Source organism: Chryseobacterium salviniae (assembly GCF_035819015.1).
Lineage (GTDB): Bacteria > Bacteroidota > Bacteroidia > Flavobacteriales > Weeksellaceae > Chryseobacterium > Chryseobacterium salviniae.
Window position 1 is genome coordinate 1 of record NZ_JAYLAA010000053.1, and the last position, 45,656, is coordinate 45,656.

Annotated in this window: 41 protein-coding genes; 21 read left to right on the forward strand and 20 right to left on the reverse strand. The window is 37.6% G+C overall.

Annotation, left to right across the window (positions count from 1 at the left end; all coding sequences use genetic code 11):
• Positions 1-288: 288 nt before the first annotated feature.
• From SOP96_RS16795 to SOP96_RS16815, 5 genes are all read right to left on the reverse strand, one after another.
• Positions 289-756 (reverse strand): thiol:disulfide interchange protein, encoded by a 468-nt coding sequence (locus tag SOP96_RS16795; protein WP_326322053.1) that lies wholly within the window; start codon positions 754-756, stop codon positions 289-291.
• Positions 757-762: 6 nt separating this feature from the next.
• On the reverse strand, positions 763-2,823 hold the full coding sequence (locus SOP96_RS16800) for a TonB-dependent receptor plug domain-containing protein (RefSeq protein WP_326322054.1): 2,061 nt from the start codon (positions 2,821-2,823) through the stop codon (positions 763-765).
• 122 nt (positions 2,824-2,945) lie between these two features.
• Positions 2,946-4,358: an alkaline phosphatase gene (locus SOP96_RS16805; protein ID WP_326322055.1), complete on the reverse strand. Its 1,413-nt coding sequence runs from the start codon at positions 4,356-4,358 to the stop codon at positions 2,946-2,948.
• Positions 4,359-4,370: 12 nt separating this feature from the next.
• Positions 4,371-5,573, reverse strand: a complete 1,203-nt coding sequence (locus SOP96_RS16810; RefSeq protein WP_326322056.1) for a GTP-binding protein — start codon at positions 5,571-5,573, stop codon at positions 4,371-4,373.
• A 15-nt stretch (positions 5,574-5,588) separates the two neighbouring features.
• Positions 5,589-5,927 carry a MerC domain-containing protein gene (locus SOP96_RS16815; RefSeq protein WP_326322057.1) on the reverse strand — a complete coding sequence of 113 codons (339 nt, stop codon included), beginning with the start codon at positions 5,925-5,927 and terminating at the stop codon, positions 5,589-5,591.
• A 324-nt stretch (positions 5,928-6,251) separates the two neighbouring features.
• Between SOP96_RS16815 and SOP96_RS16820 the strand changes: the two genes are divergently transcribed.
• From SOP96_RS16820 to SOP96_RS16850, 7 genes are all read left to right on the forward strand, one after another.
• On the forward strand, positions 6,252-7,439 hold the full coding sequence (locus SOP96_RS16820; RefSeq protein WP_326322058.1) for a homogentisate 1,2-dioxygenase: 1,188 nt from the start codon (positions 6,252-6,254) through the stop codon (positions 7,437-7,439).
• A gap of 160 nt (positions 7,440-7,599) precedes the next feature.
• On the forward strand, positions 7,600-8,874 hold the full coding sequence (locus SOP96_RS16825; protein ID WP_326322059.1) for an acetyl-CoA hydrolase/transferase family protein: 1,275 nt from the start codon (positions 7,600-7,602) through the stop codon (positions 8,872-8,874).
• Positions 8,875-8,992: 118 nt separating this feature from the next.
• Positions 8,993-10,123, forward strand: coding sequence for a 4-hydroxyphenylpyruvate dioxygenase (gene hppD, locus SOP96_RS16830; RefSeq protein WP_326322060.1), 1,131 nt, complete (start codon positions 8,993-8,995; stop codon positions 10,121-10,123).
• A 69-nt stretch (positions 10,124-10,192) separates the two neighbouring features.
• The gene (locus SOP96_RS16835; RefSeq protein ID WP_326322061.1) at positions 10,193-10,675 is read left to right on the forward strand and encodes a hypothetical protein; all 483 of its coding nucleotides are present in this window, start codon (positions 10,193-10,195) and stop codon (positions 10,673-10,675) included.
• Between the two features lie 114 nt (positions 10,676-10,789).
• Positions 10,790-12,037, forward strand: coding sequence for a fumarylacetoacetase (gene fahA / locus SOP96_RS16840; protein WP_326322062.1), 1,248 nt, complete (start codon positions 10,790-10,792; stop codon positions 12,035-12,037).
• Between the two features lie 190 nt (positions 12,038-12,227).
• Positions 12,228-12,563 (forward strand): GxxExxY protein, encoded by a 336-nt coding sequence (locus tag SOP96_RS16845; RefSeq protein WP_326322092.1) that lies wholly within the window; start codon positions 12,228-12,230, stop codon positions 12,561-12,563.
• 94 nt (positions 12,564-12,657) lie between these two features.
• Positions 12,658-13,479 (forward strand): flavin reductase family protein, encoded by an 822-nt coding sequence (locus tag SOP96_RS16850; RefSeq protein ID WP_326322063.1) that lies wholly within the window; start codon positions 12,658-12,660, stop codon positions 13,477-13,479.
• Between the two features lie 331 nt (positions 13,480-13,810).
• On the opposite strand, the gene SOP96_RS16855 is transcribed toward SOP96_RS16850, so the two are convergent.
• Positions 13,811-14,650: an alpha/beta hydrolase family protein gene (locus tag SOP96_RS16855; protein WP_326322064.1), complete on the reverse strand. Its 840-nt coding sequence runs from the start codon at positions 14,648-14,650 to the stop codon at positions 13,811-13,813.
• Positions 14,651-14,802: 152 nt separating this feature from the next.
• On the opposite strand from SOP96_RS16855, the gene SOP96_RS16860 reads away from it, so the two are divergent.
• The 4 genes from SOP96_RS16860 (at position 14,803) to SOP96_RS16875 (ending at position 18,197) form a co-directional block, all read left to right on the forward strand.
• On the forward strand, positions 14,803-15,576 hold the full coding sequence (locus SOP96_RS16860) for a HipA family kinase (protein WP_326322065.1): 774 nt from the start codon (positions 14,803-14,805) through the stop codon (positions 15,574-15,576).
• A complete protein-coding gene (locus SOP96_RS16865; RefSeq protein WP_326322066.1) occupies positions 15,563-15,946 on the forward strand; it encodes a DUF3037 domain-containing protein in 384 nt (127 codons plus the stop codon). The genes SOP96_RS16860 and SOP96_RS16865 overlap by 14 nt, the downstream gene beginning before the upstream one ends.
• A 72-nt stretch (positions 15,947-16,018) precedes the next feature.
• On the forward strand, positions 16,019-17,041 hold the full coding sequence (locus SOP96_RS16870) for an alpha/beta hydrolase (protein ID WP_326322067.1): 1,023 nt from the start codon (positions 16,019-16,021) through the stop codon (positions 17,039-17,041).
• Positions 17,042-17,108: 67 nt separating this feature from the next.
• Positions 17,109-18,197 (forward strand): serine hydrolase domain-containing protein, encoded by a 1,089-nt coding sequence (locus tag SOP96_RS16875; RefSeq protein ID WP_326322068.1) that lies wholly within the window; start codon positions 17,109-17,111, stop codon positions 18,195-18,197.
• A gap of 119 nt (positions 18,198-18,316) precedes the next feature.
• Here SOP96_RS16875 and SOP96_RS16880 read toward each other — a convergent pair whose 3' ends face one another.
• The 5 genes from SOP96_RS16880 to SOP96_RS16900 form a co-directional block, all read right to left on the reverse strand.
• Complete coding sequence (locus SOP96_RS16880) at positions 18,317-19,135, reverse strand: alpha/beta hydrolase (protein WP_326322069.1); 819 nt, start codon at positions 19,133-19,135, stop codon at positions 18,317-18,319.
• Between the two features lie 104 nt (positions 19,136-19,239).
• Positions 19,240-21,960 (reverse strand): TonB-dependent receptor plug domain-containing protein, encoded by a 2,721-nt coding sequence (locus SOP96_RS16885; protein ID WP_326322070.1) that lies wholly within the window; start codon positions 21,958-21,960, stop codon positions 19,240-19,242.
• Positions 21,961-22,069: 109 nt separating this feature from the next.
• On the reverse strand, positions 22,070-24,403 hold the full coding sequence (locus tag SOP96_RS16890; protein WP_326322071.1) for an ATP-dependent helicase: 2,334 nt from the start codon (positions 24,401-24,403) through the stop codon (positions 22,070-22,072).
• Positions 24,404-24,543: 140 nt separating this feature from the next.
• Positions 24,544-24,912: a response regulator transcription factor gene (locus SOP96_RS16895; RefSeq protein WP_326322072.1), complete on the reverse strand. Its 369-nt coding sequence runs from the start codon at positions 24,910-24,912 to the stop codon at positions 24,544-24,546.
• A 12-nt stretch (positions 24,913-24,924) separates the two neighbouring features.
• Positions 24,925-26,781 (reverse strand): PAS domain S-box protein, encoded by a 1,857-nt coding sequence (locus SOP96_RS16900; protein ID WP_326322073.1) that lies wholly within the window; start codon positions 26,779-26,781, stop codon positions 24,925-24,927.
• Positions 26,782-27,146: 365 nt separating this feature from the next.
• Here SOP96_RS16900 and SOP96_RS16905 point away from each other — a divergent pair, with 365 nt between their 5' ends.
• The 3 genes from SOP96_RS16905 (at position 27,147) to secG (ending at position 31,039) form a co-directional block, all read left to right on the forward strand.
• On the forward strand, positions 27,147-28,460 hold the full coding sequence (locus SOP96_RS16905; protein ID WP_326322074.1) for a M16 family metallopeptidase: 1,314 nt from the start codon (positions 27,147-27,149) through the stop codon (positions 28,458-28,460).
• A 45-nt stretch (positions 28,461-28,505) separates the two neighbouring features.
• On the forward strand, positions 28,506-30,551 hold the full coding sequence (locus tag SOP96_RS16910; RefSeq protein WP_326322075.1) for a M16 family metallopeptidase: 2,046 nt from the start codon (positions 28,506-28,508) through the stop codon (positions 30,549-30,551).
• 131 nt (positions 30,552-30,682) lie between these two features.
• The gene (gene secG / locus SOP96_RS16915; RefSeq protein WP_326322076.1) at positions 30,683-31,039 is read left to right on the forward strand and encodes a preprotein translocase subunit SecG; all 357 of its coding nucleotides are present in this window, start codon (positions 30,683-30,685) and stop codon (positions 31,037-31,039) included.
• Positions 31,040-31,071: 32 nt separating this feature from the next.
• On the opposite strand, the gene SOP96_RS16920 is transcribed toward secG, so the two are convergent.
• From SOP96_RS16920 to recR, 3 genes are read right to left on the reverse strand one after another with little or no spacing between them, the layout of a single operon-like run.
• A complete protein-coding gene (locus SOP96_RS16920; RefSeq protein ID WP_326322077.1) occupies positions 31,072-31,920 on the reverse strand; it encodes a glycosyltransferase family 2 protein in 849 nt (282 codons plus the stop codon).
• Between the two features lie 19 nt (positions 31,921-31,939).
• A complete protein-coding gene (locus tag SOP96_RS16925) occupies positions 31,940-32,746 on the reverse strand; it encodes a glycosyltransferase family 2 protein (protein WP_326322078.1) in 807 nt (268 codons plus the stop codon).
• A gap of 21 nt (positions 32,747-32,767) precedes the next feature.
• A complete protein-coding gene (gene recR / locus SOP96_RS16930) occupies positions 32,768-33,382 on the reverse strand; it encodes a recombination mediator RecR (protein ID WP_326322079.1) in 615 nt (204 codons plus the stop codon).
• 181 nt (positions 33,383-33,563) lie between these two features.
• On the opposite strand from recR, the gene SOP96_RS16935 reads away from it, so the two are divergent.
• The 5 genes from SOP96_RS16935 (at position 33,564) to SOP96_RS16955 (ending at position 37,429) form a co-directional block, all read left to right on the forward strand.
• Positions 33,564-34,169 (forward strand): LURP-one-related/scramblase family protein, encoded by a 606-nt coding sequence (locus SOP96_RS16935; RefSeq protein WP_326322080.1) that lies wholly within the window; start codon positions 33,564-33,566, stop codon positions 34,167-34,169.
• An 18-nt stretch (positions 34,170-34,187) separates the two neighbouring features.
• Positions 34,188-34,676 carry a hypothetical protein gene (locus SOP96_RS16940; RefSeq protein WP_326322081.1) on the forward strand — a complete coding sequence of 163 codons (489 nt, stop codon included), beginning with the start codon at positions 34,188-34,190 and terminating at the stop codon, positions 34,674-34,676.
• A gap of 81 nt (positions 34,677-34,757) precedes the next feature.
• Positions 34,758-36,203 carry an aminoacyl-histidine dipeptidase gene (locus SOP96_RS16945; RefSeq protein WP_326322082.1) on the forward strand — a complete coding sequence of 482 codons (1,446 nt, stop codon included), beginning with the start codon at positions 34,758-34,760 and terminating at the stop codon, positions 36,201-36,203.
• Between the two features lie 334 nt (positions 36,204-36,537).
• On the forward strand, positions 36,538-36,834 hold the full coding sequence (locus tag SOP96_RS16950; RefSeq protein ID WP_326322083.1) for a type II toxin-antitoxin system RelE/ParE family toxin: 297 nt from the start codon (positions 36,538-36,540) through the stop codon (positions 36,832-36,834).
• A gap of 13 nt (positions 36,835-36,847) precedes the next feature.
• A complete protein-coding gene (locus SOP96_RS16955) occupies positions 36,848-37,429 on the forward strand; it encodes an LOG family protein (protein WP_326322084.1) in 582 nt (193 codons plus the stop codon).
• A gap of 66 nt (positions 37,430-37,495) precedes the next feature.
• On the opposite strand, the gene SOP96_RS16960 is transcribed toward SOP96_RS16955, so the two are convergent.
• Both SOP96_RS16960 and SOP96_RS16965 read right to left on the reverse strand, forming a co-directional pair.
• Complete coding sequence (locus SOP96_RS16960) at positions 37,496-37,825, reverse strand: 2Fe-2S iron-sulfur cluster-binding family protein (protein ID WP_029298894.1); 330 nt, start codon at positions 37,823-37,825, stop codon at positions 37,496-37,498.
• Between the two features lie 74 nt (positions 37,826-37,899).
• On the reverse strand, positions 37,900-38,955 hold the full coding sequence (locus SOP96_RS16965; protein ID WP_326322085.1) for an NAD(P)/FAD-dependent oxidoreductase: 1,056 nt from the start codon (positions 38,953-38,955) through the stop codon (positions 37,900-37,902).
• Positions 38,956-39,111: 156 nt separating this feature from the next.
• Here SOP96_RS16965 and SOP96_RS16970 point away from each other — a divergent pair, with 156 nt between their 5' ends.
• The gene (locus SOP96_RS16970; protein ID WP_326322086.1) at positions 39,112-39,882 is read left to right on the forward strand and encodes a DUF3108 domain-containing protein; all 771 of its coding nucleotides are present in this window, start codon (positions 39,112-39,114) and stop codon (positions 39,880-39,882) included.
• A gap of 423 nt (positions 39,883-40,305) precedes the next feature.
• Here the strand turns inward: SOP96_RS16970 and SOP96_RS16975 are convergent, their stop codons facing one another.
• From SOP96_RS16975 to SOP96_RS16990, 4 genes are all read right to left on the reverse strand, one after another.
• Positions 40,306-40,950: a response regulator transcription factor gene (locus SOP96_RS16975; protein ID WP_326322087.1), complete on the reverse strand. Its 645-nt coding sequence runs from the start codon at positions 40,948-40,950 to the stop codon at positions 40,306-40,308.
• Positions 40,940-42,664, reverse strand: coding sequence for a sensor histidine kinase (locus tag SOP96_RS16980; RefSeq protein ID WP_326322088.1), 1,725 nt, complete (start codon positions 42,662-42,664; stop codon positions 40,940-40,942). The genes SOP96_RS16975 and SOP96_RS16980 overlap by 11 nt, the downstream gene beginning before the upstream one ends.
• Before the next feature lie 76 nt (positions 42,665-42,740).
• Positions 42,741-43,751, reverse strand: a complete 1,011-nt coding sequence (gene pheS / locus SOP96_RS16985; protein ID WP_326322089.1) for a phenylalanine--tRNA ligase subunit alpha — start codon at positions 43,749-43,751, stop codon at positions 42,741-42,743.
• A 125-nt stretch (positions 43,752-43,876) separates the two neighbouring features.
• Positions 43,877-44,536, reverse strand: a complete 660-nt coding sequence (locus SOP96_RS16990) for a YceI family protein (RefSeq protein ID WP_326322090.1) — start codon at positions 44,534-44,536, stop codon at positions 43,877-43,879.
• A gap of 85 nt (positions 44,537-44,621) precedes the next feature.
• Here SOP96_RS16990 and SOP96_RS16995 point away from each other — a divergent pair, with 85 nt between their 5' ends.
• Positions 44,622-45,557 (forward strand): sulfate/molybdate ABC transporter ATP-binding protein, encoded by a 936-nt coding sequence (locus SOP96_RS16995; protein WP_326322091.1) that lies wholly within the window; start codon positions 44,622-44,624, stop codon positions 45,555-45,557.
• The last annotated feature ends 99 nt before the right edge of the window (positions 45,558-45,656 follow it).

The window sequence follows — 45,656 nt, forward strand, 5'->3', positions numbered from 1 at the left end:
TTTTTTTTTTTTGGGGGGGGGGGGGCGGCTCCCCCCCCCCCCCCGAAACAAAAAAATGAGCTCAAACAAAGCTTCAATCAGGGCTAAAGTTGTCGACAACATTATAACTCTCCGGAAAATCTATAACTGCTTAATAATAACTAAAAGCAAAATCAAATCTGCGTAATTCGAGAGACCTGCGGAATTATTTTGTCAGCATCCAAACTGCAATTTAAATACTGTTGAGATTCTTTCAGGACAATAACTCCGGGAAAAGCAATAATGCAATTGATAAAAATCAGCTAAAAACTAAAAATTCAAAATCTCAATAAGCTTTTTCTTCAATTTTTCGGAAGTAAATATACCCTCATGGTATTCAACCAAAACTCCGTTTTTATCTAAGACTATCCATAACGGATAAACAGGTTGCTCTTTATTCCTTGATAATGCCAAAGCCAGCTCATGAATTCCGGAATTTCCGTTGGGTAAATAACCAAAATCTTTACCCTGAAACCTGATTTTTTCTTTCGTTTTTTCAGCCTCAAAATCAATCATGTAAAATTTTTCGTTAAGCAAACGAATGAGATCTTTATTTTTATTCAATTCATAAGATTCAATTTTACAAACAGAGCACCAATCGGTATAAATATGTATGATAACCGGTTTTTTGTCTTGTTTCTGCTGAGCTTCCATATCATGAAAAGTGCCTGTCTTGATCTGTGAAAGAAAAAAACATGGCACTAACATTAAAAATAAAAATATCGTTAAGCTTCTCATTTCATATTATTTCAGAATATATTTAATTCCTAAAAAACCTCTTATTCTCTGCATTGGCGCATATCCATACGTTGTATCAAAAGTATAATGATTAGGATTCGCTACAGGGTCGTCCACATACCGGTCGAAAGGATCAAACGGCCTCATCAAAGGATTGTTCGGAGTAAAATTAAACAGGTTTTTGATTCCGCAATATACTTCAAATCCAGATTTAAAACTTTTAGAAACCTGAATATTGGCTAATGTATAAAAAGGTGAATATTCCGGACGGTAATCATTCTGAAAGACCGGTAGCCGCATCGGTCCGTAGAATTGCCCTGTAAAGTCGATAGCCAGATTGCCTGCAAATTTATACGTTACATTATAGGTTCCGCTCCATTTCGGGGCGTGAAGCTGCTGTGATTTCTCCCTTTCGCCATCAAATTTCTGGTATACATCAAGATATGTAACACCTAACCCAACACTCAAAAGGAAGCTGAAACTGTAATCCACATTTAATGATGCGCCTCTTGAAATTCCAAAGCCATTCAGATTATCATAAATAATCTTTTCAGGATCCGTATCAAAATCTCCTACGATCTTATTGCTGAAATACGTATAGAAAGCGGAAGCATCAAGATTGATCAGGCTTTTTCCTGCCGGAATTTTCCAGATGTAATTCAGATTTCCATTCACTGATCTTTCAGGTTTTAAATCAGACTGAATAACCACTTCGCGCGAACCGGTAAGAGCTGCATGATCTTCTGTAAAAAGATTCACTACGCGAAATCCCGTTCCGAAATTAAACCGTATCGCATGATAGGGATTGGGAGAAAATTTCCACGCAAAACGAGGCGAATGTACTGCATGATGAATTTTATCATAATCGAACCGGTATCCCAGCAATATTGTATTTTTATCGTTGACTTCCCACTGATCCTGCACAAACGCTCCCAATATCGGAGATTTCATTGGAGCATTTGTGATACCGTCGTTAGAAAGGGTTCCCGGTGTATTGTCATCATAAAATGTTCTTTTCAGGGTCACTCCCGCCGTAATATCATGATTTCCGAATTTCCTGTCCCAATAAGTCTGTGCAAAAAGTACTTTCTGGGTTGCCGTGTAAAGATTGTTTCCATAAAAGGAATTCTGATCATGAAAATTATAGGAAAACTGTGTAACAATGTTTTCTTTCATAGGCCACTGATACACTCCAAATGCTTCTACCCGATTGGTATAAATACTTTCACCGTAAATGACATCACTTCCACGGTACGATTTATTCCACTGCATTTCTCCTCCAAACCGGTCTTCATATAAGTAACGCAATGCAAAGCTTGCCTGACGGTTTTCCTTACGTACGAAATTCCATTTGTTGAAGATGGAAATTCTGTTCTGTAATGCTCCGTCTGTGAAGTTGTCTTTGTTTTCATCAAATCTTTTTTCAAAATTAAAATAATTAAGGCTTAATAAGGAAGCGACATTTTTACCGAAATTAAATTTAGTGGAAAGATCGACATTATTTTCACTCCATGTTGTCGTCATAAGATTAACGCTCAATTTAGGAGCAGTCAGCGCATTTTTGGTAATGATATTGATGACACCACCCATTGCTTCGGAACCGTAAATGGATGATGCGGGACCTTTCACTACTTCAATCCGGTCGACAAGGCTGTTCGGAATTCCACTCAGTCCGTACACGGTAGAAAGGGAGCTTACAATAGGCATTCCGTCAATTAAAATCATCGTATAAGGTCCTTCCAGCCCATTGATATGAATATCTCCCGTATTGCAAACCGAACAGTTCAGCTGAGGCTGCACTCCGTTAACCATGGAAATAGCTTCAAAAATATTCGGTGTAGGATTTTTCTGGAAAAATTTCTGGCTGTAAATTTCTACGGGAACCGGACTTTTCGATTTGCTTACAGCTTTTATCGTTCCGGTGATCACAACATCATCAATTACGGTAGTTTTCTCCTTTTTATATTGAATGGTATCCTTTTGGGAAATATCAGCTCTCAGACTATCAGATTCTTGAGCTAATCCAAAAAAAGGGATCAAAGCAACAGCGTACAGTGTTTGTTTCATGAAATTTAATTGTTAGACAAATCTAACAAATTTTTACGAATTATAAAAAATTTTTTCTTAACTATTTTAATATACTCCTGAGGCAATAACACAAAACATAATGGAATACAATGAGACTTGTTTTAAAAGTTATTCTCCACTTCGGCAGCTTTCAGCATAAGATAATGCAGGTCTGTATTTTTCACAAATGGCTGCAAAAACTCACTTCCGGGTCCATAGATTGCCAGTTCAACGTAATCACTACTATGATCCATGCTAATCCACCCTACACTGTTATGCTTTTTCTGTATTTCCGAGAAAGCCCTGTAAGGTAATTTTTTGTAGTTATAAAGGCCTTCTTCATCTTTTTCTATACCGTTGTAAAAATTCAGGATACGTTTGGCTTCGTCATCGTAAACAGATATTTGATTGTTCTCTGCAATCCAGTCTTTAACTTGCTGAATGTTGAAATCTGCGTGAAGGTTATTAAGTAAATATTCATTCGTACATTTGTAATGGGCGATGCTGTTGAAATTTTTAGTTGCGTCTGCACCATAAATAGTTCCGGGATTGGCGTTACCGTGGTCTGTGGTAATAATCACCAACGTATTTTTATCTTTTTCTGCAAAAGCCATTGCGACTTTTATCGCTTCATCAAAAGCCAACTGATCGTGTAAAAGTGCTGAAACGTCGTTTGCATGTGCTGCCCAATCTACTTTTCCGGCTTCTATTTGCAGCACGAAACCTTCTTTGTTGTCTTTCATGTGTTCTATGGCGGCTTTTGCCATTTCAGCCAAGGTAGGCATGTGCTGTAAATTCGGTGTGTTATTTCTGTCAATTGTGTAAGGCAGAGCACCAGTATTGAAAACGCCCAAAACCGGCTTATTCTTATCGATGTTTTTTAAATCCGAACGATTTTTCAGAATTTGATATCCTCTTTTTTGGTAAGCAGCGTAGACATCTTTTTTATCGGTTCTTTTTTCCGGGTTAAAAAACTCATCGCCACCTCCCATCATGAAATCGAAACCAAATTCTCCATACATTTCAGCAATATCCGGCTCGGCACTTCTTTTGGCAGAATTGATGCAAAACCCGGCCGGTGTAGCATGGGTAATGGTTACCGTAGTCACACAGCCTGCTTTTTTACCTTTCTTTTTAAATTTTTGCCATATAGGAAGATAATGCTCCCCATTTATCCCCACGTTTAACGATCCGTTATTCACCCGAAAGCCACTTCCAAAAGACGAACTTGCCGCCGCAGAATCGGTAACGATGGAACTCGCAGATGCAGTATCCATCAACGCTCTGGAAACTTTATTTTCCAGATAAAGGTTCATCCAATGGGTTTCTTTGCCTAAGATATTCTTAGAGTACAAATTCGCCATGGAAAGTGTACCATTGCTCATCCCATCACTTATCATAAAGATGATGTTTTTGGCTTTTTTTCCTTTAAAGTTTAGCCGTTCATCATATTTTTTCCCAAATAAATCAAATGGATTTAATGTTAACGCACCTGTTAAAAGTACCGTTCTACTCAGGAATTTTCGTCTGTTCATTGCTGTTGAAAATTAAATATTTTTAGGAAAAGGATCTTCAAAAGAAATTTTCCGGTCAAACATATATTTCTCATTGTCTTTGAGAAGGCATTTTTCTAATTCAGCAATCATTTTTTCTTTTTCCAGATCCTGGCCGATGAATACCATTTCATTTTGTCGATCTCTCCAATCTTTGTCCCATTTACTTTCTATAAATTTTTGGTTTTCCGCAAATGAAGGATACATTGCTCTTTGGCTCATGGGCATACTGCACCACCAGACACCTGCTTTTTCTAATCGGAAGGAACCTCCTGCCTGGGAAAAGTTAAGCGCATCATTTGGCCTTGAAGCCAGCCAGAAAAGCCCTTTGGCACGCATTACGCCTTGTGGATATTTTTCATTGAGAAAATTCCAGAAACGCATTGGGTGAAATGGCTTTTTATGCCTGAAAACGAAAGAAGAAATTCCGTACTCTTCTGTTTCTGGAGTATGATGTGAGCTCTGAAGTTCTTTCTGCCAGCCCGCAGAAATCTGGGCAGTATCAAAATCAAAAAGGCCTGTATTAAGAATTTCTTTAGGATCTACCTTACCAAATTCCGAAGTAATAAATTTTGCGTCAGGATTGAGTTTTTTAATTGCTGCTTTCAGGAATTTTACACTGTCTTCATCAACAAGATCGGTTTTATTAAGAATTATGACATTGGCAAACTCCACCTGATCTGTAAGAAGATTTACAATGGTTCTGTAATCCCCTTTCATATCCGTCAAATCCCGGTCCATAAGCAAATCGCCTGATCCGAAATCTTTGAAAAAGTTAAGGCAATCTACAACGGTTACCATTGTATCTATGTAGCTAAACTGAGACAAATCAATCCCGCTTTCTTCATCAACATAGGAAAATGTCTGGGCAATCGGGACTGGCTCTGCAATACCGGTTCCTTCGATTAACAAATAATTGAACCTATTTTCTTTAGCAAGCTTTTCTACTTCTACCAGAAGATCTTCTCTCAAAGTACAGCAAATACAGCCATTGCTCATTTCAACTAAAGATTCTTCTGTCCTGGAAAGAGTGTTTTCGTTTTTCACCAATTGAGCATCTATGTTTACTTCACTCATATCATTCACAATGACAGCTACTTTCAACCGTTCTTTATTATGTAAAATATGGTTGAGCAAAGTTGTTTTTCCGGCTCCTAAAAATCCGCTAAGTACTGTAACGGGAATTCTATTCTGCATGATCAGGTAAATTATTTAATGTTTATGATTTTTGAAATTTAAAATATGAGCGGTGATCAAACCTGCTGCCCCGGCAAGAATTAATTCTGAATGAATATGAAACATAAAATCAAGTCCTACAGAAATACCAATTAATAAAATTGAAGACCAAAATAAAATTCTGAGGGTAATACTTTTGGTTTTTTTTGTAATGCGGAAAACAATGAATACACCGATAACGAAAAAGAATAAATCGATAAATGCGTTATGGGAAATCCCAAATGGCACGATCATTAATACAGGAAATGCGATACAGTGAATCAAACAAAGCAAAGCAGCTGAAGCTCCAAGTATATCTAAAATTTTTGTTTTCATTGTCTTATTGTAACTTTGTTGCAAAAGTAAATATAAATTTTAAAATCGCAACAATGTTGCATTAAATTAACAAAAAAATTCTGAATTATGAAATCAAAAAAACAGAAATATTGTTGTTAATTTAGCTTTTGAAATTGCTTTAAGTGGGTTTTGTCCTGCTTACTACTCTCAAGTATTAAGAAACTATTAAATAACTTTTTGAGAGAATTCAGTTTTCAAGCTTAATCAGGAATTTTCGGAAAACCTATAAAATCTAAGTGAAAAATTCGTAAAACTGATTTAATGAAAAAGTATTACATTTGAAAAACGACATATTAAAGTAAAATGAGATATCATCAGTCGGGAAATATTCCCCAAAAAAGACATACGATTTTCAAATCTCCGGAAGATAAATTTTACTATGAACAGCTTTTCGGGACCGAAGGCTTTCATGGAATTTCTTCTTTATTGTACCATATCCACCGTCCAACGCAGATCAAATCAATTGGTAATGCTAAAGATGTGACGCCCAAAATTGCTGTTGACAAAAATGTCACACCAAGAATGTTCAAGGGAATGAATGTAACCCCCGAAGATGATTTTTTAGACAGCAGAAAATTTCTCATGGTTAACAATGACCTTAAAATGGGACTTTCCAAACCGAGAAAATCAACAGATTATTTTTATAAAAATGCAGAATGTGATGAGCTTTTGTTCGTACATCAGGGAAACGGCATCCTTAAAACGTTTGTCGGCAACCTGGAATTTTCTGTAGGCGATTATTTAATTATTCCAAGAGGAACCATTTATCAGGTGGAACTGCATTCCGATGATACTGTTTTTTTCGTTTTGGAAAGCCACTCCCCGATTTACACTCCGAAAAGATACAGAAATGAATTTGGTCAGCTGCTGGAACATTCTCCGTTTTGTGAAAGAGATATCGTTGCACCAACTTTTGTGAAACCAAAAGATGAAAAAGGGGAATTTTTAATTAAAGTAAAAAAAGAAAACCAGATTACGGATTTTATTTACGCTACGCATCCTTTTGACGTAGTAGGATGGGACGGCTATTTTTATCCTTATAAATTCAACATTAAAAACTTTGAACCGATTACAGGAAGAATTCACCAGCCGCCGCCGGTACACCAGAATTTTGAAGGCCATAATTTTGTGGTGTGCTCATTCTGTGCAAGGATGTATGATTATCATCCGATGGCTATTCCTGCGCCATACAACCATTCGAATATCGATTCCGATGAAGTTTTATTCTACACCGAAGGAGATTTCATGAGCCGAAATCATATTGATCTGATGGACTTCACCCTTCATCCGGGCGGAATTGTACACGGCCCGCATCCCGGAGCAATGGAAAGAAGCATCGGGAAAAAATTCACCGAAGAATACGCAGTGATGGTTGATCCGTTCCGTCCCCTGAAAATCACGGAAGAAGCTTTAAAGGTGGAAGATCCATCCTATAAAACTTCATGGCTGGAGGAACAGGACAAAACGCTGGAAGACCGCTCTCAGGAATAATAAGAATTTCATAAAAATATTATAGTACCGAATCTGTCATGATTCGGTCTTTTTATATAACATGATTTATAGAATATGATAAAAATCTGATGATTTTTTGGGCTTTGTAAAAACAATATCAACTATCTTTAAGTCAGAAAAATTTATAAAAAAATTGAGTATGTACAATTATATCAGTGCAGAGGAAGCCATTTATACCATCAAAAGCGGAAACCGCGTTTTCTTCCATGGAAGCGCATGTACCCCTAACTATCTGATTGACGAATTGGCGAGACAGTCTCACCGGCTGGAAAATGTGGAAATGGTTTCCATTACCCAGCAGGGAAATGTTGAAATTGCCAAGCCTCAATATAAGGATAAATTTTTTGTCAATTCCCTGTTTGTTTCTACTCCGGTGAGAGACGCCGTAAACTCAGACAGAGGAGATTTTGTACCGGTTTTTTTAAGTGAAATTCCTATTCTTTTCAGGAAAAATATTCTGCCTTTAGATGTTGCTTTAATTACCGTTTCTCCTCCGGATAAGCATGGATTCTGTACTTTGGGAACTTCTGTAGACGTTGCCAGAGCAGCAGTAGACACAGCGAAAATCATTGTCGCAATTGTTAATCCTTTAATGCCGAGAACGCACGGTGACGGAATGATCCATATCAGCAGAATTACCAAATTGGTATGGCATGAAGAAGAACTTCCGACTGTTGATTACGGTTCTAAAGTGGGTACTGAAGAAATGGAAGTCGGGAAAAATGTGGCAGAACTCATTGAAGACCGTTCTACCCTGCAGATGGGAATCGGAACGATTCCGGATGCTGTTTTAAAATGCTTGGGAAATCATAAAGATCTTGGCGTTCATACCGAAATGCTGAGCGATGGTGTTATTGATCTTATCCAGAATGACGTGATCAACAATAAACATAAAGGATACAACGACAATAAAACAATTACAAGTTTCTGTTTCGGAACCAGAAGGCTTTATGATTATGTTGATGACAATACGGTATTTTCTTTTGACGACGTAAGCACGGTAAATTTCCCGATCAATATCATGAGAAATAAAAAAATGGTTGCCATTAATTCAGCCATTGAGATTGATCTTACCGGACAGGTTTGCGCAGATTCCATCGGAACCATTCAGTACAGCGGAATCGGAGGCCAGATGGATTTTATGAGAGGCGCCGCCTTAAGTGAAGACGGAAAACCGATCATTGCGATTACTTCAAGAACAAAGAAAGGAATATCCCGAATCGTTCCTTACCTGAAACCGGGAGCTGGTGTTGTTACGACAAGAGGCCATATTCACTGGGTAGTTACTGAATACGGAACCGCTTATTTATATGGTAAAAATTTAAAGCAAAGAGCACAGGAGCTTATCAGCATTGCGCATCCTGATGACCGGGAAATGCTGGAAAGGGCAGCTTACGAAAGGTTTAAGCATTAGTGATTATCATTTTAAATTAGTTTTCTGATGCTTACCTAACGTTTGTTTGTTAATATTTTTCGTATTAGTGAGAAATTCGTAATTTGCGTCCTATAAATATAAAAGTAAAAATAGAAATATGTCAACACTTACATTTGCCGAAAAAATTGCTCAAGCAGAAAATTTTTTACCGATCAATGGTACAGATTATATTGAGTTCTATGTAGGAAATGCAAAACAGGCTGCGCATTATTATAAAACCGCTTTCGGTTTCCAGTCTGTTGCTTATGCCGGTCCTGAAACCGGAGTGAGAGATCGTGCTTCATACGTTCTTCAGCAGGGAAAAATCAGATTGGTGCTTACAACAGGATTAAAATCTGATTCCCCAATCAATGAACACGTAAAAAAACATGGAGACGGCGTAAAAATTTTGGCACTTTGGGTGGATGACGCTTATAAAGCATTCGAAGAAACAACCAAACGAGGAGGAAAACCTTACCTGGAGCCGGTAACTTTAACCGATGAAAACGGTGAAGTAAAAATGTCCGGAATCTATACATACGGAGAAACCGTACACATGTTCATCGAAAGAAAAAACTATACAGGCCCTTTCATGCCGGGCTATGAAAAATGGGAGAGTGCTTATAATCCTGAAGAAGCAGGATTGCTTTACGTAGACCACTGTGTAGGAAATGTAGACTGGAACAGAATGATCCCTACCGTAGAATGGTACGAAAAAGTGATGGGATTTGTAAACATCCTTTCTTTTGATGACAAACAGATCAATACGGAATATTCTGCTTTAATGTCTAAAGTAATGTCAAACGGAAACGGATATGCAAAATTCCCGATTAATGAACCGGCAGAAGGCAAAAGGAAATCACAGGTAGAAGAATATCTTGATTTCTACGAAGGAGAAGGAGTACAGCATATTGCGGTAGCCACAAAAGACATCATCCATACCGTAACAGAACTGAAGAAACGTGGCGTTGAATTCCTTTCCGCTCCGCCGGAGGCTTATTATGATATGGTTCCTGAAAGAGTGGGACATATTGATGAAGATATTAAGAAACTTCAGGAGTTAGGCATCCTTATTGATCATGATGAAGAAGGCTATTTATTACAGATCTTTACAAAACCTGTAGAAGACCGCCCTACTCTTTTCTTTGAAATCATTGAAAGACACGGCGCACAAAGCTTCGGAGCAGGAAATTTCAAAGCACTATTTGAAGCGCTGGAAAAAGAGCAGGAAAGAAGAGGAAATCTTTAATTTTAATAACAATATCAAGTTTTGTCAGGATCAAAAGTCTTGACAAAACTTTTTTATAAGCACATCATTATGAGGAAAACATTATTAGCAATTCTATTTGCCGGGGCAATATGTACTGCAAAAGCGCAGTACGGAACAATGGATCAGATTCTTACGCGGCTTGAAGAAAGATCGGGCGTGAACCAGAATCTGGAATCTGTGAATATTGACAACAAAAAATTTGTTTTCATCAAGGATGAGGCAGACCACACGGAAAGGGATTTTATTATTATCAAGGGAAGTAAAGCCACTTACGTAGAAGTATTCGACGACAAGGCGACTGGGAAAAGTACTTCCAACGTTTTTTCAGGAGATATCATCAGAAAGAAAAACATTATTTCTCTGAGAGCCGATATGCTGGAAAATCAGAAAGTTCCGATCCCGCTTACCAAAACATTACTTTTAACGAAGCAGGGCAATATCCTGTACCTCATTGACGTCAACACCAAAACCAGATGGATTGACGAAGCGGCCATTTCTGCCAACAAATCTAAAACTAAATCGAAAAAATAAATATTTGAAGCTTTTGTTTTGAATAAGCTTAAGCTAATATTTTAGAACAGATTCAAAATATATTAATTAAAAATTGTAACGGATTTTTGAATAAATCCACATAAACTCTAAATTATGAAATCATTTGTAGAATATTCCTCAGAATCAGATTTTTCCATCCATAATATTCCGTTCGGAGTAGCTGTTTTCAACAAAGAATACATCGGATGCTGCACAAGAATCGGAGATCAGGTCATTGACTTGGCAACGCTTTATGACTACGGGTATTTTGAAGAAATCGAAGGTCTGATAGAAAATGTATTTGAAGCGTATACGTTAAACGAATTTATAGAACTGGGAAAACCGATCACCAATGCAGTACGTCAAAAAATTCAACAATTGCTACAGGAAGATTCTATCTTGTCTAAAGACGAAAAAACAATTGAAGAAGCGTTCTACGATTTGGATAAAGTAAAAATGATGATGCCGGTACACATCCCGAATTACACAGATTTTTACAGCAGCATTGAGCATGCAACCAATGTGGGTAAAATGTTTAGGGATCCCGACAATGCTTTGTTGCCCAACTGGAAACATCTTCCGGTAGGATATCACGGAAGGGCATCTTCCATTGTTGTATCCGGAACCGAGATCAACCGTCCTAAAGGGCAGATGAAGCCTGCGGATGTTGAAAAGCCTGTTTTCGGGCCTTGCAAACAGCTTGATTTTGAACTTGAAATGGCCTTCATTATTAACAAAAACACCGAGATGGGCGAAAGCATTTCCACGAAAGAAGCAGAAGATGCCATCTTCGGAATGGTAATTTTCAACGACTGGTCGGCGAGAGATATCCAGTCCTGGGAATATGTTCCGCTCGGGCCATTTTTAGCTAAAAACTTCGGATCTTCCGTTTCGCCGTGGGTGGTTACTCTTGAAGCGCTTGAACCTTTCAGAACAGCTTCGCCAAAACAGGATCCGGAAGTATTGGAATATTTACAGTTTGAAGGTGATAAAAATTATGACATCAACCTTGAAGTGTATATTCAGCCTGAAAACGGAGAACAAAATTTAATCTCAGAAAGCAACTACAAGCATATGTACTGGAACATGACGCAGCAATTGGCGCATCATACGGTAAATGGCTGCAATGTTGAAGTTGGAGATATGTACGCCAGCGGAACTATTTCAGGAAGCGATCCTAAATCTTTCGGTTCTATGCTCGAACTGACGTGGAGAGGCCAAAACCCTATCACGTTAAGCAACGGCGAAGAAAGAAAATTCATTAACGATAATGATACTGTGACGATGAAAGCCTGGGCTGAAAAAGATGGCGTGAGAGTGGGCTTCGGTGAAGTTTCAGGTAAAATTATTCCATCCAAATAATGTAATATCAAACATTAAACACATAAGTCACAAAGAGATTTTATCGTAAAAACGTTAGAGAAGAACACATAAGAATGAAAATCTTCGATTTTCGTTTCAGAGCACAAACAGATGAAAAAACTTACAAAAAAATATGTTAATGAACTTACATACAAAATAATTGGAGCATGTATTGAAGTTCATAAAGTTGTTGGCCCCTGGCCTGTGTGAAGATGTTTATCATAAATGCCTGGAAAGGGAGTTTGACCTGCTTGACATTCAATACGAAAGCGAGCTCGAAATACCGCTCATTTATAAAGATTTAAATATTAATTGTAAAGTAAAATGTGATTTCTTGGTCGAACATGCGATTATAGTAGAAATTAAATCGGTTGAAGAACTTCATAAAATTCATAAAGCACAAACTATGAACTATATGAACTTACTCAAAGTTCCGAAATCAATATTAGTTAATTTTAATGTTTATAATTTATACAGTGAGGGGACTGAAACTTTTGTTAGTAAAGATTTTAAAAAACTCAGTTAATGAAAATCTTGATTTTCTATCTAATGTGTTCTAAAATATTTTCAATATAATAATCTAAAAATCTAATGTGACTACTGTGTTACAATTAACAGAAATGAAAACACTCATTCCATCCGAAATAACACCTGTACAGCTGCAGACGGTTATGCAGACGGCCATTTCGCCACGTCCGATTGCGCTGGCTTCAACGGTTGATGAAAACGGCAACAGCAATTTATCGCCGTTCAGTTTTTTTAATATGTTCAGTACGGTACCTCCGATTCTGATCTTTTCTCCTTCGAGAAGAGTACGCGACAATACCACCAAACATACCCTGGAAAATGTACTGGAAGTTCCTGAAGTGGTAATAGGAACCGTAAATTTTCCTATTGTCCAACAGATTTCATTGGCCTCCACAGAATATGGTGACGGCGTGAATGAATTTATCAAATCGGGACTGACTATGAGAGATGCTGATCTTGTTCAGCCTAAATTAATTGAAGAATGCCCAGTAAATTTCGAGTGTAAAGTTCTGGAAGTAAAACCGTTGGGAGATCAGGGGGGAGCAGGAAACCTGGTGATTTGTGAAGTGCAGAAAATTCATATCAGGGAAGAATATCTGAATAATGAAGGAAATCTTGATCAGGCAAAGCTTGATATGGTCGCACGTTTGGGAAGCAACTGGTATTCAAGGAATAATGAAAGCAATCTTTTTGAAGTACCCAAACCATTGGTAACCAAAGGAATCGGATTTGACCTTCTTCCCGATGAAATCAGATTAAGTAAAATATTTACAGGAAACGATTTGGGAATGCTTGCTAATGTAGAAGTTTTGCCGGAAGGAAATTTTCACGCAGATGAAACCATACATAAAAGCGCACAGCAACTGCTGCTGGACAGCAAAATTGATGAAGCGTGGAAGCTTTTAATTAAATAAAAAAAGGAGCGAAAAATCTCGCTCCTTTATTATACTGTAAAAGTTTAGTAGCAACACTGGCCCTGACTTTCAGTACCATAATTTGTACAAGGTGGAGCAATGCATCTTCCGGATCCGTCACTTAAATAATTAGCATAACAAATGCCGGAACAAGTTGTTACCGGTCCTCCTCCAACAATATGTCTTTGGGATTCTCTGCTTAGCTTCTGTCCATTTTTTAATTTTGAATTTTTCATAATAATTGGATATATTGGTTTTATAAGTCACTAATTTATGAAAAATTATAAATAAAATATATTATCCATTTAATTTTAACATAATTAATATATTTTCACATTTTAATTGAAATAAATTTAATACATTTCTCAACGGCAATATTAAGATGATCAGGTAAAAAGGGGTTTTCCCACGGTTCTCTGGCACCAAATGTATGATCTGCGTTTTCTATTAAGTACAGCTCCGAGTTCGGATGCAAAATATGAAGATGTTCTGCGTTTTTCACATTGACGCTTTCATCATTGGTTCCATGAATAATAAGAAAATGCGCTTTAGCCATTTCGGTGGCTCTTTCTACATCAAAACGGTGAACATGCATTTCGTAATCTTCATAAAACTGGTAATAATGCGGCATTTCCTGTTTTGTGCGGCCATTCGTAACAAAATAAACACCTGATTTTTTCCACTCCTCAAAAGCTTCATTTTTAGGAAAACGATCCAGAGAATCAACACTTGCCAGCGTAATCAGTCCGTTAATTCTTTCATCTTCATATGTTTTAATAATGGAAATCCCTCCTCCCCTGCTGTGTCCGATGAGGGTAATTTTATGCTCATCAACATGATCATTTTTACTGAAATAATCAATCACCACTCCAAGATCCGAAAGCTCTTTTGAATAATTATTATTCCCAAATGCTTCAAGATCAGCAAAATTATTGGGATCTTCAACTGTTGTTCCGTTGTGTGAAAAATTAAACTTCACAAAGAAAAATCCGGCTTCAGCAAATTTTTCTGCCATCAAATCCCATGCCCCCCAATCTTTGTAACCTTTATATCCGTGTACAAAAATAACCAGCGGCAGTTTTTGATCAACATCAATATAATAAGCATCGGCAAGAAAATCCCTGGTTTCAGGATTGGAAATAATGATATTTTGCTTTTTTGTGACCTCCATTTTATTGTTTTTTAATCTTAAATTTCTCAGACTTTAAAAATTGTACAGCTTTTTTTAAAAGAAATTATAAGATAAATTTAATAGTGTATTATTTTTACTTAAAAATAATACAAATAGAAATAAACACAAAGTAAAAATCTTATTTTTGCGGTATGTTGAATGTAAGAACAGTCACAGTGATGCGTTATATTCTGCCTCTTCGGGAGGGAGGCTCTCTCCCGGCTTTGGCAGAAGCGGACGACGATTTTAAATATGTCTTAAAATTCCGTGGTGCCGGCCATGGAGTTAAAATGCTGATATCAGAGCTTTTAGGTGGTAAAATTACAGAAGCGCTGGGGTTACAGATTCCCGAGCTGGTTCTGGTAAACCTTGATGTGGATTTCGGAAGAACGGAAGCCGATGAAGAAATTCAGGATTTGTTAAAATTTTCAGAAGGCCTGAATCTCGGCCTGCATTACCTCTCCGGATCTATTGCATATGACCCTAGTGTGAAGATTGATCCGCTGCTGGCTTCAAAAATTGTATGGCTGGATGCTTTCATCACCAATATCGACCGTACTTTCAGGAATACGAATCTCTTAATGTGGCATAAAGAGCTATGGGTGATTGACAATGGTGCTTCTTTCTACTTTCACCATTCCTGGCAGAATTTTGATACCGCTGCCAAAACACCTTTTAAATATGTGAAAGACCATGTCCTGCTTCCACAAGCTTCACAACTGGACGAAGCAGACCGATTCGCAAAAGAAGCTCTCAATGAAAACATTTTCCGAAAAATTGTAAACCTTATCCCGGAAGACTGGCTGCATTGGGACGATGCCGATGAAAATCCCGAAGAAATCCGTGAAATTTATTTTAATTTCCTGAAAACAAGACTGGAACATTCTGAAATCTTTTTAAACGAAGCCAAAAATGCAAGAGGATAAAATTTACGAATACGCCGTAATACGTCTGGTTCCGAAGGTTGAAAGAGAGGAATTCTTCAACATTGGGCTTATTATGTTTTCAAAGAAAGAAAAATACATCAGGGTAGCCTATTATCTTTGTCCTGATAAATTTAAATTAATGCGGAGCAAGCTTGATTATAATGATGTTCTCCAAAATCTTAAAAGCTTTCAGAAAATTGCAGACGCCGATAAAGACGGCGGCCCTATCGCACAGCTTGAAATTCCGGAGCGTTTTCGCTGGCTGACAGCGGTACGAAGTTCTGTGGTTCAGACTTCAAGACCTCATCCGGGAAAATCAAAAGACCTTGAGCAAACTTTCGAAAAGCTTTTTGAAGAACTTGTTCTTTAGAGTTGCTAATAATATTGCTTTGGTAAAGTTTTTGAGGGGTTGAAGATCAATAACTCAGCAATAATACATTCTATGAACTTTTCCACGAACCATAAATTATTCAGCAGGTTTATGATCAACCTGCTTTTTGTTTTCTCTTTAGGCATATTTAGTTTTAGCTATTCTCAGGATCTGCCGGAAACAAAAATGCCTTCCAGCACTCTGCTCCCTGAAAAAACATTTTTTTCTGAAAATATTACGTACAAGACAAACAGCTTAGGAACAGCGGTTTCATTAGATATATACAGACCTAAAAATTCCCTTTCTGAAAAATTTCCTGTAGTTATTTATGTTCATGGCGGAGCCTGGGCAAAAGGAGACAAAATCGTAAGGGCAAATAATTATATTGAAAATTTTATTTTAAAGCTGGTTGAGAAAAATTTTGCAGTGATCAGCATAGAATATACATTGGTAAGCGATAAAGTCCATTTTCCTTTGCCTATTGAAGACACCAAAGATGCAGTACGCTGGGTACGTAAAAATGCTGAAAAATATAATTTTGATCCGGAAAATATAGGATATTTCGGAGTTTCCTCCGGTGCGCATTTGTCTTTGCTCGCTGCTTATAGCAATGATAATGAATATACAGGAAGTCCCGAACTTTCAGCTTATCCTGCAAAAGTAAATTATGTTGTAGACAATTTCGGCCCTACGGATCTGAATAAACTTCTTCGCACGAGATTAGGAAAAGCTCCGGTTGCAGCAGTGGGGCTCTTTTTTAAACCGATTATAGAAATAAGGGAAAAACTTGTATACGGAATTTCCGGCTACGATATCAATACAGAAAAAAGAAAAGCAATTGATTATCTTGAAACCGTTTCGCCTGTAAATGACGCTGAAAACGGAGTCCCTACCTTAATCCTGCATGGAAACAAGGATAAAGTAGCTCCGTTAAAACATTCTAAAAAGCTGGTGAAAAAGCTCAAAAAATATAATATTGAAAATCAATTAATCATTGTAGAAGACGGAGTACACGGATTCGGAACCACCGATAAAGCTTACCTGGATCAGCTTATTGATGATATGCTGAACTTTGTCATGACGCATCAAAAATAATTTTCAAATTTAATTTTAACCAATGGGGTATTCATTCATCCAATGTCTGAAAATAAAACCATTTGAGATGAAATTAAAATCTTTATTCTTTATTTATGCCTGTTTCCTATTAATCGCCTGTAATCAAAGTGATTCTGAAATTGAAAATACACCAACTGAAAATCCTGCATCATCAGAAGCCATGTATTTCCCGCCTTCCGGAAGCGATGTATGGGAGACCAAATCTCTTTCTTCATTAGGATGGCATCAGGATAAGGCTCAGGACTTGCTGAATTATCTTCAGTCTAAAAATTCTAAAAGTTTTATAATTCTTCAGAACGGAAGGATTGTCATGGAACATTATTTTTCGGGACACACCGCTACAACACCGTGGTATTGGGCAAGTGCCGGAAAAACTTTAACTTCAACCGTTACCGGAATTGCCGAGCAGGAAGGCTTCATCAACATCAACAATAAAGTTTCCACCTATATCGGAATCGGCTGGACGAGCGCTCCTTTAGCCAAAGAAAATTTAATTACCTGTAAAAACCTGCTGAACATGACTTCAGGATTGGATGACAGTTTGGGTGATAATGTAAGTCCTGCCAATTTACAATATAAAGCCGATGCAGGAACACGATGGGCCTATCATAATGTATATGTTAAACTTCAGGATGTGGTGGCAGCAGCAACAGGACAAACCTGGAGCCAGTATTTTAACACAAAACTAAGGGATAAAATAGGAATGACCGGCAGCTGGATTCAAAGCGGTGACAATAGTGTGTACTGGAGCAACACCAGAAGCATGGCCCGTTTCGGACTATTGGCTTTAAATAATGGCAACTGGAACGGAAACCAAATCATTAACACTGCATATTTTCAAAATGCGGTCAATACTTCTCAAAATATCAATTTAGCGTACGGATATCTTTGGTGGCCCAACGGAAAGTCGAGCTATCATCTTCCGCAAACCCAATTTCAGTTTAACGGTAAACTCATTCCCAGTGCACCGGATGATATGTTTTGTGCACTTGGTAAGAATGACCAGAAAATTTATGTGGTTCCCGGCAAAAAATTAGTCATCATAAGAATGGGCGATGCGGCAGATAATGTGAATCTTGCTTTGTCTGATTTTGATGATGTCTTGTGGCAGAAAATAAATGCTGTTATTAATTAAAAAGCGAATGATGAATATGCAATAAATGCTTTACGGTTAACCTATATTTAATTCATAAAAAAGCTTTGCAGAATACATTTTGCAAAGCTATTATCTAATTTTTTTAAGTTTAAAAATGTCTACTTTTTAAGCTTTTCTACTCTTCTGATTTCATTCAACAATAAAGGAAAAGCAGGCAGCGCCATTCCTCCGTGATCGAATCCCTGAAGTTCATACAACGTGGTCTCTTTATGGCCTTTTAGTTTCATCATTCGGGCCATGTACGCATTTTCTTCGTATCTCCCTAAAAGCTCTTTTTCACGGTCACCGGTGATAAGAAGTAAAGGCGGAGCATCTGCCCTGATAAAATGCAGGGGTGCGTATTCATCTATTCTTGCATCCAGCTCATCAATTCCCCTTTCTTTTCTTGTGGTAAAATGCGAAATCATTTGTCCGCTGAAAGGAACGATTCCGGCTAGCTTATTGGCATCAATTCCGTATTTGTTGAGGTACACTTTATTTAACCCCACCATAATCGCAAGATAGCCTCCTGCAGAATGTCCGGAAATAAAAATTTTACTTTCATCACCACCGTATTTTTTGATATTGTTGAAAACCCATGCCGTTGCTGCTGCTGCATCATCGATATATTTCGGCGCTTTTACCTTTGGGGAAAGCCTGTAATTAACACCAATTACCGCAACACCTTTACTTTTTAACGCTTCAGGAATTTCTTTTTCTCCGCCCGTAATTCCTCCGCCATGAAACCAGATTACCGTTGGAAAATTTTTAACATTTTTAGGAACATATACATCCAGAACACATCTTTCGTTAATGTAAGCATCGGCTGCATTCGTTTTGTCGTCATAATAATGAATATTGTTTTCGGTTCGGTATTCCTGCGAAAAAAACGGTGTTGAAAACAGGGTAAGAATTAAAAATATCAGAATCCTTTTCATTATAAACTTTTTTAATTGGTTTAAAGATACAAATTGAAGTTCAGTTATATAAAAAATGAACCCGGTTTTTCCGGATTCATCGTAATTTCAGCAAAAAATTATATTTAAAAATTAAAATTAAGTCTTGTAAATACAAACCTCCCGTTTTGTCCAAACTGTGAAGTGGAACGTGAATACACAAACTGATCATTATTACTGGACGCAGGAAGATTTTTGGTCGGATAAATATCAAACAGGTTATTCACCCCTGCCGTAAGTCCGATATTTTTGGTAAACTGGTATGCTACGGAAACATCGGTAATGATTTTGTCGGTAATTTCCTGGTGCTCATTAGGTGAAATAATTCCATCTCCGTTGGCATCGATAATATCCGGACTGGTCACTTTACCGAAGTAGGTATTTCTAAGATAGAAAATGGCATTTCCCCAGGTAAGCTGATTAGACAAACTTGCTTTCACTCTTGGTACGGCTTCTTCCAGGTAAATTCTTGATGCTTCGGCAAAATAAATATTCTCTAAACCGGCCGACTGCAATGCACCTGATGAATGGATGTCGCCTACTTTTTTCGTCCGGTTAAGGTTGATGGCAAAATTATTGTCAAGTTTTACACTGGAGAATTTTGCGTTATGACTTATTACCACATCCAGTCCTTTCGTTTCGGTATCGATGGCATTCGTAAAAAGCTGTACAGCATTTACCCCCGCCGCATCAAACGCAGCCTGAGCCTGGGAAGAAACAGCCGATCTTGCAAACTGTCCCGTAAGAACAATTCTGTCGTCAATTCTCGTGAAATAACCATCTGCCGTAAAGCTTAGGTTTACAGAAGGAATTTTATAGGTAAATCCTAAACTTGCAGATTTTGAGGTTTCCTGTTTCAGGCTTGGAATTCCTAATAAATTAGCAATTTTGGAATCGTTGCTAAAAGTTCCCACTTCAAGAAGCTGTCCGTTGGTAAACAAAGTTGAAGTTACATTATAATAAATCTGATGAATAGAAGGCGCCCTGAATCCTGTAGAACCTGCCAACCTGAAATTCAGGTTTTGATCGACTTTGATTCTGGAAGCCAGCTTATAATTGAAGGTAGAACCGAAATCCGAATAATTTTCATACCGTACCGCAGCATCAGCCAAAAGCCAATCGGTAAAGTTGAACTCAACATCTGCATATCCGGCAACCGCCTGACGGTTTTTATTGACTGCGTTTTCCGGCCTGAATCCACTGAACACCTGAGATCCCCCCGGAAGCGCCGCTCCGAAAAAATCGGTAGGACGAGTCGTATTTCCGTTCCATACATTACCGGTAACATCATAAGTGGAATAAGAAACTTCTTCTCCCGCTGTTATTTTAAAGTTTTCATAACGGTGCTCCGCTCCGAAGGCAACGTTGATTCCGCTCCACACATCATATTTTTTTGAAAAATCAAGGTTGATGGTATTTTGCGAAAACCGTAATCCTCCGGCATCAAATTCACTCGGAGAGTTAAATCTTAAAGACGTATTTCCTGTATTTTTAATATCGTAATTAAATGAATTCTGCCCGAACGTATTGCTGAAATCAACATTCCAGCCTTTCCAGTTTCCTTTGATTCCTGCCGAAAGAGAGAGATCCTGAATATCTGTTCCGATCTGCGGTAAATATCCGTTCGGGTATAATCCTGTAAACGTTCTGCTTTGGTTGGGCCTTCTGTAAAATCCTCCTGACGTACCGTGTCTGAAGCTGTATCCTCCGAAAGTATATAATTTCCAGTTGTCATTCAACGGAACTTCAATATTGGCGAAAAGCTGATGGTTATTCAGTTTCGACTGTCCCACCTGCATGTTAAAATCCTTTCTGGAAAGACCACGGTAAGCAAGTTCCTGATCGGTTACATTGGCACCCAAAAGTCCCTGTAATGCAGAAATTGTAGTTGCCGACTGGATCTGATTCTGAAAAGTCTGGGAAAAATAATTTACATCCTGCGCATACTGTTGTATCGTATTAATAATCTGCTGTGAGTTTGCCGTATTATTGATGTTGCTGAACAATGAAGAAAGATTGACTCCGTTATTCAAAGCACGCTGCTCAATGGCATTGTAGGCATTGAAAATATTTCCGCTTTCTGTTCCAGCCCTGAACGTAGGATTTCTGAACTGTGAAGTCCAGGTGATATTATAAAAACCTCCTCTTTTCCCGATTTTATTTCCGTAATTAAGATCAACCTGAATATTCTGCCCGTCAAAATCTCCGGTGTGGTCATTTGCTGCAGGCGTAAGATTTCCGCCATAGCTTAACTGTCCCGTAAGTTTTCCTGTATCTCTTTTTAGCCCTAAATTAATAACGCCGGCAATCGCATCCGAACCATATTGGGCAGAAGCTCCATCCCTTAAAACTTCAATCCTGTTGATGGCAAAAGACGGAATGGCATTTAAATCTGTTCCCACAGTTCCTCTTCCCGGCGATCCATTAACGTTCACCAGTGCAGAAGTGTGTCTTCTTTTTCCATTCACTAAAACCAAAACCTGATCCGGGCCAAGACCTCTCAATTGCGCAGGGTCGAGATGATCGGTGCCGTCTGCATTGGTCTGTATGGTTGAAGTAAATGAAGGTGCAATAAAATTGAGAATCTGTGCGACATTGGTTTGCGGTAAAATGACCGAAGATTCTTTAATATTAAACACATCCACCGGAACGGGACTGTCTGCTTTTGATCTCGCTCCGCTTCTTGATCCCAGGATCACAACTTCCTCTAAATTATTTGTTTTTACCGAATCTTTTTCCTGCGCATAAGTAAATGTTCCCAGAAAAAATAATACGGAAGCTGAAAAAATAGCTTTTTCATTTTTCATACATTGCTCTTTTACTATTTGAAGGAGCAAATGTAAATCATATTTATTAGTCCACAAAAAATTTATAGACTAATAAAATACAGAAATTTGAAACGTTGTTTTTGTTTTTTTAAATTTTAGTTAGTTTCGCGTATTTAAGAATAAGATTCTTTTCGCCTTCATGCTGGAAGACAACCTTTGCTTTAATATTCTGAGGATCCGTTCCGTCCAGGAAAGTCACTTCACCAACTCCGAACCGGTCGTGCCTTACCTTATCGCCCACTTCTATATCCTGCGAAGAGGCTCCGCTCGGATTGATAATTTTTGCAGTGCTTACAGGTTTTAGTTTACGGGGTTCAGCAATAGGTTTAGAATCTCCGCTTCTTTCAATGGTTTTCTTTTCCACTTTTTTGAAGCTTCTCATTTCAGAGGGATGCTCGTCAAAAATATTTGATTTTATGCCTGCATTATTAATGAAACGTTTTTCAATCGCGGGATTTACAAATTCAATATATTCCTCATCAATTTCGCTGAGAAATCTTGAAGGTTCGGCATCGGTAATTTTTCCCCACTGGAAACGTGAAACGGCATACGAGAAAAAGGCCTGCTTTTCGGCTCTGGTTAAAGCAACGTAGAACAAACGTCTTTCTTCTTCCAAATCTTCCCTGGTAGACGAACTCATAAAGCTCGGAAAGAGATTTTCTTCCAGCCCGACTAAGTGTACCACCGGAAATTCCAGCCCTTTTGAAAGGTGAATGGTCATTAACGATACCATATCTTTCTCGTTGTTTTTATCCTGCGTATCTGCGGAAAGAGCAATATTTTCAAGGAAATTCGGTAAGCTCGGATCTCCGTCTTCAAGCTGCATCTGTTCTTCAATAAATCCCTGCATAGAGTTCATTAATTCCTGGACGTTTTCCACACGGGAAATTCCTTCCGGAGTCTGATCGTCTTTTAAAAACTTAATCAGTCCGCTTCTTTTAGCCACTTCCATCGCCACGCTGTAAGCGGTTTCCGTTTTCAGCAATACCTGAAATGCCTTGATCATTGACCAGAAATCGTTCAGTTTGTTTAAAACACCATTGTTTAAACCTAAATGCGGCGCATACATCGGTAAATTTTCCAAAACCTTTGAAACGGCAACATTCTGAGCATCGGCAAATACAACCAGCTTATTCTGAGTGGTCTCACCGATACCTCTTGCAGGATAATTAATGATTCTCATCAAGGCTTCCGAATCATTTTCGTTGACGAGAAGACGAAGGTAAGCAATCAGGTCTTTTACCTCTTTCCTTTGGTAGAATGATAAACCTCCATACACTTTATAAGGAATATTTTTACGTCTTAATGCATCTTCAAAAGCCCTTGTCTGGGAATTGGTACGGTATAATATGGCAAAATCGCTGTATTTTCTCTGTTCGCGGTTTCTGGTCTCCCAGATATTTCCGGCTACGAAATTCGCTTCATCGGCATCGGAAAGAGAACGGTAAATCTTGATTTTTTCTCCTTCTTCATTTTCACTGAAAACATTTTTCTTAAACTGCTGAAGGTTTTTCGCAATTACCACATTGGCCGCATTCACAATATTCTGGGTAGATCGATAATTCTGTTCAAGAGAAACCGTTACCGCATCCGGATAATCTTTTTTAAAGTTTAAAATATTATAAATGTTTGCACCACGGAAAGAGTAAATAGACTGTGCATCGTCTCCTACCACGCAGATATTTTCAAATTTTGAAGCCAGTGCTTTCACAATAAGGTACTGCGAATGGTTCGTATCCTGGTACTCATCTACCAGAATATACCTGAACCTGTCCTGATATTTAGCAAGCACTTCCGGAAAACGGGTAAGCAGCTCATTGGTTTTTAAGAGCAAATCATCAAAATCCATAGATCCGTTTTTGAAGCACTGTTCAACATATTTCTGGTAGATCTGCCCGATGAATTTCATATTGGCCTTTTCATCCGCTTCCATTAATTCCGGGTTGGCGTAATAAGCTTTTACGGTAATCAGGTTGTTTTTGTAGGTAGAAATTCGGGACTGAACTTTTTTAGGTTTGTAAAGATCGGCATCAATATTCATATCTTTCAAAACTTTCTTGATGACATTCAGGGCATCCTGCTGATCATAAATGGTGAAATTGGAAGGATATCCCAGATAGTGCGCTTCATTTCTCAGGATTCTTGCAAAAACGGAGTGAAAGGTTCCCATCCATAGGCTTCTGGCATTGCTTTGCCCCACGACTTTAGCAATACGTTCTTTCATTTCTTTTGCCGCTTTGTTGGTAAAAGTGAGGGCTAAAATATTAAAAGGATCTATCCCGTTGGTAATGAGGTGCGCAATACGCATGGTAAGCACACGCGTTTTTCCCGAACCTGCTCCCGCAAGAACCATTAATGGCCCCTGTAGTGTGGTAACGGCTTCAAATTGTGATTCATTCAGTCCTTTCAGATAATCCTCCATGTTTGCAAAAAATTTTGGGAACACAAAATTAGTGTATTATACGGAGAATTCAAATTCGGTAAGACTGTAAATAGTGTTAAATTAATTCTTTACTTCAAGAAATATTGAGAGAAAACCGATAGAAATATTTTTAACCTACGCTATTTTAAGTAATGCCTGATTCTTTCCACCATGTTTCCCAGATCGAAAGGTTTGGCGACAAATTCATCTGCCCCCGCATCCAGTGCAGATTGCTCAAGGCCACGGCTTGCCGACATAATCAAAACGGGAATATCCTGAAAGTTTTCATGGGCTTTGATAAGCTTGCAAAAATCTCTGCCGTCTTCACCGGAGAGCCACATATCCATTAGAATGACATCGGGTTTTGAGTTTGGATCCAGCGCATTAAACATTTCTGAACCTTTATAAAATTTGTAAACTTCAAATCCCTCAAAATCGAGCATCATTTCAATAGAATCAACAATCGCGGGACTGTCATCCACTACCATAATTTTTGCAGCACTAGACATTGTAAAACTGTATTAATTTTTATTCTTGGGGATTCTGAAGCAAAAATCAGACCCTTCTCCTTCTACAGAGGAAACAAAAATTTCCCCGCCTGTCCTTTTTATAATTTCAGCGGAAATATAAAGTCCCAATCCGAGCCCTGAAAATGTATAATCTTTTGATCCGTTGATTCTGTAGTACTGTTCAAAAACCTTTGACAGCTTATCTTCAGGAATTCCGATCCCAAAGTCTCTCACATTAAACTGTGCCTGTTCTCCGTGTAGTCCTGTGGAAATATGCACTTCATCTGCGTCAGGAGAATATTTTATTGCGTTGCTGATGAGGTTGGCAACCACCTGTGATATCCTGTGCCGGTCTGCAAAAACATCCCCGATTGGGCCGGATCTGCTTACAAAAAGCTTATGCCTTGAAGTCATCTGCTGTTCCTCTACAACTTCATCCACCATTTTATCAAAATCGAAAACAGATTCATTAAGCTGCATTTGGCCTTTCTGTATTTTAGTAACATCCAGCAATTCGTTGATAAGCCCCGTTAACAGATCAATCTGGTAATCCATTCTTCTGGCAACGCCAGCATTTTTTGGATCTCCGGCTTTTTCAAGATTGTTTTTAATGAATTGTGTGTATAATTTCAGGCTGGTAAGCGGTGTTTTAAGTTCATGGCTGGCAATTCCGAGAAAATTATCTTTTTGGGTTTCGAGCCGCTTGAATTCATCAATATCTGTAAAAGTTCCCGTCCATTGTTTCACTTCTCCGTTTTCGGAAAAATTGGGAACGGCTCTTCCTAGGAACCATCTGTAATTTCCTTTCTGCATAGGATCTTCAAGCTCATATTCCATCACAAAAGGAGTGTTTGTTTTCACACATTCTTCCCAGGTCTGATCAACTTTTGCAATAGTTTCCGGCCTCATCATCCTTTTTACAAGACTTGTCTGGTTTTCGTTTTCAGAGGAGCCGGTGTAGCGGTACCAGCTTTTGTTCATGTAGGTGATTTCCCCTCTGTTATCGCAAGTCCATACAAACTGTGGCATAGAATCTGCCAGATCCCGGAATTTCTTTTCTCTTTCCTGAATTTCTTTTTTTGCCATTACCAGATCTGTAATATCAACAGCCATGTTTAGGATGGCATATACTTCGCCGGCAGGATTTTTCAGTGGTTTATAAGAAAAATCATAGTAAAATGTCTGAAGCTTTCCGTCTACCATAAGATCTGCACTGGCTTCTTTTGAAGCATATGTTTCTCCTGTTTTAAAAATATCTTTCAGGAGCCCTATGAATGGCTGTCCCTCAAGCTCGGGAAGTGCATCTTCGAGTTTCATTCCAATAACGGAAGCATTTTTACCCCAGGTTTTAAGCATTTTTTCATTGGCAAATTCTATATAAAGGTCTTCGGTACTGTAAATTGCTATCGGGTAATCGGATTTTTTGATGAGATGCTCAAAGCGGTATTCGCTTTCTTTAAGTTTCCGTTCGGAAAGAACCTGGTCGGTAACTTCGGTGGCTACAATACTGATGCCTATAATTTTTTTATCACCATTAACAACAGGCGCAAAAATAAAATTAAAGAAATATTCATCATATCTTCCGTGTTTTTCTAAAAAAACAGACCATTTATTTCCTTTGAAAATTTCTCCCGTACGATAAACATTTTCTAAGATCTCCCTGAAACCCTGCTCGATGATCTCAGGAAGTATTTCAAATAGAGACCTCCCGATAACGGAAGTTCCCTTGCCCCAGATTTCCAGTATTTGAGGGTTGGCACTTTGAATGATGAAATCATCTCCTGCTAACAAAGACATTGCAACAGGAGCCTGGCTAAAAAGTGTAATGAGAGAATCCTGTGAAATATTTTGCTCTAAAAAGCTTTTCATTATTTATGATTGTTTGTTGTAAAAATAACTCATATTCGGAACATTATAAAATAAAACAATACCACGAACGGTACATTTTTAAAATAAATATACAACTTTTGGAATGCTGGTTTTTTAATTCCGCACAAAATATTTTTTATCAGCAAAGAATATGTAGTAATTCTAAACACATACAATTATTTTTTAAAATTTTTATTTCCAAATGGTTATACAGTAAAACACCGAATAGTAATAAATAAACATTGAAGAATTCAGACAACAAAAACCTATAATTTAAACAAATTGCAAGTCTTGAAAAATTATATTGGCAAGATTGTAACATTTAAAGTAAATTTGGCACTAATTGACAAAACAATTTCTATTTTATGAAAAAGCGACTTCTTTCTGTTGCTGCAGCGGTATTCTTCGGAATGGCTCTGAATGCGCAACAAATTAAATTTGAAGAGTATGACTTACCAAACGGTCTTCACGTAATCCTTCACCAGGACAATTCTGCGCCGGTTGTTACAACAGGTGTGATGTATCATGTTGGTGCAAAGGATGAAGTAAAAGGAAGAACCGGTTTTGCTCACTTCTTCGAGCACCTTTTATTTGAAGGAACACCTAACATTAAAAGAGGTGAATGGTTCAAGATAGTTTCTTCAAACGGAGGGCAAAATAACGCTAATACTACTAACGACAGAACGTATTATTACGAAACGTTCCCTTCCAACAATGAACAGCTGGGTCTTTGGATGGAGGCTGAAAGAATGCGCCATGCTGTAATTAACCAGGTTGGTGTTGATACTCAAAGAGAGGTTGTGAAGGAAGAGAAAAGATTAAGAATGGACAATCAGCCTTATGGAAATCTTTTCACAACCGTTCAGAAGAATTTATTTACCAATCACCCATACAACTGGCCTACGATCGGTTCTATGGAAGATCTAAACTCTGCGAAGCTTGAAGAATTCCAGGCTTTTTATAAAAAATACTACGTTCCGAACAATGCTACATTAGTGGTTGCGGGAGACATCAAACCTGAGCAGACTAAGAAATGGATCCAGGAATATTACGGAGGAATTCCAAAAGGAACGGTTTACCCAAAAAACTTCCCTAAAGATGCTCCTATTACCCAGGAAAAAGAAGTGACAGCTACAGATCCTAATATCCAGCTGCCTGCTTATGTTTTTGCTTACAGGACACCGGGTAATAAAGAAAAAGACGCTTATGTTTTAGATATGCTTTCTTCGTACCTGAGCAGCGGTAAATCTTCTGTTCTATATAAAAAACTGGTAGATCAGGAAAAAAAGGCTTTACAGGTTGCCGCTTTCAACCAGGGACTTGAAGATTACGGAATTTTTGCCTTCTTCGCTATTCCGATGGGGCAGACTTCAAAAGCTACATTACAGGCGGATATTGATGCCGAAATCAAAAAGCTTCAGACTACGCTTATTTCCGAGGAAGATTACCAAAAGCTTCAGAACCAATACGAAAATCAATTTGTAAACTCCAACTCCAGCATTCAGGGAATTGCTGCTTCATTGGCAACGAACCATGTTCTGATGGGCGACACCAATCTTATCAACAAAGAAATCGACATCTACAGATCGATCACCAGACAGGATCTTCAGAATGCTGCCAAAAAGTATCTCAATTCAAACCAAAGAGTAATCATCAATTACGTACCTGAAAAAAAGTAAATACTGATTCGGTCACTATTGATTATTAAAATTAAATTTTTACAAATGAAAAAGCAATTAACATATATAGCTGCAGCGTTTTTATTCGCAGGAACGATTTCAGCACAAAAAATAGATCTTAATGCAATGCCGAAGCCGGGACCAACTCCCGTTATCAATATTGCAAAGCCAAAAACTTTCCAACTGAGTAACGGCCTTACGGTAATGGTGGTGGAAAATAACAAACTGCCTAGGGTAAATGCAAGCCTTACCATGGACAGGCCTCCTTACTATGAAGGAAGTGTAGCCGGAGTAAGCGACATCATGGCAGAACAGTTCGAAAACGGAACGACTACCATGAGCAAGGATGATTTCAACAAAAAAGTTGATTATCTGGGAGCCAATCTTTCTTTCTCTTCAAACGGAGCTGCCGCAAATTCACTTTCGAAATATTTCCCTCAGGTATTGAGCTTAATGGCAGATGCGATTATCAATCCTAAATTTTCTGCTAAAGAAATTGAAGATTCTAAAGAAAGAGCGATTGAAGGATTAAAAACTGAAGAAAAAAATGCATCTGCAATTGCTTCAAAAGTATCCAACGCGTTAATGTATGGCAAAAATACTTCGAGAGGAGAATTCCCGACCGTTGAAACAATTGGTAAAATCCAGCTTGCAGATGTGCAGAATGTTTATAAAAAATATTACGCTCCGGACAATGCATACCTTGTAATTGTTGGAGATGTAAAATTTGACAAGGTAAAACCAATGATCGAAAAGGCATTCAGCGGATGGAAAAAAGCAAACACTCCAATGACTCCGGTAGAGCCTGCATCCAATGTTGCCACTACAGAAATTGATGTTGTTGATGTACCTACGGCGGTACAGTCTGTGGTTTCCGTAAACAACCTCAACAATTTAAAAATGAAGGATCCGAACTACTTCCCGGCTACAATTGCCAATTACATTCTTGGCGGTGGCGGTGAAGCAAGACTTTTCATGAATCTTCGTGAGAAAAACGGATTTACTTACGGAGCGTATTCCAATATGAGCGCAAGCAAGTACTCTCCTGAATTCTCTGCAAGTGCAAGTGTAAGAAATGAAGTTACAGACAAAGCAGTGAAGGAATTCATGAATGAGCTTAATGCAATTTCTACCGTAAAACCTGAAGAGCTTGAAAATGCCAAAGCAAAACTGAAAGGATCATTCATCATGTCTCTGGAGCAGCCTGCAACTATCGCAAGATTTGCACTGAACCAAAAAATCTATGATCTTCCAAGCGATTTTTATACCAATTATCTTAAATCGATTGATAAGGTAACTGCTGCTGATGTTTCCAGCGCGGTAAATTCTACTATTTATCCGACTAAAAGCAGAATTTTCATTGCCGGAAAAGCTTCTGATATTTCTGAAGGATTGGAAAAACTGGGGTATCCTGTAAAATATTATGATAAAGATGCCAATCCGGTATCAAAGCCAACGGCACAGAAAGTTGATGCCAGTGTAACAGTCGCTTCAGTTGCAGATAAATATCTTAATGCAATTGGAGGAAAAGCAAACCTTTCTAAAATTTCGTCTTATACCGTAAACGCTTCTATGTCTATACAAGGCCAAAACATCGATATGAAGATGATGAAAGCACAGGGCGGAAAAGAAATGACACAGGTTACCGCTATGGGACAGGTTGTTCAAAAGCAGGTATTTGACGGCAAAACAGGATATTCTGAGCAAATGGGACAAAAAGTCCCTATGAAGCCGGAAGAGATTGCAGAAAAGCAAAAGAATACAGAACTTTTTGAAGAGATGGCTTTTGCAAAATCCCCTGAATATAAACTGACAGGGATTGAAAAAGTAGGAGGAGAAGATTCCTATGCAATCAAAGGACCTGAAACCACCTATTATTACAGTGTAAAAACAGGACTGAAAACCGGAGAAACAAGAACGGTTAAAGCACAGGGCCAGGAAGTAAGCGTTCCTACTACATTCTCTGATTACAAAGATGTTGCAGGCGTAAAAATGCCTTACACTATTTCTGTAAACCAAATGGGAATGGATATGACCATGAAGGTGAAATCTTATGAAATAAATCAGTCCAAAGATTCTGACTTTAAATAAGACTTCTTAATTTTTATAGAAAAACGGCAACAATTGTTGCCGTTTTTTATTTTTATGAAATTTGACTATTTCTTTCTTTGCTGTTCGGTAAAAAAAGATTAAATTTGCCCATTCAAAAAGATATCAAATTAATGGATTCTATATTTATACTATTGATGGTTCTTGTTATGATCGCCAGCATTCTTCTGGTAATCATCGTTATGGCTCAAAACCCAAAAGGAGGAGGTCTTTCCAGCACTTTCGGAGGAGCATCTTCCGCACAGTTTGGAGTACAGAGAACCAACGACTTCATGGAAAAAGCGACATGGACTTTGGGAGCAATAATTATTGTTCTTATCATTTTAAGCGTTGTAATTACAGGTAAACCTTCAGCTGCCGTTCCTGCACAGGTTCCTGCATCAAAAGGAGCTCCGGCTAAGCAATCTTCCGCTCCGGCTGCCACTACAACGACAACAACTCCGGCTCAGACTCCTGCGCCAACCAAATAAGCAAATAATTCTTTACATACTGAAAAAGCAACTCATGAGAGTTGCTTTTTTTTTAGTTTAATTTTTTCAATTTTATGTCTTAGCCAAAGACCTGCTTTTAAAAATAAATATTGCAATGGTTTGGAGTTTTTATAGTATTTATTAATAAAAATATCCATAGCGCCGTAAAATCTTTTGAGATACACATCATCTTTTATCGTGCTTTCACCCTTATGATGAAGGATTGAAGCTTTACCATAATAAAAATTTTTAAACCCTTTTCTCAGTAAAGTATAGCAAAGATCAATATCTTCTCCGTACATGAAGTAAGATTCATCCAGCCCTCCTATTTCTTCATAAACATCCTTTTTTATCAGGAGAAAAGCTCCGGTAACAACCTCCACTTTGGCAACTGCATATTCATCGATATCGCTTCTGTAATATGATTTTGAATTATTCTTTTTAAAATTGGTAAACAATTTTTCGAAAGAATTGAACATATCCGGAACTGAACGTTTGCTTTCCGGTAAGAAAACCCCGTTTGCATCATGCATTCTTACACCAAGACACCCGAAATTCTCCTGAGAAACTGCAAACTCTAAAATCTCACTCATATAAAAACCTTCAATTTCCGTGTCTGGATTTAGTAAGAGAAGATACTCCCCTTTTGCGGTTTTTATAGCTTTATTGTTGGCCTTTGAGAAACCGTCATTGCTTTCAGAAGCAATAAAATGAACTTTTGGAAATTCGGGAATAAGATCTTCCCAGGATGAATCCGTAGATGCATTATCAATCACAATCACTTCATAATCTATCTCTTTCAAATAGTTATGAAGAGATAAAAGACAATTTTTGAGTAATTGAGTGACATTATAATTAACAATAATGACTGACAACTTCATATAACTCTACGTTTTGTTCTTATTTTCTTAAATTATAATAATAAGTCCTCCCCAGCAAAAGTAAGTATTTTGCTTTATAAAAAACACTTAGAAATACATAATGAGTAAAATTAATATACTTCAGAAGATACATCTCTTTCAGATTCTTTTGAAACCCATCCTGCATCGCAGAAAGATTTGCGGAAAGCCCGGCCACACCAAAAGTTTTTTTTCCTCCGTCGGCAATCATCAGGCTTTCATCGAGAATATACATTTTATTATTGCTTTTGGCAATTTTCATCCAATAATTAAGGTCTTCCGCGTATCGGTGATTTTCATTGAAATACCCTGTATTTTCTAAAATTTTCCTTTTAAAAATAACCGTTGAAGGCTGTGCTTCATTTCTGATTAATAATTTTTTAAAAGTAATTTCAGCAAGATTATTTTCTACACGATAAGGTAAAAGAATTTTATTATTATTCCTTCTTGTTGCTATAAAATCGATTTGAAGGTCTTTATTGTTGAGATAATTTAATTGTTTTTTTGTTTTTTCAGACAGCCATTCATCATCAGCATCCAGCAAAGCAATAAATTCTCCCTTTGCTATTTTTAATCCTAAATTCCTGGCTTTTGAAACACCTCCGTTTACCGATTCAAGAAGTTTAATATGTAAACTCGGGTTTTCTTTAATATACTTTTCAACAAGCATTTTACTGTTGTCAGTAGATCCGTCATTAATAACAATCACTTCAAACTGATTCAGGTCGTAATCCTGATTTCTTACGGAATCAAGAGTTCTGATGATCGTTTTTTCGGCATTAAACATGGGAATTATTACAGAGATCATATCTAAATAATTGATAAAAGATTATGACTTTTCATCATTATACGGAAGCCTGTTGATGATTGATCTTCCCAATGATATTTCATCTGCATATTCAAGCTCATCGCCTACAGAAATCCCTCTTGCAATGCTGGAAAAATTAATATCGAAGTTTTTAAATTTCTTATAAATATAATACGCTGTGGTGTCGCCTTCCATAGTTGCGCTTAAAGCAAAAATAAATTCTTTTACCCTTCCTTCATTCAGCTTTTTTTCAATGCTCGGAATATTCAGCTGGCTCGGCCCGATTCCTTCCATGGGAGAAATTTTACCTCCTAAAATCAGGTATTTCCCGGTATATTTCCCGGTATTTTCAATGGCAATCACATCGCGTACATCTTCTACGATACAGATCAGTTCGTCATGCCTTTTCGGATTACTGCAGATCTCGCAAACCTCAAAATCTGAAAAATTATGGCATTCTTTGCAGTACCTGATATCATTTACCAGGCTGATGAGAGAATTTCCCAGGCTTACCGATCGGGATGCCGGCTGCTTCAATAAATGCAGCGCTAAACGCAATGCCGTTTTTCTGCCTATTCCCGGGAGTCCGGAAATTTCATCCACCGCTTTTGCCAAAACTTTACTTGGGTAATCCATAGCACAAAAATAAGCAAAAAGATGAGGATTCAGAATTTTTAAGAAGCTATTGCCCATTTGAAAAGATACTTTTTAATCTTAAATATTCTTATTTTCGTTTAAATGAAGTTAATATACCATAACTTTCATCCAAATAGCCTTATCTTTGATCAGCTAAATATTAACTTGAAAAATAAACAAAATGGTTCTTAACAATTTAAATTATCCACTGGATTTTAAATTTAAAATTACAACATTATCCAGTGATTTCAACATCACGGATAGAAATGGCAATTATGTGGCATATGTCCGTCAGAAAATGTTCAAGCTGAAGGAAGATGTTATTGTTTTTAATGATGAAAGCAAAACCAAAGAGCTTTTCAGGATTAAAGCCAACCAGTGGATTGATTTTAATGCTTCTTATTCTTTAACCGAAATTGCTACTGGCAGAAACTTCGGAAGAATGGCAAGAAAGGGGATGCGCTCATTCTGGAAAGCCAGCTATGACATTCTGGATGCCAACGATCAGCCGAAGTTTAAAATCCAGGAAGACAGCGCCTGGGTACGATTCTTTGATGGAATGATTGGCGAAATTCCGCTTATCGGAGCATTTACCGGATATTTCCTTAATCCTTCGTACACCGTTACCGGTTTAGACGGAAAAGAATATTTTAAACTAAAAAAAATGCCTTCATTCTTTGGAAGAAGATTCCAGCTTGACCGTCTCATCGATATTGATGATGAAGAAGAAAGCCTTGTGATCCTCTCCTTATTGATGATGACGCTTCTTGAAAGAGCAAGAGGATAAACTTATATACCGAAAACAATGAAATATTTTATCATTTTCTTTTCAGCTTTTCTGTTAGTTGCCTGTAAAAAAGAACAGGGATCTGAGAATTCTGCTTCAGTAGATTCTTCTAAAATAGTTAAAGACAGCGTGTCTACCGATCTTTCACCAAAGAAAATCGCTGTTGAAACCTTTCCTTTTCCTACTGAAATCAAAGAGTGTTCATGTTATTTTGCTAAAAGCAAAGCAGACTTCCTTGCTGAAAAATATATTTATGCAGATGATGCCGGAAAAACCGCATACATGAAACTTGACGGAAAAAGATTGGCTTTAAACCTGATCTCTTCAAGTGATATGGAGACCGACGAGGAACTGAGCAAGGAAATAGAAAATGATGATTATAAAATTTCCGTACAAGGTAAAAAAATAAAAGGTGAAGAAGCGTTGCTCTTTGAAGGAACCCTCACCATTGAAAAGCCGGACGGAACTGTTGTTACAATGCCCATTTATGGTGAATGCGGCTGCTAAAGCTTCCTGCTGCCTAAAAATACTGCTTCCGATCGTCCGGAAGCATTTTTTATTTTGTAATTTTGAGAAAAATTAAATTCAATGGAGCTATCTACTATAGAACCGCAGATGATCTGGAAGAATTTTTCCAAATTGAATGCTGTTCCGAGACCCTCAAAAAAGGAAGAAAGAGTAATTGCATTCATCAAAGAGTTTGGTGAAAATTTAGGATTAGAAACCACGGTTGATGAAGTTGGTAATGTGATTATTAAAAAACCGGCAACATCCGGAATGGAAAACCGCAAATCAGTTGTTCTTCAATCTCATCTTGACATGGTATGCCAGAAAAACAACGATGTGAATTTCGATTTTGAAACGGAAGGCATTAAAATGGAAGTAGACGGCGACTGGGTAAAGGCAAAAGGAACAACGCTGGGAGCCGATAACGGATTGGGCGTGGCAACGATCATGTCGATTCTGGAAAGCACTGATATACCTCACCCTGATCTGGAAGCGCTTTTCACCATCGATGAAGAAACCGGAATGACAGGAGCTTTAGGCTTGAAACCGGGACAGCTGACCGGCCAAATACTTCTCAACCTTGATACCGAAGAAGATGATGAAATTGATATCGGCTGCGCCGGCGGAATTGACGTAACCATTTCGCAGGATTACAATACCGAGGTGGCGAAAGGGCAAACTATAAGGATTGAAGTAAAAGGCTTACAGGGCGGCCACTCCGGTATGGATATCCATAAAGGTTTCGGAAATGCTAATGTAATTCTTGGCAGAATTCTTTACAAGGGTCTGGAAAAGGAAAATATTCAATTGATCTCTGTTGACGGTGGCGGACTGAGAAATGCCATCCCAAGAGAAGCGGTGGCTGTTGTTTCCGTAAGAAATGCACAGGAATTCATTGATGGGGTGACCAACGGTATCAAAAAAGAAATTCTTGAGGAATTTGCAACCATAGAGCCTCATCTTCATATCAATATTGAAAATTCAACCACTTCGGAAAAGGCACTTTCTGAAGAAGATTCAAAAAAAATTATTTTGGCACTGAAGTCTCTTCATAACGGTGTTTACAGAATGAGCCCTGATGTAAAGGATCTTGTGGAATCTTCCAACAACGTGGCTAGAGTAGAACTAAAGGAAGGTGCATTAAAGATTTTAAACCTTTCAAGATCATCCGTAGAATCATCAAAGGATTCTGTGGCGGAGCAGCTAAAATCCGTTGCTGAGCTTGCCGGAATGAAAACGGTATTCAGCGGTTCTTATCCGGGATGGAAGCCGAAGCCCGGCTCTGAAATTGTAAAGCTGATGGAAAAAATTTATACTGAAAAATTCGGTGACAAACCTCATGTTGTAGCCTGCCACGCCGGCTTGGAATGCGGAATTATCGGAGCCAATTATCCCGAAATGGAAATGGTGAGCTTCGGACCCACGATCAGAGGTGCACACTCGCCTGATGAAAAAGCGAATATTCCTTCAGCGCAGAAGTTCTGGAGCTTTACGAAGGATATTTTAGCCAATATTCCTTTAAAATAGAATTGTAAAATTGCTATACTGAATATCCAAAATTAAAATAATTTTGGATATTTTTATTTCTACATCTTTATAGGTTTTTATTTAAAATTTTTAAATTTGAATAAATAATACCAATTATGAACACACAGACTCTCAATGAAAAACTTGAATTAATTCAATGGTTGTCTACATTGGAGGATATTTCTATTAATAAAAAAATTAATCCAATTTAGAAAAGAGGAAACTAAAGACTGGTGGAATGCAATCTCGGAAGAAGAGAAAAAATCTATTGAAAAGGGAATATCCGAAGCTGATAACAAAGAATTAAAACCTTATTCCGAAGCCAGAAAGTTATATGGAAAGTGGTTATAAAATTTTCTGGACTCCAAATGCTTTAAAGGAACTAGAACAAAACATAAATTATCTTCAACATAATTTTACAGATAAAGAAATCAGAAAACTTGCTCATAAAATTGAAAGCTCGATAGAAAATTATATCTCAAAATCCTTTTATATTCCTGTATCCGAAAAAGATGTTCACAAGGCAATTATTCTGCAATTTAACACTATGTATTATCGTGTAAATGATAGCAGTGTTGAAATTTTATCTTTCTTCTCAAACAGACAATCTCCTCAAAAAAGAAAAATTTAATTCTAATTTAACCATGAAAAGCATCACCATATTCTGCGGATCAAGTTTCGGTTCGGAAAATATTTATAAAGAGCAGGCAACGCTGCTCGGACAAACGCTGGCAAAAAACAATATTCAATTGGTTTATGGCGGAGCGAATGTCGGCTTGATGGGAGCCGTTGCAGATGGTGCGTTAAAGTCCGGAGGAAAAGTTATTGGCGTACTTCCCTACTTTTTGCAATCGAAAGAAATTGCCCATCAACAGCTGACCGAACTAATTCTGGTGGAAACCATGCATGAAAGGAAAACGAAGATGAATGAATTGTGCGACGGCGTGATTGTACTTCCCGGAGGTTACGGTACATTGGAAGAATTCTTTGAAATGATTACCTGGGCACAGCTCGGGCTCCATCAAAAACCGATTGGTATTCTGAATATTGACGGATTTTATGATGATTTAATAAACCTTGTTCAGAATATGGTGGATAAAGGATTTTTAAAGCAAATCAATCGGGATATGCTTCTGATAAGCAACAATACTGATGAATTGCTGGAAATGATGAGAAATTATAAGGCTCCGAGCGTTGGAAAATGGATTTCAAAGGATAAAACATAAAGCTATTAAAAAACAACACCCGAAGACTTGTCTTCGGGTGTTGTTTTTAATTTTAATAAATATTTTCTAAGGATAAGGAGCAATTTCCACTTCCAGCCCTTCCATTGCGGGAACGATATGCAATTGGCAGCCTAACCTGCTGTTATCCTGCACATGGAAAGCTTCCCCAAGCATTGCATCCTCTTCTGCACCCATTTCTTCCAGCCCCGGATCATTTACCACGTATACCTGACAGGAAGCACACATCGCCATTCCTCCGCATACCCCTATGGTTCCTTCCTCAGCCAATTCGTACGAACGGATAATCTCCATCAAATTCATCGACATATCGGTGGGAGCTACAATATCGTGGGTAACCCCTTCCCGGTCGGTGATTTTTATATTTATATCACTCATCTTTAGTTGATAATTCTTTGTTAATTGTTGATCGCTTTATTTTTTAAAACAATAAACCGTCAACACACACAAATTTAGTCAATTTTTTTCACAACCGCTTTCTCGGCTTCTTTCCGGCTTCCGTCGAATCCGTCTACTCCGCTTACTGTCGTATATTTTAAAACGAATTTTTTACCCGGATTTAATCTGTTATACACACTCTGGCACATTAAAGTAGCTTCGTGAAAACCACAAAGAATCAGTTTAAGTTTTCCCGGATAGGTATTGATATCACCGATTGCATAAATCCCGTCAATATTCGTCTGATAATCCAAAGCGTTGTTCACAACGATGGCATTTTTCTCGATATTAAGGCCCCAGTTTCCGATCTCGCCTAATTTTGGCGTTAAACCAAATAACGGGATAAAGAAGTCAGTTTCAATATCATAAGGATCCTGCCCGTCAACTGCTACGGTAATTGCTTCCACTTTTCCATTACCTTTAATGGCGGTAACCTCAGCAGGTGTAATTAATTTTATTTTACCTTCATTTTTAAGATCCTGAACTTTCTCCACGGAATCCAAAGCGCCACGGAATTCATTTCTTCTGTGAATCAATGTTACTTCGCTGGCCACGTTGGAAAGGAAAATACTCCAGTCAAGCGCAGAATCTCCTCCACCGGCAATAACTACTTTTTTATTTCTGAAATGTTCCGGCTCTTTTACAAAATACTCAAGGCCTTTTTCTTCGTAATCAGCGATATTTTCAAGGGCTGGTTTTCTGGGTTCAAAAGTTCCTAAACCTCCGGCAATGGCAATAGCTTTTGCGCGGTGAGCTGTTCCTTTGTTGGTAATAACTTCAAACCATTCGTCATCAACTTTTGTGTAGGAAACAGCGGTTTCCCCTAAGGTGAAGCCCGGCTGAAACTGCTTAATCTGCTCCATCAGATTATCAACAAGCTCTCCTGCATTCACAGACGGATAACCCGGAATATCGAAAATAGGTTTTTTAGGATAAAGCTCGGCCAACTGTCCTCCCGGTTGTGGAAGTGCATCAATAATATGGCACTTCATTTTTAGTAAACCTGCTTCAAATACGGCAAAAAGACCGGTAGGGCCGGCTCCTATGATCAATATATCGGTCGTTATCATAATAATAAGATAATTTAATTATACTTGTGGCTGCAAATTTACTAATTTTAATGCGAAGCATATTTAATTCAGTCTAAATAAAAAACTGAGATTTATCAAATAGTATTAAACATCTGGACGTTATTTATTTGGCAGTGTTTTTGTAAATTTTTAATTATGAAAAAAATTTTAAGTGTATTGATGGTATTTCTGTCTGCTTTAAGTTTCAGCCAGATTACCAATATTTCTGACGGTGAGTCTATTAACCTGCGGATTCATTATGGTTTTCTCAATGCAGGAACGGCTAATTTAACCGCAAAAAAAACAGCATACAGAGGAGTTCCGCATTTGTACGTGAAGGGAACAGGGCAGACTACAGGAGCGGTGAGAGCATTTTTTAAGGTTGATGATCATTACGAAAGTTATATTAACATGAATACCGAGCTTCCGAGTTTCTATGTAAGAAATGTGAAAGAAGGAAGTTACAGACAGCATCTTGAAACTACTTTCAACCACGATAACAATACATTGGTGCTTACAGACAAAAAGACTCCTGCAAATGGTTCCAAAGTTCTAAAATCTGTAAGAGGTGTTCAGGATATGCTTTCATGCTTTTATTATCTGAGAAGTAAAAGCTCTGCCGAACTGAAAGTAGGAACGGTAATTAATATGAATGTATGGATTGATGATGAGATGTTTCCTTTTCAACTTAAAGTAATCGGAACGGAAAATCTTAAGACTAAATTTGGTACGATTAATTGCCTGAAAATTATACCATCTGTAAAAAGCGGAAGGGTTTTTAAAGAAAAGGAAGGTGTTACGATGTGGGTTTCTAATGATGCCAACCATCTTCCGATGCTGCTGAAGGCAGAGCTCGCAGTAGGGTCTTTAAAAGCAAGTATTGACGGATACAGCAATGTAAAATACCCTTTAAAGTTTAAAAAGTAACAATGAAATAATCATCTTGAAAGTCTGTAATGCTACGGGCTTTTATGTAATAAATAAACTTTTATGATTGTCTTTTACATAACAAACCGTTGTAATCTAGATGATCGTTTTTAATTACGTTTTGTTTCAAGGTCAGTAATTAAAAACAAGAACCTCCGAAATTTCGGAGGTTCTTTTTTGCATCTGATAATAAGAAGATCTACTTCCCCGAAGATACATTCTTAATCATCATTTGCGTTTTTTTTGATCTTTGACCCTTTTCTTTGTTTCATCATTTGTGTTTTTAGAATCAAAGATCGTTTTAAAAAGGGTATAATAATATCTGATTATTATGGTACAAAGATATCACCCTATTAATATAAATTCACCACAAAAGTTTTAGATATATATCGACGGAATTGTAGATATTTTTCTACAAGTATATCAGGAATGATTTTTCATTAATTCGATGAGCTCTACGATGTTTTCAATATTCAGTTTTTTAAATATTCTCTTTTTGATCGTACTGATTGTATTCTGTTTTACCTCCAGCCTGTTTGCTATTTCGAGGTTTCCAAAACCTTCAGAATACATTCGGGCAATTTCAAGTTCTTTTTGCGTTAAGGATGATAGCGGATTAATGAGGTTTCGGTTATTCAGCGAATTCATTAGCAGGGTACGAGTTACAGGAGAAATATATTCACCTTTATCAATAAGCGTTAATATGGCGTGTTTTATTTCTTCTTCCTCACTGAGTTTACTTAAAAATCCATCAGCTCCTGCATTAAGATATTTTAGAGCATGAACATTTTCATCAATTCCTGAAAAGATAAGAATTTTGATATCGGGATTTTTTTCTTTGATTTCTGAAATGATCTGAAGGCTGTTTCCTTCGGGGAAATATGCATCAATTATGGCAATGTGAATGACCTCGGTATGGAGGCAATCTTTAATCTGCTGAAAGTTTGATGCGTGAAAGGCTTTATAATTAATTCCGGCTGCGTCTAATAAAAATACCATTCCCTGACGGATGAGGGTGTGATCATCTGCCAACAGAAAGAAAAGTGTTTCTTCATCTTTATTTATCATGATCGATTTTTAAATTGAGGGAAAAATTTACTGCTGTTCCTTTACCCGGCTGGCTCGTCACTGAAATTTGCCCTCCGTACATCTCTACCAGCTCCTTGCATAAATTTAAACCTAAGCCTGCACCGATATTTTCGATATCGTCTGACAAAGCTCCTTGGTAATAAGGTTCAAATATTTTTTTAAGATCAGACTCTGCGATTCCAACTCCGGTATCTGTAATTTCTGTTAGCAAAGTGACGGTAGATTCGTCTTTTTTTTCAGTTTTTATATTCACCGTTATTTGCCCGTTTTCTGTAAATTTATTGGCATTACCCAATATATTCATAAAAATCTGGCTTATTTTAGCATTATCCGAATAAACCATCAGTTCCGGGGAAATTGCTTTATTCACAACAAATTTGTTGTTTCTTGTTTTTATATAATTTTCAATTGAACTTAATAGGGACGTGACCTGGTTATTAAGATTGAAAGCAACCGGAATCAGTTTGTTTTTCACATGCTGATTTTTGGTATATTCTAATATCTGATTGGCCTGCAGCAGCAAGGTATTACTGGTAAAGCCAATAGATTTAAGATACTCTTTGATTTCATCATCTTTTGTTTTCTCACTGATTCTGTTGATAAGAATACCTATGATTTTCAGTGGAGCTCTTAATTCATGGCTCAGCATTCCTAAAATCCGGTTTTTAAATTCAAGATTGGCATTGATCTGAATGTTTGCTGCTTTCAGTTTTCTTTCGTAAGAAAAAGCTATGCTTGTAAGCATCATAATAAGTACCGAGATTACCAGCATAAGAATCATTGCACCGAAGATAAGATTCATCCTCATTCTGTTACTTATAGAATTTTGCCGGTAATACTCCTTTTCGAGATCTGCCCTGGAATTCTCAATTGCGTAGTCGTAGATGTTCATAACATTATTTCCGTACATTAACAGATTGCTGAATATTCTGTAGAAGGCAGCCTTGTTATTATCTTTTTGAATGACATTGGTCTGCATATTCTTCAGCTGCACCGTGTAATGCTTATTCACGTTATTCAGAATACTGTCAAAATCAGCTTTTACGAGGTTAGAATTAAGATTTTTTGCCTGCTTTACGGTGACCACCGTACTGTCTTTTCTTATATTCTCTTTTCCGGCTATCGCATCACGTATTCTTCCGAAAAATTTCTTTTTCTTCACGGTATCAGAATAAGTTTTTGTTTCTATATTAAATTTATCAAAACTATAATCAAGGTCATAATTCCGGATTTTGGGAAAAGTATTTTGTACGGCAAGGCTTGAACCGGAAGAGTACTTGTATGTAGAATCAATAAGAATTTTCAGCTTTTGAATTTTAGAAGAATTGTTGTTTTCCAACGTTAAAGAGCTTTTCAACTTTGGATATTTCTCTGTATATTTATCAATGCTGTCTAAATTTTTATCAAGTTTATTTAAAGATGCAAAATATGATGTAAGATATTTTTTATCTTCATGAACGAGATATTTCTGAAAGTCAACCTGTGCGTTCAGCAATTCTTTTTTAGAATCTTTTGTAAGATTTTCTAATGAATGAATTTCTTTTAGCTGAGCTTCAATAAACTTTAAATTTTTCTTAGTAATAAACTCATAATAGAAAAAAGCTGCAATGAGAAATTGTATAAGTAAGATACATAAAATTAAAGAATAATGTACGATTCTTCTTGATCTGAAACTTAATTTTTCAAACATCATTGTAATTTATTGTGTAAAAATAATAAAAAAATCCTATAAATAATTTACAGGATTTTATATATTTTGTTTAATTTATTTAAAGACTTTTAAACTGTTCAAGTGTTCTGATGTCATTTTCAAAAAACATTCTTATATCGCTCATTTGGTACAGAAGCATTACGATTCTTTCAATTCCCATTCCGAAAGCATAGCCTGAATACTTTTCCGAATCAATATTTACGTTTTTCAGAACAGCCGGGTCAACCATTCCACAGCCCATAATTTCCAGCCAGCCTGTCCCTTTTGTAATTCTGTAATCGGTTTCAGAATTCAATCCCCAGTACACATCAATTTCGGCACTTGGTTCCGTAAATGGGAAATAAGAAGGTCTTAATCTTATTTTTGATTTTCCGAAAAGTTCTGTAGTAAAGAACTGAATCGTCTGCTTAAGATCTGCGAAGCTCACATTCTCATCAATATATAAACCTTCTATCTGATGGAAAATACAATGCGATCTTGAAGAAACGGCCTCATTCCTGAAAACCCTTCCCGGAGAGAGGATTCTGATAGGAGGCTGATTTTCTTCCATATAACGGATCTGTACAGAAGAAGTATGTGTTCTCAAAAGAATATCCGGGTTCTGCTCAATAAAAAAGGTATCCTGCATGTCTCTTGCCGGATGGTACTCCGGAAGATTCAGTGCGGTGAAGTTGTGCCAGTCGTCCTCAATTTCAGGCCCGTCTGCCACCGCAAAACCGATTGATTTGAAAATCTCGATAATTCTGTTTTTCACCAGATTAATAGGGTGTCTTGAGCCCAGTTCCAAAGGAAAAGCAGGCCTCGTAAGATCTTCTTTTTCCACTACAACAGAAGATGCTGAAGCATTCTTCAAATCCTCCAGTTTTATATTGACTGCCTGTTTCAGAGTATTGATCTTTTGTCCGAAATCTTTCTTCTGGTCATTGGGAACTTCTTTGAATTTTTCGAAAAAATCATTCAGAATTCCTTTCTTTCCATTGTATTTGATACGGAAGTTTTCAATCTCTTCTTTTGACGTGGCATTGAAGCTGTTTACTTCAACCAGTAACTCTTCTATCTTTTCTATCATTGTTTTACCCTTTCAGAATGTTTTGCAAAAATACGGTTTTTCGGCGAAATAATTTTCCATAAATTGTTAAAAAAATCTGCTCCGGTAAGAGCAGACTTCAATCACTTTTTCACGTAAAATAAAATTTATTTTTTTTCTAAAGCCTTCACATTGATCTGAAGGGTGACCTCATCTTTAATCACACCGTTCTCAACAGGACTCTGGAACTTCACTCCAAAATCTTCTCTTTTGATATCTGTTGGTTCCGTAGCAATATTTGCCACACCGTCTTTTACAGATACATTCGCTTTGAACGACATTGGTTTTGTGATACCTTTTACGGTTAAGTTTCCATCCAGAACGGTATTGTAGTCGCCTTCTGCCAAAGGAGTAATTTTGGTAATTTCATAAGATGCGGTTGGAAATTTCTCCACTTCAAAAAAATCGCTGCTTTTAAGATGACCATTGAATTTTTCAAGCTGTGCAGCATCATTTTTAAGATCTTCTGAGGTAAGGGAAGACATATCCGCCACAAATTTTCCGCTTTGCAGTTTTCCGTCTTTTACGGTTACATCACCGCTCTCGAATTTTATAGTTCCGAAGTGGCTGGTATTTTCAGATTTAAAGATTTTATACCCTTTCCACTCTACTTTACTGTTTAAAGTATCTACCGTAAACTGGTCACCGTCATTAGCAGTCACCACATCGGTGCTTTCCCCGGCTACCGGTTTTTCCTTTTTGCAGGAAACGGTGGTCAGTGCGGCCAGAAAAGCAGAAAAAACTACCGAAAATAGCTTTCTTTTCATAATCTTTTAAATTTTGTTACTCCTGCTAAAATAATAAAAAAATTTGTTCTTTCCTAGAAAGATTTCAATTCATTACATTTGTATTATGCTATTAGAAATAAATAATCTGAACTTTTCATATTCTGTAGAAAAACCTTTGTTTCAGAATCTTAACATGCATTTCGACGAAGGGAAAATTATTGCGCTTGCCGGAGAAAGCGGCTGTGGAAAATCAACTTTATTGAGCCTGATTTACGGACTCCTCGACTGGCAAAGCGGTGATATCATTTTTGACGGCGAGAAATTGCTTGGGCCTAAAGGAAACCTGGTTCCCGGTGAGGCGAAGATGAAGTTTGTTGCCCAGAATTTCGATCTTATGCCTTATGCTTCTGCAGCTGAAAACGTAGGAAAATTTATTTCCAATATTAATCTTGCAAAAAAAAGAGAAACGGTAGCCGAACTCCTTGAGGTTGTCGGACTTGAAGAATTTGAGAATGTACTTCCGAAATACCTGAGCGGCGGACAACAGCAAAGGGTTGCCATTGCAAGAGCACTTTCCGTTCTTCCGAAACTGCTGATTCTTGACGAACCTTTCAGCAACCTTGATTTCCCAAGGAAAATTGAACTGCGTGAAAAGTTATTCCGGTATGTAAAACAGCAGAATATTTCGTTGATTATCTCAACGCACGAGCTTCAGGATATTATTCCGTGGCTGGATGAGATTGTTATCCTGCAAAACGGGGTAATCATTCAGGAAGGCAGTCCTGAACAGGCTTTCAAAAATCCTTACAATTCTTACGTAGCCAAGCTTTTCGGTGAGGTGAATATTTTTAATGAATCTGAAATTGCAGATTTTCAGATTCCGAAATTTTCTTATTATCCTAAAGAGATACGAATCTCCAAAACCGGTTTTGAAGCCGAAGTAATGGAAAGCCGTTTTGCAGGAAATCATTACTGGAATAAAGTGAAAGCAAAAGATAAGGAACTGGTGATTTACACTGATGAGAAAATTGAAAATTCAGTGCATATTTCTTTTGATTGAACTGATTTAAATAAAGGGTCTCCATATAGCCCGGACCGAGCGGCATGTTTGAGCTCTTTTCCAGTTTTGGGGGTGGGGGGGGGGGGCCCCCCCCCCCCC

Bases quoted from the DNA above. Each gene is read 5' to 3' on its own strand.
- SOP96_RS16795 (WP_326322053.1), bottom strand. From the start codon at position 756: ATGAGAAGCTTAACGATATTTTTATTTTTAATGTTAGTGCCATGTTTT.
- SOP96_RS16800 (WP_326322054.1), bottom strand. From the start codon at position 2,823: ATGAAACAAACACTGTACGCTGTTGCTTTGATCCCTTTTTTTGGATTA.
- SOP96_RS16805 (WP_326322055.1), bottom strand. From the start codon at position 4,358: ATGAACAGACGAAAATTCCTGAGTAGAACGGTACTTTTAACAGGTGCG.
- SOP96_RS16810 (WP_326322056.1), bottom strand. From the start codon at position 5,573: ATGCAGAATAGAATTCCCGTTACAGTACTTAGCGGATTTTTAGGAGCC.
- SOP96_RS16815 (WP_326322057.1), bottom strand. From the start codon at position 5,927: ATGAAAACAAAAATTTTAGATATACTTGGAGCTTCAGCTGCTTTGCTT.
- SOP96_RS16820 (WP_326322058.1), top strand. From the start codon at position 6,252: ATGAGATATCATCAGTCGGGAAATATTCCCCAAAAAAGACATACGATT.
- SOP96_RS16825 (WP_326322059.1), top strand. From the start codon at position 7,600: ATGTACAATTATATCAGTGCAGAGGAAGCCATTTATACCATCAAAAGC.
- hppD (WP_326322060.1), top strand. From the start codon at position 8,993: ATGTCAACACTTACATTTGCCGAAAAAATTGCTCAAGCAGAAAATTTT.
- SOP96_RS16835 (WP_326322061.1), top strand. From the start codon at position 10,193: ATGAGGAAAACATTATTAGCAATTCTATTTGCCGGGGCAATATGTACT.
- fahA (WP_326322062.1), top strand. From the start codon at position 10,790: ATGAAATCATTTGTAGAATATTCCTCAGAATCAGATTTTTCCATCCAT.
- SOP96_RS16850 (WP_326322063.1), top strand. From the start codon at position 12,658: ATGAAAACACTCATTCCATCCGAAATAACACCTGTACAGCTGCAGACG.
- SOP96_RS16855 (WP_326322064.1), bottom strand. From the start codon at position 14,650: ATGGAGGTCACAAAAAAGCAAAATATCATTATTTCCAATCCTGAAACC.
- SOP96_RS16860 (WP_326322065.1), top strand. From the start codon at position 14,803: ATGTTGAATGTAAGAACAGTCACAGTGATGCGTTATATTCTGCCTCTT.
- SOP96_RS16865 (WP_326322066.1), top strand. From the start codon at position 15,563: ATGCAAGAGGATAAAATTTACGAATACGCCGTAATACGTCTGGTTCCG.
- SOP96_RS16870 (WP_326322067.1), top strand. From the start codon at position 16,019: ATGAACTTTTCCACGAACCATAAATTATTCAGCAGGTTTATGATCAAC.
- SOP96_RS16875 (WP_326322068.1), top strand. From the start codon at position 17,109: ATGAAATTAAAATCTTTATTCTTTATTTATGCCTGTTTCCTATTAATC.
- SOP96_RS16880 (WP_326322069.1), bottom strand. From the start codon at position 19,135: ATGAAAAGGATTCTGATATTTTTAATTCTTACCCTGTTTTCAACACCG.
- SOP96_RS16885 (WP_326322070.1), bottom strand. From the start codon at position 21,960: ATGAAAAATGAAAAAGCTATTTTTTCAGCTTCCGTATTATTTTTTCTG.
- SOP96_RS16890 (WP_326322071.1), bottom strand. From the start codon at position 24,403: ATGGAGGATTATCTGAAAGGACTGAATGAATCACAATTTGAAGCCGTT.
- SOP96_RS16895 (WP_326322072.1), bottom strand. From the start codon at position 24,912: ATGTCTAGTGCTGCAAAAATTATGGTAGTGGATGACAGTCCCGCGATT.
- SOP96_RS16900 (WP_326322073.1), bottom strand. From the start codon at position 26,781: ATGAAAAGCTTTTTAGAGCAAAATATTTCACAGGATTCTCTCATTACA.
- SOP96_RS16905 (WP_326322074.1), top strand. From the start codon at position 27,147: ATGAAAAAGCGACTTCTTTCTGTTGCTGCAGCGGTATTCTTCGGAATG.
- SOP96_RS16910 (WP_326322075.1), top strand. From the start codon at position 28,506: ATGAAAAAGCAATTAACATATATAGCTGCAGCGTTTTTATTCGCAGGA.
- secG (WP_326322076.1), top strand. From the start codon at position 30,683: ATGGATTCTATATTTATACTATTGATGGTTCTTGTTATGATCGCCAGC.
- SOP96_RS16920 (WP_326322077.1), bottom strand. From the start codon at position 31,920: ATGAAGTTGTCAGTCATTATTGTTAATTATAATGTCACTCAATTACTC.
- SOP96_RS16925 (WP_326322078.1), bottom strand. From the start codon at position 32,746: ATGATCTCTGTAATAATTCCCATGTTTAATGCCGAAAAAACGATCATC.
- recR (WP_326322079.1), bottom strand. From the start codon at position 33,382: ATGGATTACCCAAGTAAAGTTTTGGCAAAAGCGGTGGATGAAATTTCC.
- SOP96_RS16935 (WP_326322080.1), top strand. From the start codon at position 33,564: ATGGTTCTTAACAATTTAAATTATCCACTGGATTTTAAATTTAAAATT.
- SOP96_RS16940 (WP_326322081.1), top strand. From the start codon at position 34,188: ATGAAATATTTTATCATTTTCTTTTCAGCTTTTCTGTTAGTTGCCTGT.
- SOP96_RS16945 (WP_326322082.1), top strand. From the start codon at position 34,758: ATGGAGCTATCTACTATAGAACCGCAGATGATCTGGAAGAATTTTTCC.
- SOP96_RS16950 (WP_326322083.1), top strand. From the start codon at position 36,538: ATGGAAAGTGGTTATAAAATTTTCTGGACTCCAAATGCTTTAAAGGAA.
- SOP96_RS16955 (WP_326322084.1), top strand. From the start codon at position 36,848: ATGAAAAGCATCACCATATTCTGCGGATCAAGTTTCGGTTCGGAAAAT.
- SOP96_RS16960 (WP_029298894.1), bottom strand. From the start codon at position 37,825: ATGAGTGATATAAATATAAAAATCACCGACCGGGAAGGGGTTACCCAC.
- SOP96_RS16965 (WP_326322085.1), bottom strand. From the start codon at position 38,955: ATGATAACGACCGATATATTGATCATAGGAGCCGGCCCTACCGGTCTT.
- SOP96_RS16970 (WP_326322086.1), top strand. From the start codon at position 39,112: ATGAAAAAAATTTTAAGTGTATTGATGGTATTTCTGTCTGCTTTAAGT.
- SOP96_RS16975 (WP_326322087.1), bottom strand. From the start codon at position 40,950: ATGATAAATAAAGATGAAGAAACACTTTTCTTTCTGTTGGCAGATGAT.
- SOP96_RS16980 (WP_326322088.1), bottom strand. From the start codon at position 42,664: ATGATGTTTGAAAAATTAAGTTTCAGATCAAGAAGAATCGTACATTAT.
- pheS (WP_326322089.1), bottom strand. From the start codon at position 43,751: ATGATAGAAAAGATAGAAGAGTTACTGGTTGAAGTAAACAGCTTCAAT.
- SOP96_RS16990 (WP_326322090.1), bottom strand. From the start codon at position 44,536: ATGAAAAGAAAGCTATTTTCGGTAGTTTTTTCTGCTTTTCTGGCCGCA.
- SOP96_RS16995 (WP_326322091.1), top strand. From the start codon at position 44,622: ATGCTATTAGAAATAAATAATCTGAACTTTTCATATTCTGTAGAAAAA.